Consider the following 57,671-nt stretch of genomic DNA (forward strand, 5'->3'; position numbering starts at 1 on the left):
CCGAAGGACATTTTACTTGCTTCCTGACTGAGTTTTGTCCTTCAAAGTTTTTTGAGCCCTCCATCCTATACGTCGATAAACTAACGCTTGCACTTTTTGTACTGTGAGAAACTGTACACAAGAGGATAGGTTTTTTTCTTTGCGCGTTTTCTCATTTTCCGCTAGGATTAGGTTGGTTATTTTTTCTTTATTGGTTAAAAATAACATGAATAGGTTGGAGTGAGTTTTCAGCTAGGAGGAAGACAATGAAGAAAAGTGGTTATCCGCGAGACAAGCGTTTCAAAATTGCTCACAGGGAAGCCTTGATTGGAATTATTCTTGTTTTGATTAATTTTATTTGGTGGTACGGTTTTGCTTATGGGCTGGGCTCTGCCAAAGTAGAAAGTTACACGTACATATGGGGCTTGCCTGCATGGTTTTTCTACAGTTGTATATTAGGGTTTATTGTGATGGTTATTCTCGTTATTTTTACGGTAAAGGTATTATTCAAGGATGTTCCCTTTGAAGAGGAAGAGGGGGAAATCAAATGAATTGGGCCGTCATTACTCCGCTTTTAATTTTCTTATTCATTATCTTTGCCGTTGGCATGTGGTCAAACAAATTTGTCATTAAATCTCATTCCTTCTTAGAGGAGTACTTTCTAGGGGAACGTCAAATGGGCGGTTTCATACTGGCGATGACGATGGTGGCAACATATGGCAGTGCCAGCAGTTTCATCGGTGGTCCAGGTATCGCCTATACGCAGGGATTAGGCTGGGTTCTCCTAGCCATGGCTCAATTAGCCACTGGATATTTTACATTAATGGTCCTGGGCAAGAAGTTTGCGATTATTTCTCGTCAGTACAAGGCAATCACCTTGATTGACTTTTTAAAAGAGAGGTACAAAAGTAAAGCAGTTGTATTGATGTCAGCTGCTAGTATCATCATCTTTCTATTTTCATCGATGACCGCACAATGGATTGGCGGAGCACGTTTGGTAGAAAGTTTAACAGGCTTACCCTACACGACCGCTCTACTAATCTTTGCCTTTTCGGTTCTCGTCTTTGTTATTGTCGGGGGCTTTCGAGCGGTTGCCATTACAGATACCATCCAAGGTGTGGTTATGTTTGGGGGAACGTTAATCCTTTTAATCGCAACGATTAAAGCAGGGGGAGGAATCCCAAGGATCATCTCCGACCTAGCCGCGGAAAATCCAAATTTAATCAGTCCCTTTGGGGCAGAGCGGAGCTTGACGCCTACCTTTGTCTCCTCCTTTTGGATTCTAGTAGGGATTGGTGTTGTTGGCTTGCCGCAAATTGCTGTTCGAGCGATGTCATATAAAAATTCAAAGGCGATGCATAGTGCGATTGTTATTGGAACCATTGTGGTGGGTTTTATCATGCTTGGAATGCATCTCATTGGCGTGTTTGCCAGACCCGTTCTGCCAGGTGTAAAAATTGGGGATACGGTTATGCCGATGTTATCGATGAAAGTACTGCCGCCATATGCAGCAGGCATTGTTCTTGCTGCTCCCATGGCTGCCATTATGTCAACTGTGGACGCTTTATTGATTCTGGTTAGCTCTGCTTTAGTAAAAGATGTCTATTTAAATTACATCAAGCCGGACGCAGGGAATGATCTTGTGAAAAAGGTTAGTTTTAGCGTAACAGCGATTATTGGCATTATTGTCATATTGTTCTCCTTAAGTCCACCAGATTTGATCGTTTGGTTGAATCTGTTTTCTTTTGGAGGGCTTGAGTCGGTCTTTATTTGGCCAGTGGTTTTAGGACTATATTGGAGTAAGGGCAATAAATACGGAGCCATCACTTCGATGATTTTAGGGATGGGGTCCTATATTTTATTAGATCAATTTTATCCGAATCCATTTGGGTTTCACACAGTGGTCTTCCCGATTCTACTTTCTCTATTTGGCTTTGTAGTAACTAGCCTTTTTACTCAGCCAAAAGAAGGGAAAATGCATGTGAGTATGGAAAAATAAGTAAAGGGTCTTTGGGAGAGCAGTTCCAACTATCATTTATGTTGCAATTTTGTGAATTAATTTTTAGAATAAATGAATAGTATTAATTGAATGAGGTGTACTCATTGGAAACGGTTATTCGATATTTCTCAGCGCTTATTCTTCCAGGGCTGCTCGTCTTGCTTTTTACACGGGTCACTTACAACCGAGTGATTGGGCTCATCTTGACCGTGGCTCTAATTGCGACTTCAGTATATAAAGGTTATACCAACACGTTTATGCTGATCGTGGTGGATGCTTTCTCATTAACTGCCGGTTTTTGGTTGGCTGATAAAATGAGGCAAAGGGCATTGAAGAAGACCTAAGAATTGAAACAATCAAAGTCTGTCAGTAAAATGGCAGGCTTTTTTTAATGAAATCGAATATTCGTTCGCATATTATTGGTTTGTTTTTAGGGGAATGTGGTAAAATGTAGATATGAATTTGAGAGGATACACTTGAAAGCATCCATCCCGGTCCATAACAAGGTACATATGCTGAAAAGTGATTGATTTTACGGGAGGGAAGATTCGTGAAAGATCAATTTGAATTAGTGTCAAAATACTCGCCACAAGGGGATCAGCCAGAGGCGATCAGACAATTAGTTGATGGGATTCATAACAATAAAAAACAACAGACACTGCTTGGTGCGACAGGAACGGGAAAAACATTTACGATTTCAAATGTGATTAAAGAAGTAAACAAACCAACACTTGTCATTGCACATAACAAAACCCTCGCTGGACAGCTCTACAGTGAGTTCAAAGAATTTTTTCCAAACAATGCGGTTGAATATTTTGTCAGTTACTATGACTACTTTCAGCCAGAAGCTTACGTTCCACAGACGGATACATTCATTGAAAAAGATGCCAGTATCAATGATGAAATTGATAAATTACGGCACTCAGCGACATCTTCCCTCTTCGAACGGAAAGATGTGATTGTAATTGCCTCGGTTTCTTGTATTTATGGTTTGGGTTCTCCGGAAGAATATCGAGAAATGGTGTTATCGCTTCGAACAGGAATGGAAATAGAGCGCAATCAGCTGTTACGTCGTTTAGTCGATATCCAATATGACCGGAATGATATCGATTTCAAGCGGGGAACCTTCCGTGTCCGTGGCGATGTTGTCGAGATATTTCCCGCATCTCGTGACGAGCATTGCCTTCGTGTCGAGTTTTTTGGTGATGAAATCGATCGGATTAGAGAGGTCGATGCGCTCACAGGAGAGATTATGGGTGAACGGGAGCATGTCGCCATTTTCCCAGCCTCCCACTTCGTTACAAGGGAAGAAAAGCTGAGAATTGCGATTGAAAATATTGAAAAAGAACTAGAAGTACGCCTTGTAGAACTTCGCGAGGACAATAAATTGCTCGAAGCCCAGCGTCTTGAACAAAGGACACGTTATGACCTGGAAATGATGCGGGAAATGGGCTTTTGCTCAGGGATTGAGAATTATTCACGCCATTTAACTTTAAGAGAAGCGGGATCGACTCCTTATACCCTGCTTGACTATTTTCCAAAGGACTTTTTGATGGTGATTGACGAGTCGCATGTTACTTTGCCACAAGTGAGAGGTATGTTTAATGGAGATAAAGCGCGGAAACAGGTGCTTGTGGATCACGGCTTTCGTCTGCCATCTGCCCTTGATAACCGGCCGTTAATGTTTGATGAGTTTGAAAAGCATATCCACAATATCATTTATGTTTCGGCCACACCTGGACCGTACGAGCTGGAACATACACCGGAAATGGTTTCACAAATTATCCGCCCGACAGGACTCTTAGACCCTACCCTTGAGGTTCGTCCAATTGAAGGGCAGATTGATGACTTGATTGGTGAAATTCACGAACGGGTACGGAGAAATGAACGTGTCCTTGTAACCACTTTGACGAAAAAAATGTCCGAAGATCTAACAGATTACTTGAAGGAAATCGGCATTAAAGTACAATATCTGCATTCGGAGGTAAAGACGCTCGAACGGATTGAAATCATTCGGGAACTGCGTCTCGGTAAATACGATGTTCTCATCGGGATAAACTTACTCAGAGAAGGTTTGGACATCCCAGAGGTATCTCTAATAGCAATCCTTGATGCCGACAAAGAAGGCTTCCTTCGTTCAGAACGTTCGTTAATCCAAACGATTGGCCGTGCCGCCCGGAATGCCCACGGACATGTCATCATGTACGCAGACAAGATCACAAATTCCATGGAATTAGCGATAACTGAAACAAGGCGCCGCCGTGCCATCCAAGAAGAGTACAACCAAAAGAACGGAATCGTCCCAATGACGATTCAAAAAGATATTCGCGACGTCATCCGTGCCACACACGCTGCGGAAGCGCAGGAAGAGTACAAACCAGCTGCATCATTTAGTAAGATGAACAAGAAAGAAAGAGAAAAATTAATTGCGACAATGGAAAAAGAAATGAAGGTCGAAGCCAAAGCGCTTAATTTCGAACGTGCTGCTGAGCTTCGTGATTTAATTTTGGAATTGAAAGCGGAAGGATGACGTAAAAATGGCAATGGAAAAACTGATTGTGAAAGGCGCTAGAGCCCACAATTTGAAAAATATCGATGTCACCATTCCGAGAGATAAGCTTGTTGTCTTAACGGGACTTTCCGGGTCTGGGAAGTCTTCGCTCGCCTTTGATACGATTTATGCCGAGGGGCAAAGACGCTATGTCGAATCCCTTTCTGCCTACGCACGGCAATTTCTTGGCCAGATGGATAAACCGGATGTTGATGCGATTGAGGGTCTCTCCCCGGCAATTTCCATCGATCAAAAAACAACAAGCCGTAACCCCCGTTCAACGGTTGGTACGGTGACAGAAATCTATGATTATTTGCGGTTATTATTTGCAAGGGTCGGGCATCCAACGTGTCCAATCCATGGGATTGAAATCTCTTCACAAACGATTGAGCAGATGGTTGACCGTATTTTAGAATACCCGGAGCGGACCAAAATGCAAATCCTAGCCCCGGTCGTAACAGGCCGGAAGGGAACGCACGTGAAGGTGCTTGAAGATATTAAAAAACAAGGGTTTGTCCGCGTCCGTGTCGATGGGGAAATGCTCGACCTTGGTGATGAGATAGAGCTAGAGAAAAATAAAAAGCATTCGATTGAAGTCATTATTGACCGGATTGTCGTCAAGGAAGGGGTTTCAGCGCGGATTGCTGATTCTCTCGAGACAGCCCTGAAACTAGGCGAAGGAAAAGTCATCGTCGATGTGATTGGTCAGGAAGAACTGTTGTTTAGTGAAAATCATGCCTGTCCACACTGTGGCTTTTCGATTGGAGAACTAGAACCACGGATGTTTTCTTTCAACAGTCCGTTTGGTGCCTGCCCTGAATGTGACGGGCTCGGTTCTAAGCTCGAAGTCGATGTGGAACTTGTCATCCCCAATCGTGACCTGACACTGAAGGAGCATGCGATTGCCCCGTGGGAACCAACCAGCTCACAGTACTATCCACAGCTTCTTGAGGCAGTTTGTGATCATTTCGGAGTGGATATGAATATCCCAGTCAAGGATATCCCGGAACACCTCTTGGAAAAAGTCCTTTATGGCGGCGGTCGTGAAAAAATCTATTTCCGCTATGAAAATGATTTTGGCCAAGTCCGTGAGGGGAATATTGAATTTGAGGGCGTCATCCGAAATGTGGAGCGTCGTTATAAAGAAACTAGCTCCGATTATATTCGGGAGCAAATGGAAAAATATATGGGCCAAAAGCCATGTCCAACCTGTAAGGGCTATCGTTTGAAAAAAGAAACCTTGGCCGTCCTTATTAATGGCCACCATATTGCCCAGATCACCGACCTGTCAATTGAAGAGGCGAATCAATTTTTTGCAGGATTAAGACTTTCTGATAAAGAAATGCAAATTGCCAAACTGATTTTCAATGAAATCAGTGAGCGGCTTGGCTTCTTAATTAATGTCGGTCTCGATTATTTAACTTTGAGTCGGACAGCAGGTACGCTATCAGGCGGGGAGGCTCAGCGAATTCGCTTAGCCACACAAATCGGTTCGCGTTTAACCGGTGTCTTGTATATCTTGGATGAACCGTCGATTGGGCTTCATCAACGGGATAATGACCGCTTAATTGGAACGCTGCAAAATATGCGAGATATCGGCAACACCTTGATTGTGGTTGAGCACGATGAGGACACGATGATTGCGGCCGATTACCTTATTGATATCGGACCTGGTGCCGGGGTTCATGGCGGGGAAATCGTTTCTGCTGGAACACCAGCCGAAGTTATGGCAGATCCTAATTCATTGACGGGCCAATACTTATCCGGGAAGAAGTTTATCCCGCTGCCCTTAGAACGCCGCAAGCCGGATGGCCGCTTTATTGAAATCAAGGGCGCATCGGAAAACAATTTAAAAAATGTCAATGTGAAGCTGCCGCTTGGGATGTTTATTGCAATTACAGGTGTGTCAGGTTCTGGGAAGAGTACCCTTATTAACGAGATCTTACATAAATCATTGGCCCAAAAGCTTCATCATGCAAAAACAAAGCCTGGTGAACATAAGTGTATTAAAGGCATTGATTATTTAGAGAAAGTAATCGATATTGATCAGTCGCCAATTGGCCGAACACCTCGCTCGAATCCAGCAACGTATACGGGTGTTTTTGATGATGTTCGTGATGTGTTTGCGAACACAAACGAGGCGAAGGTCCGCGGTTATAAAAAAGGCCGCTTCAGCTTTAATGTAAAGGGCGGCCGTTGTGAGGCCTGCCGCGGTGATGGTATCATCAAAATTGAAATGCACTTCTTGCCAGATGTGTATGTACCATGCGAAATCTGCCATGGCAAACGTTATAACCGTGAAACCCTTGAAGTAAAGTACAAAGGGAAGAACATTTCTGACATACTCGATATGACCGTGGAAGCGGCCGTTGAATTTTTTGAAAACATTCCAAAAATCAGCCGTAAACTGCAAACTATCTTGGATGTAGGTCTTGGCTACATTAAACTTGGTCAGCCGGCAACAACTCTATCCGGAGGGGAAGCACAGCGTGTCAAATTGGCATCAGAACTGCACCGCCGGTCATCGGGCAAATCCTTCTATATTCTCGATGAACCGACAACGGGTCTTCATGTCGATGATATTTCCCGTTTGCTCGTTGTGTTGCAGCGCTTAGTTGAAAATGGCGACACGGTTCTTGTGATTGAGCATAACCTCGATGTCATTAAGGCAGCCGATTACCTTGTCGATCTAGGGCCAGAAGGCGGAGATAAAGGCGGAACAATCGTTGCCACCGGAACACCAGAAAAAGTCGCAGAAGTCCCTGAATCATATACTGGTAAATACTTAAAGCCAATCCTTGAGCGTGACAGCCGTCGGATGAAACAGCAAATTGAAGATAAGAGTGCCATAAAAGCATAAGTGGGGAAAAGAGCCGAATTAGGCTCTTTTTTTGTGGAATAGGCCGACACTCTGTTTCAAAATAGTTCTGCTTGTTCTTAATGAAAAAAGTACGAAACTAATCAGCTTCCTTTTTCGTAAATAATAGATAAAGGATAATAATAATCATTTCTGAATAAGCATAAAGTGACACAAATTTTTGATACTGAGGTGGGTAATAATGAAAGAGGAAAAAGTGCGGATTTTAAAAATGGTTGAAGAAGGAAAATTGACCGTCGAAGAAGCTGTCACCTTACTGGATGAATTAGAAAAAGCACAACAAACGATGGAGCAGAAGCAAGAGGAAATAGTGAATGAGCTTTCCACAGTTGTAAATTTCGAGGAGGCCAAGAAGGAAGATCCTTTCCAGGCGAAGTTCCAATCGACTAAGGTGAAGATTTTTGATTTTGTCGATTCTGCCCTAAAAAAAATCAAAGATTTTGATTTTGATTTGAATTTTGGTCAATCCGTTGAAATCTCCCATATTTTTCACCAGGGTGATGCTGACCTGAAAGAAGTCGATATTGACGTGGCGAATGGTTCTGTTAAAATTGCAGCCTGGGACCAACCGGATGTGAGAATTGAATGTCAAGCGAAGGTATTTAGGGTTGAAAACTCAGACCAAGCAAGGCAGAACTTTTTAAGAGATACTATTTTTTCAGTTGAGAATCAAAAATTACGTTTTATGACGCAACAAAAATGGATGAAGGTAGACTCAACCATTTTTGTACCAAAAGCTCAGTATGACCGTATGCGCATCAGAATCTTTAATGGTGCGGTCAATGGAGAAGATATGCATGTCGCTGACCTAAGGGTGAAAACCGCTAATGGAAAAATAAACCTTGGTCGAGTTCATGGTAATAAAGCAGAGGTTGAAACGGCCATCGGAAAAATTAAAATTATCAGCAGTTTGTTCGATGATCTCGAAGCGGAGACCATAAACGGGGCAATCAAACTCGATGGTGATTTTAAAAGGGTGGGAACGCAGTCCTTTCACGGGAATATCAGCTGCAATATCAGCGGAAGTCGCACCGAGTTGATTCAAGTAAAAGCGACAACTGGTGGAATTGACCTTTACATCCCAGATAATCTGCCGGTAAATGGGGAATTGAAGACGAATATTGGCGGATTTAATGTGGAACTCATCGGTGTTCAAGTACTGGAAGAGAATAGTGAAATGATTCAAAAGTCGCTTCGCTTTAAATCCATTAATCATCCTGATAAAATGATGAAAATCTATGCAGACACAAAAACGGGTTCCATCACAATTCACAAATCACAAGAATAATTACTAGGAGATGCCGTAAAATGAGATGGCTGATTGGGTGTTTGATTAATGCGGTGTTGTTTATGGCACTAGCGGGTTATTTTCACGAAAGCTTTCAATTAACAGGATTTATGGCCGCACTTCAGGCAAGCATTTTATTGTCCATCTTAAATATTTTGGTACGACCGATCCTAATTCTGTTTACATTGCCAGTAACAATTGTAACGTTGGGGTTGTTCCTATTAGTCATCAATGCCATTACGTTGGAGTTGACAGATTACTTGATGGGCGATGCCTTTGAAATTTCTGGTTTTGGGATGGCCATCTTCTTTGCCATCCTGATGTCGCTTGTAAACTTGATTATTCAAAAAACACTGCTCCAGCCAGCAAGGAAATCCAAGGATTAATCTTTGAATATCAGGGTGCTCGCTTTAAAAAGTGGGCACCCTGTTTATATGGTAGAAATGCCCAAGTGGAAGCATTCTAATTTTTTAGACATGAAAGTATGGTAATTTAATAAAAAATGCTAAAATAAGTGGAAATGGAATTTTTAGAATAAACTTAATCCGTTTGAGGAGGATGTTTCCTTGCCAAAAGTACGTACCAAAGATATAGTCGAGAAGTTTAAACTTGAATTAATTAGCGGTGAAGAGGGAATTAACCGCCCTATCACCATGAGTGACATCTCACGTCCAGGAATTGAAATGGCCGGATATTTTGAATTTTATCCAGCAGAACGAATTCAGCTATTAGGTAAAACCGAACTTTCCTTTTTTGGAATGTTGTCTGACGCTGAACGTGCTACAAGAATGGAACGTTTATGCACCGATATTACTCCTGCGATTATTGTCACCCGAGATATCGAGGTACCAATAGAGCTGATTGAAGCGTCCGAACGTGAATCTGTTCCAGTTTTACGAGTGGGCATGAAGACAACACGATTCTCCAGCCGCCTGACGAATTACTTAGAAAGTAAGCTGGCACCAACTACAGCTGTCCATGGCGTATTGGTTGATGTGTACGGAATCGGGGTATTAATTACCGGAAAAAGTGGCGTAGGAAAAAGTGAAACGGCCTTAGAATTGGTCAAGCGCGGCCACAGGCTGGTTGCGGATGATTGCGTTGAAATTCGTCAGGAAGACCAAGATACATTAGTCGGATCTTCCCCCGATTTAATCGAGCATTTACTAGAAATCCGCGGCTTAGGGATAATCAATGTGATGACTCTATTTGGAGCTGGTGCCGTTCGCAGTAATAAACGGATTACCCTCGTTATGAATCTAGAAATTTGGGACTCAAAAAAGCAATATGACCGCCTTGGTTTAGATGAAGAAAAAATGAGAATCATTGACACGGATGTACCAAAGCTGACAATCCCTGTTCGTCCAGGGCGAAACCTTGCTGTTATTATCGAAGTGGCAGCGATGAATTTCCGTCTAAAAAGAATGGGTGTGAATGCAGCGCAGCAATTTACTGAGCGTCTGTCCGATGTGATTGAAGACGGGGATCATGACGAGATTTAAGGGGAAGAGGAGATAGAGAGATGAACGAAACTATTCAACCGCTAAATCCGATTGCCTTTTCACTTGGACCGATTTCAGTGCATTGGTATGGGATTATTATTGGCTCAGGTTTGGCCCTTGCTTTGTACCTTGCCATCAGGGAAGGAAATCGCAGAGGATTAGAGAAAGACACATTTGCAGACTTAATGTTATGGGCCATCCCCATTGCAATTATTTCTGCACGTATCTATTATGTCATTTTTGAATGGAAGTATTATGTCAATCATCCGGCGGATATCCCGCAAATTTGGAATGGCGGGATCGCTATCCATGGTGCCCTGATTGGCTCCGTACTGACCACATATGTGTTTGCCAAAAAACGCGGGATTTCCTTTTGGAAAATCGCCGACATTGCCGCACCAAGTATTATTCTTGGACAAGCGATTGGCCGTTGGGGAAATTTCATGAACCAGGAAGCGCATGGCGGGGAAGTAACCAGAGCATTCCTTGAAAACTTGCATTTACCGGAATTTATTATTAATCAAATGTATATTAATGGAACGTATTATCACCCAACATTCCTTTATGAATCGCTATGGGACTTTGCGGGCTTTTTCCTATTACTATTGCTGCGCCGGGTGAATTTCCGCCGCGGAGAAATGTTCCTTACGTATGTGATTTGGTATTCAGTTGGCCGCTTCTTCATTGAGGGCTTACGAACCGATAGCTTAATGCTTGGCAGCCTCCGGATGGCACAAACGATTTCGATTGCATTAGTGGTTGGAGCGCTGGCCATTCTTATCTATCGCCGCACTAAACAATTGACAGAAAAGCGATATTTAGATCAAGAAAATAGTTAACTGCATGAAAGAAAGGAATCGACCAATGACTAACAAAATTACGACCGTTCTTTTTGATTTAGATGGGACATTAATTGATACGAATGAATTAATTATTACATCGTACCTTCATACATTGGAAAAATATTATCCAAACAAGTACACGCGTGAGGATGTTTTGCCATTTATGGGGCCGACGCTCCACGAAGCGTTTGGTACCATCGATCCAGATCGGGTGGAAGAGATGATTTTAGAATATCGTGCCTTTAACATTAGTAACCATGATAACTTGGTGCGGGAATTTACCGGGGTCTTGGATACTGTGCGAACCTTAAAAGAAAAGGGCTACAAGCTGGGGATCGTCACGACCAAACGTCATGATGTGACGATGAAGGGACTTCACCTTATGAACCTTGATGCCTTTTTCGAAGTTATTGTTGCCTACGATCATGTCAGCAAGACAAAACCAGATCCTGAGCCTATTTTTAAGGCACTGGAACAGCTGGATTCTACACCTGAAGAGACGATGATGGTCGGGGATAATTACCATGATATTTTAGCAGGAAAAAATGCTGGAACGGTAACGGCTGGCTGTGCCTGGTCGATTAAAGGCAGAGAGTATATTGCAAAATATGAACCCGATTATATTCTAGAGAACATGGCTGACCTATTACCTATCCTCGGAGAGTGAGTAAGATGAGGAATACGACCCGCTACCCTGTTGAAGGAGCGAATTCTTTATGGCACGTCTATAAGACCGTGCCTTTTTGGAAAGTTGTCAAGAATTTTATCGTGATTCAATTAGCCCGCTACACGCCATTCTTGGGGATGAAAAATTGGCTGTATCGGGTGTTCCTTGGGCTTGAGGTGGGCGAGCAAACATCCTTTGCATTAATGGTCATGCTCGATGTGATGTTTCCCGAAAAAATCAGTGTCGGTCGCAATACGGTGATTGGATATAACACGACCATCCTTGCTCATGAATATTTAATTAAAGAATACCGGCTCGGTCCTGTGGTGATTGGGAGTGAAGTGATGATTGGTGCGAACTCCACCATCCTTCCAGGGATTACAATCGGGGATGGTGCCATTGTCTCAGCTGGGACCCTTGTCCATAAGGATGTTCCTCCAGGGGCGTTTGTCGGCGGCAATCCAATGCGGGTCATTTATTCAAAAGAAGAATTGGCCGAGCGCTGGGCCGAGGATTCGATTTATGGACGGAAAAATTAAAATAGTGCAATTTTTTTAAGTCTGGTTTTCGCAACCAGGCTTTTTTTGTAGTAAACTTACAATAAAAATTGTCGTTTCGCGGAAAAATTCAGAAACTTGGCGGAATTCCTTACTAGGTTGGAGGATATAGGTCGAGGTTCGGCGGAATCCTACAACAGATTGGCGGAATCCCATCCTAGTTCAGCGGAATCCCTCCTCAAAAGTTTCAGATATTTTCATTGACGAATAGTTTTTCTAAGGGTAAACTAAAACTACTTTAATTCATTATCACATTAGCAGACTAAAGCATTTAGAAAATTTTAAATTAACGTAATCTAAAATAAAGGATGAGCAGGATGAGTCGCTTGTTTATGTTTGAAAAGCCTTTAGGCATGAGAGATACGCTGCCAGAGTTGTATGAAAAAAAACACCGCGTTCGCACCTTAATGGAAGACACCATCAAACTATGGGGCTGCCAATTTATTGAAACACCTACATTGGAATACTATGAAACAGTTGGATCGGCATCGGCCATTCAAGATGCCCAGTTGTTCCGATTGCTCGACAAACAAGGGCATACACTGGTTTTAAGACCTGATATGACAGCGCCTATCGCCCGCGTAGCCGCATCAAAACTATTGCAGGACGATATGCCGCTTCGGTTAGCCTACTCCGCTAACGTGTTTCGTGCGCAGCAGCGTGAAGGAGGCCGTCCCGCTGAATTTGAACAAATCGGCGTGGAATTCCTAAATGACGAAACCGTTTCGTGCGATGGCGAAGTTATTGCCTTGCTTATTTCTTCATTAAAAAAGGCAGGATTATCACAGTTTCAAGTATCGATTGGTCATATTGGTTTTGCTCAGGAATTGTTTTTACAAATCCTTGGGACCGATGAGCGGGCTAATTCGTTAAGAAGATTGTTATATGAAAAAAATTATGTAGGATACCGTGAGCATGTAAATTCGTTATCCCTATCATCAATTGATAAACAAAGACTTCTTCAATTTCTCGACTTAAGGGGAGGAATTGAAGTAATCGGCAAGGCCTTCGATTTAATTGAAAATGAACAAGGCAAGCTGGCACTTTTGCAGTTAAAAGAACTATGGGATTGTCTGAACGACTACGGGGTAGAAGATCAAGTGAAATTTGATTTTACCATTGTCAGCCATATGAGCTACTATTCTGGGATATTATTTGAAGTCTACGCAGGCAATGTCGGCTTTCCCATCGGTAATGGCGGCCGATACAGCTTAATAGAGAAGTTTGGAAAAAATGCAAGTGCCACCGGGTTTGCGGTGCACCTTGACCGGCTTCTAGAGGCCCTTGGCGACATCAATCTCGAAAATGTGGTTACCTGCATCTTTTTCAGTCAGGAACGCCGGAAGGAAGCCTTTCAATTAGCTGAACAGATGCATGAAGAAGGTAAACGAACCGTGCTCCAGGATATTAATGGCGTCAAAAACCTTGATGCCTATACAAAGAAATTTGCCGATACCACCTACTTACTCGGAGGACGTGCCGATGAATAATATACTAACGATTGCTATGCCAAAGGGGCGGATTTTTGAAGAAGCGGTTGAATTGCTTCGGAAAGCTGGTTATCAGCTTCCGCCCGAATTTGATGATTCACGTAAATTAATCATTGAGGTTGAAAATGAGGGTCTGCGCTTTATCCTAGCGAAACCGACCGATGTTCCAACCTATGTAGAGCATGGGGTCGCCGATATTGGTATTGCCGGCAAGGATGTTATGCTGGAGGAAGAACGCGATGTTTATGAACTCCTCGATTTACGGATTAGTGCTTGCTATTTAGCAGTGGCCGGTCTTCCCGGGACAAAAATGAATGATGTGGCGCCAAGGGTAGCAACGAAATACCCGAATGTGGCTGAAGCCTATTTTCGTGAGCAGGGAGAACAGGTGGAAATTATCAAATTAAACGGTTCCATCGAACTGGCTCCAATCATTGGTTTATCAGACCGGATTGTTGATATTGTTTCTACTGGCCGGACGATGAGGGAAAATGGTCTCGTTGAGTATGAGAGGATTGTGGATGTCACATCCCGCCTGATCGTGAATCCCGTCAGTTACCGCATCAAGGATACAAAGATTGACGAACTGGTAACACGGCTTAGTAAAGTTGTCTCTTTGGAGGAAAATTAAATGAAAATAGTAAAAGTAAATGACCTCGTTTCGTTAAAGCGATCAATCGAGTCAGGTACCTCCGAGCAGGTAAACGTAGTCAAAGAAATTATTTCAGCGATTCGCACGCGCGGCGATGAAGCATTAAGGGAATATACTGAGAAATTCGATCGTGTGCACTTATCTTCTTTTACTGTCACCGAAAAAGAAATAGAGGCTGCCTACGAGCAAGTAGATGAGCGTTTTCTATCGATTGTCCGGGAAGCAGCGGAAAATATTCGCTCGTTCCATGAAAAGCAGCTGCATCCTTCATGGATGACGACAGAGGAAAATGGAACCGTTCTAGGTCAAAAAATCACACCCCTCGATTCCGTCGGGGTATATGTGCCAGGCGGAACAGCAGCTTATCCTTCCTCCGTCCTCATGAACGTTCTTCCGGCAAAAGTGGCTGGTGTGAAACGGATTGTAATGGTGTCGCCGCCAGACGACCAAGGACAATTACCGGCAACCGTACTTGTTGCGGCCAAGGAAGCAGGCGTCGAGGAAATCTATAAAGTGGGCGGGGCCCAAGCGATTGCGGCACTTGCCTATGGAACCGAATCGATTTCCTCGGTTGATAAAATTACCGGTCCCGGAAATATCTATGTTGCCTTGGCAAAACGGGAGGTTTTCGGAGATGTTGACATTGATATGATTGCTGGCCCAAGCGAGATTGCCATTTTAGCAGATGAAACGGCAAGAGCGGACGAGGTGGCAGCAGACCTGTTGTCACAGGCAGAGCATGATCCGCGGGCCTGCAGTGTCTTGGTCACCCCTTCGAGTGTACTGGCCGAAGCAGTCAGCATGGAAGTGGAAAAGCAACTTGAGCTGCTGCCACGAAAAGACATCGCCTCTCGCTCGATTGCGGATTATGGTGCCATCTACATAACGGATACAATCGAAGAGGCCATCGAAACTGTTAATCAATTAGCACCTGAACATCTAGAAATCATTACGGAAAATGCGATTGAACTGCTTGGGAAAATCCGACACGCAGGCGCCATTTTTATCGGCCGCTATAGCTCGGAGCCGGTTGGTGACTACTTTGCTGGTCCTAATCATGTTCTTCCTACCAACGGGACAGCACGCTTTTCTAGTCCATTGAATGTGGACGATTTCCAGAAGAAATCAAGCGTGATTATCTACAGCCAAAAGGCGATGGTAGAGAATGGAGCTAAAATTGCTGAGTTTGCTCGGAAGGAAGGGCTTGAGGCCCACGCACGTGCTGTTGAATTTCGATTGAAAAACGACGGGAATTTATAAGATTATCGTACTGACAATATATAGGGGGTCCCTTTCATGGAAAGAATCGCAAGTATTGAACGGAACACGAATGAAACACAAATTCAATTAACATTAGATGTGGATGGTGAAGGTCAGTCTAATTTAGAAACGGGCGTACCGTTCATGACCCATATGCTTGATTTATTCACAAAACATGGACAATTCAACCTGACAGTGAATGCCAATGGGGACACAGAAATCGACGACCACCATACAACAGAAGACATTGGTATTTGTCTTGGACAGGCGTTACGTGAAGCATTAGGTGACAAACGCGGTATTAAGCGTTACGGGAATGCCTTTGTACCGATGGATGAAGCGTTGGCGCAGGTTGTCGTTGACCTCAGTAATCGTCCGCATCTAGAAATGCGTGCCGAGTTCCCAGGACAAAAAGTAGGCACATTTGACACCGAGCTGGTTCATGAATTTTTATGGAAACTTGCACTCGAGGCCCGGATGAATCTTCATGTCATCGTCCATTACGGAAAAAATACACACCATATGATCGAAGCCGTCTTTAAAGCGCTAGGCCGTGCCCTTGACGAAGCCACAACCATCGACCCGCGCATCAAAGGCGTCCCATCGACCAAAGGAATGCTCTAGATGAAATTAGTGTAGTGAAATGGTGTCAGGCACCATGTGAAAAACATAACTAAGGTGTCAGGCACCATGAAAGGCACCGTGAAAGGATGTTATAGATGATTGGCATTGTTGACTATGGAATGGGAAATCTGTTTAGTGTTAGCAAGGCATTGGAGCGGCTCGGTGCTGAGTATTTTATTTCGGCTGATAAGGGTGAGTTGTTGGCTGCGGATGCCTTACTTCTTCCAGGTGTGGGCTCCTTTCGGGATGCGATGGAGCGTTTGCCGGTTGAGACGATTAAGGAATTTGCCGCTTCAGGTAAACCGCTCCTTGGCATATGCCTAGGGATGCAATTGCTGTTTGAACGAAGTGAAGAAAATGGACCGACGGAAGGGTTAGGATTGTTGCCAGGCAGTGTTCGCCGTTTTCCAGGGAAAACCCCGGAAGGACAAACCTACAAAGTTCCACACATGGGCTGGAATCGGCTTGAATTTGTGCAAGAATCTCCTTTATTAAAAAACTTAGAAGAGGATTACGTTTATTTCGTTCATTCCTATTATGTGGATGCGGAAAACTCCGACGTGTTACTGGCAAAAGCCAATTATAACGAGCAAGTATCTGCAATTGTGGGCAGAGATAATATATATGGGATGCAATTTCATCCGGAAAAAAGCAGCAAGCTGGGCATGGCTCTGCTCGCTAATTTTCTACAAATGGTGGAGGAAAGGAAGGCAGTCCGATGAGTTTAACGATTTATCCAGCAATTGATATGCGTGGCGGCAAGTGCGTCCGACTTCTCCAAGGGGACTACGACCAAGAAACCATTTATGGTGACTCGCCATTTGATATGGCCAAAAGTTTTGCCGCTGATCGTTCCGAGTGGATTCACATGGTGGACCTTGACGGAGCAAAAGATGGCAAACGGGTCAATGACCGGTTTGTGATTGAAGCCGCGCAAAAGTTAAATGTAAATATTCAAATTGGCGGCGGCATCCGTTCGGAAGAGGATATTCTCCACTATCTTGAGAATGGTGTAAACCGCGTCATCATAGGAAGTATTGCAGTTTCTAACCCCGATTTTGCCATCGATATGATCAAAAAATACGGTGGGAAGATTGCGGTCGGGATTGATGCTAAAAATGGCTATGTCGCGACACACGGTTGGCTGGATACTTCAGAACTAAGGGCAGTTGACCTCGGCAAGCGCTTTGCAGAAGCGGGGGCGGAGACGTTTATTTTTACTGATATCGCTACGGATGGAACACTAGCCGGTCCTAATATTGCTGCTGTTTGTGAAATGGCTGAAGTGACGGGGAAAAATGTGATTGCCTCTGGCGGGGTGAGCAGTCTAGCAGACTTACAAGCCATTGCATCCCAAGGGATTCAAGGTGCAATCGTCGGCAAAGCCCTTTATGAAAACCGCTTCACGTTAAAAGAGGCCCTGAAAGTGGGTGGGTCCCGATGACTCTAACAAAAAGAATCATCCCATGCCTGGATGTAAAAGATGGTCGAGTGGTCAAAGGGATCCAATTTGTGCAACTGCGCGATGCCGGCGATCCTGTTGAACTAGCACGCTTTTACGATGAGCAGGGAGCGGATGAGCTTGTTTTTCTAGATATCTCTGCATCTGTTGAAGGCCGAAAAACAATGGTTGAAGTTGTAAAGGCCGTCGCCTCTGAGTTGGCAATTCCGTTTACGGTAGGCGGTGGCATTAATGCATTGGAAGATATGAAAAGAATCCTGCGCGCTGGCGCGGATAAAGTGTCGCTGAACACGGCGGCGGTCCTTAACCCGGAACTGATTAAGGAAGGTGCCAGCTACTTTGGATCGCAATGCATCGTTGTCGCAATCGATGCGAAATATGATGAAGAAGTTGGAACGTGGCGCGTATTCACGCACGGTGGCAGAACGCCGACAGACAAATTAGTTGTTGAGTGGGCTATAGAAGCTGCCCGTTTGGGTGCGGGTGAAATTTTGCTAACGAGTATGGATAGTGATGGTGAGAAGAATGGGTTCGACCTGGAGCTCACGAAGGCAGTAAGCGAAGCGGTAACCATTCCTGTCATTGCTTCGGGCGGGGCCGGGAATTCGGAACATTTCGAGGAAGCGTTCTTAGCCGGTAAAGCAGATGCGGCTCTAGCTGCGTCCATCTTTCACTATAAAGAGACATCCGTTCATGAAGTAAAAAGCTATTTACGGGAAAAAGGAGTGACGGTTCGATGAATGTACGATTTGATGAAAAAGGATTAGTTCCTGCGATTATCCAAGATGCTGGAACAAAAGAAGTATTAACACTCGCTTATATGAATGAGGAATCGCTCGCCAAAACCATTGAAACGGGCGAAACATGGTTTTATAGCCGTTCTCGCAAGGAATTATGGCATAAAGGTGCAACAAGCGGTAATACACAGACCGTTGTCAGCATGAATTACGACTGCGACCAAGATGCGTTATTAGTCCTTGTATATCCGAAGGGTCCTGCTTGCCATACCGGAGCTGTTAGTTGTTTTTCAGAAAGGGGCTATACGGGGACATCAAGTCTGGCAGACTATCAGATCTTACAATCGCTTGAAAAAGTCATCGTTGACCGCGAACGAGAGCGTCCAGAAGGGGCTTACACCACCTATCTGTTTGAAAAAGGCGTCGATAAGATTTTGAAAAAAGTTGGGGAAGAAGCGGCCGAAGTAATTATTGCAGCGAAAAACCGTGACGCTGAGGAACTACGATGGGAAGCAGCCGATTTACTTTATCACTTGCAGGTATTACTCGTCGAACAAGGCCTTCCATTCAAGGAAGTTTTAAAAACGTTAGAAGAAAGACACAAGGACCGGTCGTAATTCGACTGGTTTTTTTAATTTAGTTCTACATTAAAAAAATGAAAATTATACAAAATTGAGGGCTAATTTTACAAAACAGGCTGCATTTATACAAAACTGAGAACTTATTTTACAAAACGAACCAATAATTTTACAAAAGTAAGATTAATTCAACAAAAATTGTAAAAATCCTTCCATTTTATCATATCTCCCTAAACCAAACCGAAATTCCCCTCCAATACTAGCCCTTCTCGAACAACTCCCTAGTGTGGTATACTACCTTAGTTATGTTAAAAATGTGGAGGACTTCATGGGTAAAGACGCGAAAGCAAGAAAGCATATGGGAAAATTACTTACATTTGTTCCTACGGGGGAATATTATTTCACGAAGGGTTTAAAGGCATTCCATCGTCGTGATTTTATCAAAGCAAAAAAATATCTTGGGAGAGCGATGCAGCTTGAACCGGGTGAACCGATGATTATATGCCAGTTGGCGATTGTGTCAACAGAACTTGGCGAGTTTGAACATTCCAACCGGCTCTTGCACCTCATCCTTGAAGAACTAGATCAAGAAATGGTGGAATGCCATTACTTTTTGGCCAATAATTATGCCCATATGGGATTTTTTAAAGATGCGTATCACCACGCCAAACTGTATTTACAGCTAGACCCAGATGGTGACTTTAGCGAGGATACTGAGGATTTACTAGATGTACTTACATTGGAATCAGAAGATCTTGAGGATGATCTGTATCAGCAGGATGACCTTATTGTTAAACAAGAACAGGCTCGTGACCTGCTTGAGTCAGGATACTTTCCAAAAGCGATAGAACTGCTAAAAGATGTCGTCAAGGATTATCCGGAGTATTGGTCTGCGTACAACAACTTAGCGCTCGCCTATTTTTATTTAGGGAAGACAAAAAAGGCGGAATCCATTTTAGCCGATGTATTAGAGCGAAATCCAGGTAATCTTCATGCCCTATGTAACAGGCTTGTTTTTGCCTATTATCAGGGGCAGGAGAGAGATGTTGCCGGGATGATTGACATCTTAAAGAAAATTCAACCACTTCTAAGTGAACAGCAATTCAAACTTGGGGCCTCATTTGCTTTAGTAGGAGAATATGACCTAGCCTATTTATGGCTGAAAAAACTATATAAGCACGGCTTTGATGGTGATAGTCCATTTTACTATTGGCTTTCCCATTCTGCCTATTTCACAGGCAATGAAACGTTTGCAAAAAATATCTGGAAAAAAGTGATGGAACTTAATCCTGATAAGGAAGGCTCGGAACCATGGAACAAGGAAAATGCACCTTCTAACGGTTTTGAAAACCTTTCCGGTTCTATTTTTCAAAAACTGGACAGCGACTATGTGGAGGAGCGCTTATTTGCCCTTTTCCTCACGACTGTATCGAGTAAAAAGGAAGAAATCATCACCTCCAAGCGGCTGTTTCAAAATCAGAAATTTACGTCCTTGGAAAAGGAATATATCTCGTTGATTCGTTCGGGAAAACCTTCGATGACGGCCGATGCACAGGAAGTGGCCGAACTCTTTTATGAGACCTTTCAACCAATTGGCACCATTGAGTCCGGTTTATACTTGATGTGGTTTTCTGTGTTTGTCGAGGTTTCCAAAGACAGCCTCCAATTGAAAAATAAACGTGCCTGGGCGGGTGCCGTCGAGTATATTTGGCACAAACTGCGCAGTGAAAAGGTTTCTCAGCAAGAGGTAGCCGATCGTTATGGAATTTCATCCGCAACCATTGGTAAATATGTAAAAATAGTGAATAACTATTTGAATTAAGCATATTGGTGGACGATAAAACATTTGTTATATACGATTAAGTAAGGGAACAATAATCTTACTTAATCGTATTTTTTTTATTAAGGAGTGTTTTAATCATGTCAGATGAAAAAATTTATGACGTTATTATTGCCGGTGCTGGCCCTGCGGGGATGACAGCGGCTGTTTATACATCACGAGCAAACCTATCGACATTAATGATTGAGCGCGGGATGCCGGGCGGACAAATGGCCAATACGGAGGACGTTGAAAACTATCCAGGTTTTGAAAGTATTTTAGGACCGGATTTATCAACGAAGATGTTCGAGCATGCGAAAAAATTTGGCGCTGAATACGCGTATGGCGATATCAAAGAAATCCAAGACCATGGCGACTATAAAATCGTTGTCGCAGGCTCCAAGCAGTATAAAGCTTATGCTGTCATCATTACAACGGGTGCAGAATACAAGAAAATTGGCGTTCCAGGGGAAAAAGAACTGGGCGGCCGCGGTGTATCCTACTGTGCGGTTTGTGATGGAGCCTTCTTTAAAGGAAAAGAATTATTTGTCATTGGCGGAGGAGACTCGGCTGTTGAAGAGGGTGTGTACTTAACCCGCTTTGCTTCTAAGGTAACCATCGTCCATCGCCGTAATGAATTGCGTGCTCAAAAAATTCTTCAAGATCGTGCTTTTGCCAATGAGAAAGTGGATTTTATTTGGAATCACACGATCAAGTCCATTAATGACAAAGACGGCAAAGTAGGCAGTGTCACACTCGTTTCAACCGAAAATGGAGAAGAGCAAGTATTACCGGCTGACGGTGTCTTCATTTACATCGGAATGGTGCCGCTATCGAAACCATTTACGAACCTTGGAATTACCAATGAAAATGGGTATATTGAAACGAATGACCGGATGGAGACAAAGGTACCGGGAATTTATGCTGCAGGAGATATTCGTGAAAAAACACTGCGCCAGATTGTAACAGCGACTGGAGATGGCAGTATTGCGGCCCAAAGTGCCCAGCATTATATTGAGGAAATTAAAGAGGGTATGAAACAAAAAAGTTAGGCTGTGTTAAAGGTTAATGTTGAGTTTAGCACTCTGTTGATTGGAGTGGAAGGCGCGAAGACTCCTGCGGGAGTACGGGGCAGGGGAGACCCCACAGGCGCTAAAAGCGCCGAGGAGGCTCCCCGCAACGCCCGCGGAAAGCGAAGCACCTGGAACGTAAATCAACAGACAAGTCTAACACAGCCGAAAGCTTAAAAAAGAAATATAGCGGTGGGGATTTACAAAAACGTAAAACGGTTTTAATTCTTCTGTAACAATAGTGCAATAAAATTACGGTATGATAGAAACAGTAATTGACCCCCTTTAAAAATATATTTCTTTCATGCACAGGCCCGTAGCCTGTGCTATTTTTTTGGGTTTTTGCTGCATATCCCCATTGTTTTACGAGATTATGCTAGCCACTGTTAAAATTAACATAAATATCAAATTTGTATTCATTGTGACTGTATCCTAAAAATAGTATAATAATAAGAATGAATTCAAAGTTATAGTAGGAAATTTAGCCATGCCTCAGGGAGAGTTTGTATAGAAAAAGACCAAGCCTCTAGTGAGAACTGTTAAAATGCAGATGCTGTGTAAAAGAGGGTGAATGCTGTGCAACGAGTCACCAATTGTGTATTGATTAGAGACGGAAAGATATTGCTTCTGCAAAAGCCACGCCGCGGCTGGTGGGTGGCTCCTGGCGGGAAAATGGAGCCGGGCGAATCTGTTCGGGATTCCTGCATCAGGGAATACCGTGAGGAAACAGGAATCTATCTGAAAAATCCACAATTAAAAGGGATTTTTACAATGATTATGAAAGAAAATGACCAATTGCTTTCGGAATGGATGATGTTTACATTTGTGGCTACTGATTCGGATGGAGTCGATTTAGACGAATCCGAGGAAGGTAAGTTGGAGTGGCAAATGATTGACCAATTGAAGAATTTGCCAATGGCCGCTGGCGATTATCATATTCTAGATTATATGATTCATGGAAAAGGAATCATTTACGGTACTTTTACTTATACAAAAGACTTTCAACTAATCAGTTACCGATTAGATCCAAGCTAATTTATAGGGGGAATAAATCATGAGTACCGGTGCGGTAAATGACATACAAATGGTCATTATTACAGGAATGTCTGGTGCAGGAAAAACTGTAGCTATTCAAAGTTTTGAAGATTTAGGGTTCTTCTGTGTTGATAATCTGCCTCCAACCCTGCTTCCAAAATTCCTTGAACTTATGAAGGAATCCGGGAATAAGATGAATAAAGTTGCTCTCGTGATGGACCTGCGGGGCAGAGAATTCTTTGATCATCTCTTTAAGGCATTAGATGAGTTGGCAGAAACATCTTGGGTAGCCCCGAGAATCTTATTTTTAGATGCAGATGATTCTACATTAGTGCGCAGATATAAGGAAACAAGGCGGTCACATCCACTCGCACAGACAGGTCTGCCGTTAGAAGGAATAACGCTTGAGCGCGAGCTTCTTGAAGAACTAAAAGGCAGGGCTCAGGTGATTTACAATACTTCCCAGATGAAACCGAGGGAACTTCGTGAGAAAATATTAACGGAATTTACCGCGAATAAACAATCAATCTTCACGGTCAATGTCATGTCATTCGGCTTTAAGTATGGAATTCCCATTGATGCGGATTTAGTGTTTGATGTGCGCTTCTTGCCTAATCCCCATTATATCGAGCATATGAGACCTAAAACAGGGTTAGATGAAGATGTCTCCGGATATGTATTAAAATGGAATGAAACGCATAAGTTCTTAGAAAAAGTAACCGACCTGCTTTCCTTCATGCTTCCGCATTATAAGCGAGAGGGGAAAGCGCAGCTAGTCATTGCGATTGGCTGTACAGGTGGACAGCATCGTTCGGTAACGCTGGCGGAGTATCTTGGTAAATTTTTCGAAAAGGACTACAAGACATGTATTTCTCATCGTGACATTGAGAGGAGAAAGGAAAAAACTACATGAGCATTTACGGACAGCCACGAATTGTCGTCATTGGCGGGGGAACAGGATTACCAGTTTTATTGCGTGGATTAAAACAGTATCCTGTCGATATTACCGCCATAGTGACAGTCGCGGATGACGGCGGCAGCTCAGGACGTTTGCGTGAGGACTTGCATATTCCTCCTCCTGGTGACATCCGCAATGTGTTAGCATCATTATCGGATGTGGAACCGCTCGTTGAGGAAATGTTTCAGCATCGATTTAAAACATCGAATGAACTTTCCGGACATTCGCTTGGTAATTTAATCTTGGCGGCGATGACCTCGATTACGGGTAATTTTGTTCACGCCATTCAGGAAATGAGCAAGATTTTAAATGTTCACGGCAAAGTTTTGCCTGCAGCCAATCAAAGTGTTGTTCTCCATGCGGAAATGGAAGACGGGACGATTGTCTCAGGGGAATCGAAAATTCCCTACTCTGGGAAAAGAATTAAAAAAGTATTTATGACGCCGGAAAATATTCGTCCTTTACCAGAGACTATTCAGGCGATTCGTCAAGCCGATTTAATTATCATCGGGCCAGGGAGTTTATATACAAGCATTCTGCCTAATTTGTTAGTTCCAAAAATCGGGGATGAGTTGTGCCGTTCCCACGCCAAAAAGGTCTATATCTGTAATTTGATGACCCAGGCTGGGGAAACACATGGTTTTTCAGCAAGCGATCATGTAAAGGCCTTATATGATCATATGAGCTGTGCATTTATCAATACCATCCTTGTGAACAATGAAGAAATTCCACAGGACATCCAGCTTCGTTATAATGAAGAGTTGGCCGATCCTGTTGTCTACGATTTGCCGCGACTGTTTGAATTAGGGCTCGAAGTGGTTCATGCGGATATTGCTTACCAAGAAAATGGTGCATTGCGTCATGACCCGAAAAAAGTGGCAAAAATATTATATAATTTGCTTTTAGTTGAAACCAAAAAGCGTTATGAAACGTAATAATAGTACTTATTAAAAAAATTCATGAATCCAATGTGTTTTTTGTAAGGGAGGGGAAAGGGATGTCTTTCGCTTCGGAAACGAAAAAAGAATTAACTAACTTAGAAGTGAAAACGTGCTGCATTCAAGCAGAGCTTTCGGCTCTTATTCGAATGAATGGTTCCCTTTCATTCTCAAATCGTAAGTTAGTTGTTGATATTCAAACCGAAAATGCTGCGATTGCCAGAAGAATTTATACGTTAATAAAAAAGAGTTATGATGTCCAAGTAGAATTGCTTGTTCGGAAAAAGATGCGTTTGAAAAAAAACAATGTCTATATCGTCCGTTTATCCCAACAAGCAAAGGAAATTCTCGAGGATACAAAAATTATCGGTGAGGGTTTTACGATCATTCACGATATTTCACCAGAACTGGTAAAGAAGAAATGTTGTAAGCGTTCTTATCTTCGCGGTGCATTTCTAGCAGGTGGATCCGTCAATAATCCAGAAACATCTTCCTATCATTTGGAAATTGCTTCGCTCTATAAAGAACATAATGATTCTTTATGCGAATTGATGAATACATTTGGGCTAAATAGCAAAACACTTGAACGCAAGAAAGGTTATATTACCTACTTAAAAGAAGCAGAGAAAATTACCGAGTTTTTAAATATTGTTGGTGCACATAATGCTCTTCTTCGCTTCGAAGATGTTCGAATCGTTCGTGATATGCGCAATTCAGTCAATCGACTTGTAAACTGCGAAACCGCCAATCTTAATAAAACGATTGGGGCTTCGATTCGGCAGGTCGAGAATATCCGCTACATCAATCAAACGGTTGGTCTGCAAATTTTACCTGAGAAATTAAGAGAAATTGCAGAACTCCGCTTAAATTATACCGATGTGACCCTTAAGGAATTGGGAGAAATGGTTTCTGGTGGTGCAATCAGTAAATCTGGAATAAATCATCGCTTGAGAAAAATTGATGCAATCGCTGAAAGGCTTCGTACAGGGGATATGATGGTCTAAGAATAGAAAATTCTTTAATAGGTAATCATGTGAAAGCCATAACATGTTCTCGTAGTAAATTTTGTGAACAAGCTCTAAGAAATATAGAAGATAAAACATGAGGAGGAATTGTATAATGTTAGTGAAACAAGTAGAAGTGAAATTAAAAACAGGTCTTCAAGCACGTCCCGCAGCCCTTTTTGTCCAAGAAGCAAATCGGTTCTCAGCGGATATTTTTCTTGAGAAAGATGGAAAGAAAGTTAATGCGAAAAGCATTATGGGCTTAATGAGCCTTGCGGTTGGCTCTGGTGTCATGATTGACATCGTGGCAGATGGAGACGATGAAGCATCCGCGATTGAAGCATTGGCTGATTTTATTCAAAAAGAACAGTAATATATTTGCGGCCGGCTCCATTTGGAACCGGTCGTTTTATTATTTCTAGAAGAATAAAAAAAGCAACCGGTCGATGCCGATTGCTTTCGCGTTACTTATTTATTTTTCTTCTCATCATCAATTAAATTACGAGTGATAATGTGGTCGATTAAACCATATTCTTTTGCACGATCCGCAGTCATGAAGTTGTCGCGATCTGTATCTTTGGCGATTACTTCAAGAGGCTGGCCAGTCCGTTCTGATAAAATTCCATTTAATTTTTCACGAAGGAATAGGATACGCTTTGCAGCAATTTCGATTTCAGTTGCTTGTCCTTGAGCACCGCCTAGTGGTTGGTGAATCATAACCTCCGCATTTGGAAGGGCATAACGCTTGCCTGGTTCACCAGCTGCAAGTAAGAATGCACCCATGGATGCAGCCATACCAATACAGATTGTTTGAACTTTAGGTTTGATGAATTGCATCGTATCATAAATTGCCATTCCAGCTGTGATGCTGCCGCCTGGGCTGTTGATATATAAAGAAATATCTTTTTCAGGATTATCCGCTTCAAGGAATAATAATTGTGCTACAATGCTGTTAGCTACATGGTCATCAATGGCACTTCCGAGCATAATAATCCGGTCTTTTAACAGACGGGAGTAAATGTCATACGCACGCTCGCCCCGGTTTGTTTGTTCAATAACTGTAGGGATCAAATTCATTTTTCTTCCTCCTTTGATTGTAAAGGTAATAGTAATATGTAATGTTATCATACACTGATGGTCAATAAAGGTCAAACAATTTGACTATAAAAATGTTCGACAACTTTCCCTAATCCATCATAACCAATTCTGACTATTTTAAACCAAATCTTTGCTTGCAATGTTAGAGAAACTGGCATATAATATGTAAGTCGCTACAATTTAGCGCTCGTGGTGCAACGGATAGCACGCAAGCCTCCGAAGCTTGAAATGCAGGTTCGATTCCTGCCGAGCGCATCATCAAAGTCTTCTGTTTTATTACAGGAGGCTTTTTTAATGGAAAAAATCATTCGGATTTTTTCCATTAAATGTCTAATTGTACAAAACCCTTTGAAAAATGAACAAAAATCCTTCAGAATTGAACAAAACCTTGATAGAAATATACAAAACCACTTGGAATTTGAACAAAACCACCTATAATTTGCACAAAACAAAAAATCCATCTGTATCATACCCGCCCAAACGGTCACCTAATCTCCTAGTTTATCATTTTCCATTCCCGAATTTCCGTCCATCGTGTAAAATAGAATGCAGGGGGGATAAGAATGAACTTAAAGGCTGGTTTGTGGCAACAGCAGACATTAAAATTGGCAATGACACAGGAGTTATCTCAGGCCATTGCATTGTTGCAGTACTCTGCCCAAGAGTTAACTGCTTTTTTAGACGATAAGGCACTTGAAAATCCCCTATTGCAGGTTGAACATAGCAATATAAAGCCGATGAATCCACTTATTGACCGCAATCGCCGGAAAAACCAAAAGGTGGAAAAGGACTGGATTGAGCAAATTGCCGATAAACCCTTTTCGCTTGAAGAGTATCTATTATCACAATTGAAAATAACGAACTTATCAGCAGAACAGTTAACTGTTATTCGCCATCTAATTCAGAATCTCGATGAAAACGGTTACTTTACTGGCGACCTTAACGAAATCGCCCAAAAGTTAAGAGTAATGGAAGAGGTCGTGGAAGAATGCTTGGCCATCATCCAAACACTGGAGCCAGCGGGGATTGGTGCAAGAAACCTGCAAGAGTGCCTTTTGATGCAGATCTATTATCAGAATCCTAATAATGAACTGGCTCAAAAAATTATCTCTGAATATTTCTTACCGTTTGCCGAAAAAAAGTGGAAGCCAATTGCAAAAGAACTAAAAGTAACCCTAAAAGAGATCCAGGATATTTTTGACCAAATTCAATCATTGAATCCAAAGCCGGGAACTATTTTAGGGAAGGAAACAACCACATACATTATTCCGGATGCAATCATCGAGCACTCAAGCGAGGGACTTACGGTAAGGATGTCTGATGAATCACTGCCAAGGATTAGCCTAAATGAGCAGTATTTTCATAAATTCAAAGACCAGGACCAACAGGTAAGCCGCTTCCTGCAGGATAAACTGCAGGATTATAATTGGATTCAAAAAAGTATTGAGCAGCGGAAAGAGACACTAACTAAGGTAATTGCAAAAATTATTGAAAAGCAGGAAACATTTTTTCAAAAAGGATCAAACAACTTAGTACCGATGACGATGAAGGAAATTGCCGGAGAACTGAATATTCATGAATCAACCGTAAGCCGAGCGGTTAGAGAAAAATATGTTCAAACACCTTACGGGACCTTCCCGCTAAAATCATTTTTTACAAGTACGATTCAAACCGTTTCAGACGATGAAAATACCTCATCCACACAAGTAAAAAAGAAGATCTCAACGTTAATAGAAAACGAGAATAAACAGAAACCTCTTTCGGACCAAGATATCGTGGAACAATTAAAAACAGTGGAAGGAATGGTGGTTTCACGAAGAACCGTCGCTAAGTACCGGGATCAATTGGGAATTCCCTCCTCTGCGAAAAGAAAAAGGTTTGATTGAAAGGAAGCCAAATGATGGAGCAAACAATAGTCACGTTTTACACAAGGAAAAGCTGCCCGCTTTGTGAGAAAGCAAAGTCCACACTGCAAGAACTTAGCAAAGATTGGGATTTCGATTTAGAAGAAATTGATATTGAATCCAGTGATGAATTAACCGAACAATACGGTTTAATGATTCCCGTCGTTCATATTGACGGAGTAGAAGCAGGTTTTGGTGTTATTAACAAATTTGACATAAGTAACCGTTTGCATGAAAAAAAAGCCAATCTTAACAGTTGAAATAGGTTTTCACTCCTGTTACAATAAAAAATGTAGCAGGGGTTATTTTTTTTGGATGTAGCGGGACATAATATGTCTATGGTGGACATTTTGAGACCAACTACATATAATAAAGGAGCATGAGATTCATGCAGTCATTAATCGATATCCAGAAAAGACTATTACCCGATCTCCTTCAAGTCCTTCAGAAGAGATATTCTATCCTAAGATATATAGGTTTTATGCAACCGGTAGGAAGAAGGAGTTTAGCGGTTAGCTTGGGATATACGGAAAGAGTCCTTCGAGGCGAAGTAGAATTCCTAAGGGAGCAAAATCTAATTTACACAAATAATGTGGGAATGAGTTTAACGCCTGAAGGGAAAAATTTGCTCGAAGACTTAGAAGGCTTTATGCGTGAATTAAAAGGTATTGATGTGATGGAGTTGGAATTAAAGCACCGACTCGGTATTAAAAAAGTCATCATTGTGCCAGGCGATAGTGATGAATCGCCGATGGTAAAAGGTGAACTTGGCAAGGCATGTGCGGTGTGCATGAAAAAGTTACTCGGCGGAAAAAATATCATTGCTGTTACTGGCGGTTCAACGATGGCTGCTGTCGCAGAAAGGCTTTCACCCGAGCATAACCAGAAAGAACTACTATTTGTCCCAGCAAGAGGCGGAGTAGGCGAGGATGTACACAATCAAGCAAATACGATTTGCTCGATCATGTCGAAAAACACCCATACGAAACATCGAGTGTTTTATGTACCTGACCAGGTTAGTACCGAAATTTATGAATCACTCATCAAAGAACCTGACATTCATGAGGTTTTAAAACTAATTAAATCAGCAAGCATGGTTCTTCATGGGATTGGGGATGCTATCACAATGGCTGAGCGGCGCAAAACGAACTCTGAAGTTTTGCGTATGCTAGAAAATCAACAAGCTGTGGGTGAAGCATTTGGCTATTATTTTAACGAACAAGGCGAAATCGTCCACAAGGTGTCAACGATTGGCCTGCAATTAGAAGATCTAGTTCACATTCCAAATGTCATCGCTGTTGCCGGCGGGGGCTCGAAGGCAAAAGCCATCAAAGCATACTTAAAACAAGCACCGGAATCAACCATTTTAATCACTGATGAGGGTGCAGCAAGAACGTTATTAAAAGGGTAAATCCTTTTTAAAATAAAAAACATCCTTACCCAATTAAAGGAGGAAATTTATTATGTCAGTAAAAGTTGGTATTAACGGATTTGGACGTATCGGTCGTAACGTTTTTCGTGCGGCATTAAACAATAGCAATGTAGAAATCGTTGCGATTAATGATTTAACAGATGCAAACATGCTTGCACATCTTTTAAAATATGACACTGTTCACGGAACTCTTGCAGAAGACGTAACTGTTGATGGTGAATACTTAGTAGTTGGCGGACACAAAGTGAAAGTTATTGCTGAGCGTGATCCTGCACAATTAGGCTGGGGCGATCTAGGTGTTGACGTAGTAGTTGAATCTACAGGCCGATTCACAAAGCGTGAAGATGCTGCGAAACATCTTGAGGCAGGCGCTAAAAAAGTAATCATCTCTGCACCAGCAGATAACGAAGATATCACAATCGTTATGGGTGTTAACGAAGACAAATATGATGCTAACAACCACCATGTTATTTCTAATGCTTCATGTACTACTAACTGTCTTGCTCCGTTTGCAAAAGTATTGAATGATACATTTGGTATCAAACGCGGTATGATGACAACTGTTCACTCTTACACTAATGACCAACAAATCCTTGACTTGCCACATAAGGACTACCGTCGTGCGCGTGCAGCTGCTGAAAACATGATCCCTACTTCAACTGGTGCTGCAAAGGCAGTTGCCCTTGTATTACCTGAACTTAAAGGTAAATTAAACGGTATGGCTATGCGTGTTCCGACTCCAAACGTATCTGTTGTTGACTTGGTAGCAGAATTAGAAAGAGATGTAACAGCTGATGAAGTTAATGCAGCATTAAAAACTGCTGCTGAAGGCCCATTAAAAGGCATTTTAGCATACAGCGATCTTCCTTTAGTTTCTACTGACTACAATGGTGCTACTGTATCTTCAACAATCGATGCATTATCAACAATGGTTCTTGAAGGCAACATGGTTAAGGTATTATCTTGGTACGATAACGAAGTTGGTTACTCTAACCGCGTTGTTGACCTTTGTGACTACCTTGCACAAAAAGGACTTTAATATATTCGAACGGACGATGATTGGATTCCAATCATAAGAAGTTAATCATACAAAGGTTTTCCAAAGGGGAGCGGGGAGTATATGCCCCCCTCCCCTTTTTACTGAGTTTATGCTGAATTTTCAATACTTTAGGAGGTCCTTTATGAATAAGAAAACGCTCAAAGATGTTGATGTAAAAGGGAAACGTGTATTTTGCCGAGTTGATTTTAATGTTCCCATGCAGGATGGAAAAATTACCGATGAAACGCGGATTCGTGCTGCACTTCCAACGATTCAGTATTTAGTTGATCAAGGCGCTAAAGTTATTCTAGCGAGTCACTTCGGCCGTCCAAAAGGTCAAGTCGTTGAAGAAATGCGCTTAACTCCAGTCGGTGTTAGACTATCTGAACTGCTTGGTAAAGACGTGAAGAAGGCAGATGAAGCGTATGGTGATTCTGTGAAAGCATTGATTGAAACGATGACCGAAGGCGATGTCCTGCTGCTTGAAAATGTCCGTTTCTATCCAGGTGAGGAAAAGAATGATCCAGAGTTGGCAAAATCTTTTGCTGAATTAGCAGATGTTTATGTAAATGATGCCTTTGGTGCAGCGCACCGTGCCCATGCATCAACCGAAGGGATTGCGCATATTTTACCAGCGGTTTCCGGATTATTAATGGAAAAAGAATTAGATGTACTTGGTAAAGCACTTTCTAATCCAGAACGCCCATTTACAGCGATTATCGGTGGAGCAAAGGTAAAGGACAAGATTGGTGTTATTGAAAATCTATTAGAATTAGTCGATAACTTAATTATTGGCGGCGGACTTGCTTATACTTTCGTGAAAGCACAAGGCCACGAAGTTGGAAAATCATTGCTTGAGGCTGACAAAATTGATTTAGCAAAATCATTTATTGAAAAAGCAAAGGCAAAGGGTGTTAATTTCTATATGCCTGTAGACGCTGTGGTTGCTGATGATTTCTCTGCTAATGCAAATACAAAGGTAGTTGCAATTGAAGAAATTCCTTCTGATTGGGAAGCACTTGATATTGGACCAAAAACAGCTGAAATCTACCGTGACGTTATTCAAAAATCAAAACTAGTAATTTGGAATGGACCAATGGGTGTATTTGAAATTGATAAATTTGCCGGCGGAACAAAAGCAGTAGCAGAAGCACTTGCTGAAGCAGAAGGTACATATTCAGTCATTGGCGGCGGAGACTCTGCAGCAGCCGTTGAAAAATTCAATTTAGCAGATAAAATGAGCCACATCTCCACAGGAGGCGGCGCTTCCCTAGAATTCATGGAAGGCAAAGCACTCCCAGGTGTAGTTGCATTGAACGATAAATAATTTTATTAGATAGTGTGTTAAACAAGATTTTGCCACTCTGTTGGTTGGAGCGGAAGGCACGAAGACTCCTGCGGGAGTACGGGGCAGGGGAGACCCCACAGGCGCTATAAGCGCCGAGGAGGCTCCCCGGCACGCCCGCGGAAAGCGATGTGCCTGGAGCGGAAATCAACAGACAAGTTTAATAGCATGAACTATGAAAGGATGTGCCAGTATGCGTAAACCAATTATTGCAGGAAACTGGAAAATGAACAAAACACTATCTGAAGCAAAAAGCTTTGCAGAAGAAGTAAAAGGACTAGTACCTGCCCCAGAAAAAATGGACTCTGTAATCTGCGCACCAGCATTATTTTTACAAAGTCTAGTGGAAGTAACAGAAGGAACGAATGTGAAAATTGGTGCTCAAAACATGCACTTTGAAGAAAGCGGAGCATTTACAGGTGAAATCAGCCCGAAAGCACTTGCTGACCTTGCCGTTCAATATGTAATCATCGGACACTCAGAACGCCGTGAAATGTTCAATGAAACCGATGAAACAGTTAACAAGAAAGCACTTGCTGCGTTTAAATACAACTTAACTCCAATCGTATGCTGCGGTGAAACATTAGAGCAGCGTGAAAATGGTGAAACCAATCAATTAGTTGGCGATCAAGTGGCGAAAGCCCTTCAAGGCCTATCAGCTGAACAAGTAAAACAAACCGTCATCGCTTATGAGCCAATTTGGGCGATTGGTACAGGTAAATCTTCTACTTCAGCCGATGCGAACGAAGTATGTGCACATATCCGTCAGGTTGTTGCACAACAATTCTCGCAAGACGTTGCTGATGCGGTAAGAATTCAGTATGGCGGCAGTGTGAAACCAGAAAATATTAAAGAATACATGGCACAACCAGATATTGATGGTGCATTAGTAGGCGGAGCAAGCCTTGAAGCACAATCCTTCTTACAATTATTGGAGGCAGGCAGCTATGAGTAAATCTCCCGTTGCTCTGATCATCCTTGATGGTTTTGGATGCAGGGGCGAAACAAAAGGGAATGCGGTTGCTCAGTCAAAAAAACCTAATTTTGACCGTTTTTGGAGCGAGTATCCACATTCTCATTTAACAGCGTCTGGGGAGGCTGTGGGTCTTCCTGAAGGACAAATGGGTAACTCTGAGGTTGGACACTTAAACATTGGTGCAGGACGTATTGTGTACCAGAGTTTAACTCGTGTAAACATTGCGATTCGTGAAGGTGAATTTGAAAAAAATGAAACCTTCACAGGTGCGATGGAGCACGCCAAGAAAAATGGCACAGCTCTTCATTTATTCGGTTTATTGTCAGACGGCGGTGTCCACAGCCATATTCAACATATGTTTGCCTTACTAAAGCTGGCAAAAGAAGAAGGCGTGGAAAAGGTTTATGTACATGCTTTCCTTGACGGCCGTGATGTTGGTCCGAAAACAGCGACGAAATATATCCAACAAACATTGGATAAAATGAAAGAATACGGTGTAGGTGAATTCGCAACGGTTTCAGGGAGATACTACTCTATGGACCGTGATAAGCGTTGGGAGCGTGTCGAAAAATCGTACCGTTCGATGGTCTATGGCGATGGCCCAACCTACACAAATCCTTTAGATGTTGTGGAAGATTCTTATTCTCATGGAATCTTTGACGAATTCGTGATTCCATCTGTTATTACAAAAGAAGATGGGCAGCCTGTTGCCACGATTCAAGACAATGATGCAGTTATTTTTTATAACTTCCGTCCAGACCGTGCCATTCAGATTTCGAATACATTTACGAACGATGATTTCCGTTCCTTTGACCGTGGGCCAAAGCATCCGAAGGATTTGTTCTTCGTGTGCTTAACTCACTTCAGTGAATCGGTCGATGGATATGTTGCTTTCAAACCAACCAATTTAGATAACACCATTGGTGAAGTATTAGCACAAAACAACTTGAAGCAATTAAGAATTGCTGAAACAGAAAAATATCCACATGTTACATTCTTTATGAGCGGCGGCCGTGAAGAAAAGTTCCCTGGCGAAGAGCGGATTTTAATCAACTCGCCGAAAGTGGCAACCTATGATCTTCAGCCTGAAATGAGTGCTTACGAAGTAACGGATGCACTCTTAAAAGAAATTCAAGCAGATAAATTTGATGCGATTTTACTGAATTTCGCGAACCCTGACATGGTCGGGCATTCAGGTATGCTTGAGCCTACCATTAAAGCGATTGAGACAGTCGATGAATGCTTAGGAAAAATAGTTGATTTAATTTTAGAAAAAGGCGGTTCTGCTATTATTACCGCTGACCATGGAAATGCCGATGAAGTAATTACACTAGAAGGCGAACCAATGACAGCACATACAACGAACCCAGTGCCGGTAATTGTGACAAAACAAGGAATTCAACTCCGTGAGGGAGGAATCCTTGGGGATTTAGCGCCAACTATGTTAGACTTATTGGGTGTTGAAAAGCCAGCTGAAATGACTGGTACATCATTATTAAAATAACTTAATTATTAAGGAGAGATTTTTACATGCCATTTATTGCAGACGTATACGCTCGTGAAGTATTAGATTCCCGCGGTAACCCTACAGTTGAAGTTGAAGTATTTACTGAATCAGGTGCCTTTGGCCGCGCTATGGTTCCAAGTGGTGCTTCCACTGGTGAGTATGAAGCAGTGGAACTACGTGACGGAGACAAAGAACGTTACCTTGGAAAAGGTGTTATTAAAGCGGTAGATAACGTAAACGAAATTATTGCTCCACATCTTGTTGGAGAAGAATTTAGCGTTTTAGATCAAGTATCTATTGACCAAGCTTTAATCGAGCTTGATGGCACAGATAACAAAGGAAAATTAGGTGCTAACGCAATCCTAGGTGTATCAATGGCCGTTGCTCATGCAGCAGCGAACTATTTAGATATTCCTTTATATCAATACCTTGGCGGTTTCAACTCTAAGCAACTTCCTGTACCAATGATGAACATCGTTAATGGCGGGGAACATGCGGATAACAACGTTGATATTCAAGAATTCATGATTATGCCTGTTGGCGCTCCAAACTTCAAAGAAGCGCTTCGTATGGGTGCAGAAATTTTCCATACATTAAAATCTGTTCTTAAAGGCAAAGGCCTTAACACTGCAGTTGGTGACGAAGGCGGTTTTGCTCCAAACTTAGGATCAAACGAAGAAGCTCTTCAAACCATTGTTGAAGCAATCGAAAAAGCTGGTTACAAGCCAGGCGAAGAAGTAATGCTTGCTATGGATGCTGCATCTTCTGAGTTCTACAACAAAGAAGATGGTAAATACCATCTTGCTGGCGAAGGTGTTGTGAAGACATCTGCAGAAATGGTTGACTGGTACGAAGAACTTTCTTCTAAATACCCAATCGTGTCAATTGAAGACGGTTTAGATGAAAATGACTGGGAAGGCCACAAGCTTTTAACAGAACGCCTTGGCAAAAAAGTTCAATTAGTTGGTGATGATTTATTCGTTACTAATACTCGCAAACTTGCTGAAGGTATTGAAAAAGGAATTGGTAACTCCATCCTTATCAAAGTGAACCAAATCGGTACGCTTACTGAAACATTTGATGCCATTGAAATGGCAAAACGCGCTGGTTACACAGCAGTTATCTCTCACCGCTCTGGTGAAACAGAAGACAACACTATTGCTGATATCGCTGTAGCAACTAACGCTGGTCAAATCAAAACTGGTGCTCCTTCTCGTACCGACCGTGTCGCAAAATACAACCAATTGCTTCGCATCGAAGATCAATTAGGTGAAACATCTCAATACCTAGGCAAGAAAACATTCTACAACTTAAGCAAATAATTTTGATGATAAAAGAAGGCGCACATTTTTGGATGTGCCCTTTTTTCTTTTATTAGGCGTGAATGTCACAATAAGGACTATTGTCTTAAGCGACAAAATATGATAAGTTTAATATACTGTGAATTGTGCGACTAACAGGAGGTGGCCTTTATGCATACATTTTTAGTAATCTTATTAGTGATCGTAAGTATTGGACTTATTGGTGTTGTTTTACTTCAATCTGGTAAAAGTGCTGGACTATCTGGTGCCATTTCTGGTGGTGCAGAATCTTTATTTGGTAAGCAGAAAGCACGCGGACTTGATTTGATTCTACATCGTATTACAGTTGTCTTAGCAATCTTGTTTATCTTGCTTGCTATTGCAGTGACTTACTTTAAAATTTAATCATTCACACACAAACCTGGTCCAAGTGGTCAGGTTTTTTGTTTGTTGAAAAAATTAAAATAATGAGCCGTGAGCCTATTTCTGGAATGTTCGCCATGGCTTTGCTAAAACTAAACTAAATGAATTGAAAATAAGGGAGTTTTTATGATGAAAGTTGTTTTACCGAAACCATTTACTTTTGAGGGAGGAAAAAGGGCTGTCCTTCTTTTACATGGCTTTACCGGAAGCTCAGCTGATGTCCGGATGCTGGGGCGTTTTTTAGAAAAAAAGGGTTATACCTGTCATGCCCCGCACTACAAAGGCCACGGAGTACCGCCCGAAGAGCTCGTTCATACGGGTCCAGAAGATTGGTGGCAGGATGTCATTAATGGCTATGAATTTTTGAAAAATAAAGGTCACTCAGAAATCGCCGTGGCAGGATTATCCCTTGGTGGCGTATTTTCGTTGAAATTGGGATACACTGTACCTATAAAAGCGATTATACCGATGTGTGCACCGATGCATATAAAAAGCGAAGAGGTCATGTACGAAGGAATTCTTGAATATGCTCGTGAATTTAAAAATCGTGAAGGAAAATCAAACGAGCAAATCGAAATGGAAATGAATGAGTTTAATAAAACACCAATGAAAACATTAAAAGCCTTACAGGCATTGATCGCAGATGTGCGTGAAAATGTGGATATGATTTATGCACCCACATTTGTTGTGCAGGCACGTCATGACAAAATGATTAACACCGAAAGTGCGAACATTATTTATAACGAAATCGAATCAGTCGTGAAGGAATTAAAATGGTACGAAGAATCCGGTCATGTCATCACACTCGACAAGGAGCGGGAGCAATTACATGAGGATGTGTATACCTTTTTAGAAAAGCTAGACTGGCGCGATTAACAAAGTACCTACAAAGGAGGATTAGTTTGGAAGATAATATTCAAAAGCATATAGACAAGGTCTTACAATACATGAAGGATGAGGCCTACAAGCCATTAACTGTTCAAGAACTGGAAACTGCCTTTGGTATCCAGGACTCAAGTGACTTTAAGGAATTTGTAAAAGCACTCGTCCAAATGGAAGAAAAGGGTCTAGTAGTCAGAACGCGCAGTAACCGCTACGGACTTCCGGAGAAAATGAACTTAATACGCGGAAAGCTGATCGGTCATGCAAAGGGGTTTGCCTTTGTCGCACCAGATGAGCCGGGAATGGATGATATTTTCATTCCACCAAATGAAACAAACACCGCGATGCATGGAGATATCGTTTTAGCACGTGTATCTTCGGAAAGTAGTGGGCAGCGCCGGGAAGGAAGTATTATCCGCATCATTGAACGCGGAGTCCAGCAAATCGTCGGAACGTATGTGGAAAGCAAAAGCTTTGGTTTTGTGATTCCAGATGATAAGAAGTTTGCTAGTGATATTTTTATCCCAAAAGCAGCTTCTAAAGGAGCAGTTGAAGGTCATAAAGTTGTTGTAAAACTGACCACCTATCCAGAAGGGCGGAAAAGCGCAGAGGGTGAAGTCATTACCATCCTTGGCCACAAAAACGACCCGGGCGTGGACATCCTTTCAGTCATACATAAACACGGCCTGCCCATGTCTTTTCCTGATGAGGTGTTAAAACAGGCAAATGAGGTGCCTGACACCATTGATGAAAGTGAATTGGCCAATCGACGCGACCTAAGGAATGAAACGATTGTGACGATTGACGGGGCTGACGCCAAAGACTTGGATGATGCAGTCACTGTAACTAGGCTTGAAAACGGTAACTATAAGCTCGGGGTCCATATCGCTGATGTAAGCTATTATGTCAAAGAGGGAACTCCAATTGATCTTGAGGCGGAGGAACGAGCAACGAGTGTCTATTTAGTTGACCGGGTGATCCCGATGATTCCGCATCGTTTATCAAATGGAATCTGCTCGTTAAATCCCAAAGTGGACCGTCTCGTTTTATCCTGCGAAATGGAAATTACCTCCGAGGGTGCCGTTGTTTCACATGAAATTTTTCAATCTGTGATTAAAACAACGGAGCGGATGACCTATCATGATGTGAACCTCATTTTGGCTGAAAATGATGAAGAAACACGTGCCCGGTATGAGCCGCTTGTGCCGATGTTTGAAATGATGGAAGAGTTGGCTGCCATCCTACGAAACAAGCGGATGAAGCGTGGTGCGATTGACTTTGATTTTAAGGAATCGAAGGTGCTAGTAGATGAGGAAAGCAAGCCAATCGATGTCGTTCTTCGAGAGCGGTCTGTAGCCGAAAGATTAATTGAAGAGTTTATGCTTGCAGCGAATGAAACGGTAGCAGAGCATTTTCACTGGATGGAAGTTCCGTTTATTTACCGAATCCACGAGGATCCTAAGGAAGATAAATTACGGAGATTTTTCGAGTTCATTACGAATTTCGGATATATTGTAAAAGGTACCGCAAATGATGTGCATCCAAGAGCCCTTCAAGAAATTATTGAAGAAGTTCAAGGGAAGCCGGAGGAAATGGTGATTTCAACTGTCATGCTGCGGTCGATGCAACAGGCAAAGTATGATCCGGAAAGCCTTGGGCATTTCGGATTGTCAACCGAGTTCTACACTCATTTCACTTCACCGATTCGCCGGTATCCGGATACGATCGTGCATCGGTTAATTCGTACCTATTTAATCGAAGGAAAGCTGGATTCGACAACACAGGAAAAATGGAATGTACGCTTGCCAGAGATTGCCGATCATTCTTCAAAAATGGAGCGCCGCGCAGTAGATGCTGAGCGGGAAACCGATGAATTGAAGAAAGCGGAGTACATGGAGGACAAAATTGGCGTTGAATATGACGGGATTATTAGCTCTGTAACGAATTTTGGAATGTTTGTGGAGCTGCCAAATACGATTGAAGGCCTCGTTCATGTCAGCTATATGACCGATGATTACTATCGTTTTGATGAGCGTCATTTTGCGATGATTGGTGAGCGGACAGGGAATGTCTTCCGAATTGGCGACGAGATTACCGTCCGGGTAGTTAAGGTGAATAAAGACGAACGCTCCATCGATTTTGAAATTGTCGGCATGAAAGGAACGCGCCGGGAACGTGTCGAGACGGCAAAGGTTTTCCAGACAGGCAGCGATACCAAAAAGCCGCGCCGCAATAAACAGCAAGGCGACCGTACTCAAGACCGCAATCAAAAGTCTGAAACGGGTGGCGGTCAGGGTAACAAAGCGAAAAAGAAAAGAAAATTTTACGATAATGTCCCTAAAAATAAAAGCACTAAACGAAAAAACCGATAAATTATTACGTTTTGACTTGTTGTTGATACGAAAAAGAAAAACACACTAAATTGAACTGCACCCCGTCAAGTAGACAGTGGAAATAATAAAAATTCACTAAGCGGCTTTAGCTCTATATTCCATAGGGCTGAGGCCGTTTAGTCGTTTTTGATATCTTTCATAATTATAAAATTTAATGTAATCATCTATCGCAATAGAAAGTTCCTCGAATGTCTCATACTTATGTAAATAATACTTTTCACATTTAAGTGTTCCCCAAAAAGATTCCATTGGTCCGTTATCAATACATCTACCCACCCGGGACATACTCTGCATCATCTCAGCGGCATCTAACTTTCGCTTAAATCCATGAGAGGTGTATTGGTACCCTCGATCACTATGAATGAGTGGCTTGTCTCCATCTAAATGGGTTATTGCTTGGTCTAGCGTCTTAAAGACAAGGTTATTATTATTTGAATGTCCTAAAACATAGCTTACAATCGACCCATCATATAGATCACGAATCGCACTTAAATAAGCCTTTTTAGATTGGCCATACTTAAGTTCAGTGACATCCGTAACCCATTTTTCATTCGGTTTTTCCGCTATGAACTCACGATTGAGCACATTTTCTGCAACGTGTTGCGGAGTTGAGGGCTTATACCGTTTCTTCTTTTTCCGAATGACGCTTTCTAGGCCAGATATCTTCATTAGTCTATAAATTCGCTTATGATTGAGGTCCTCTTCGAATTTCCGGTTCATATTTAAAGTCATTTGACGGTATCCATAGATTCCATCAACTTTCTCATGAAGAGCCTTCATTTCCTTTATAATTTCTTCATTTCGAAGTTCACGAACAGAAGGTGTGCGATTCAGCCACTTATAATAAGCAGATCGTGCAATCCCTGCAATCTCACAAAGTAAGATGATGGTAAGACCTTCTTCCTGATGTAGCTCTTGGATTGCGATATACTTATCTTCAAATCGAATTTGACTTATCTTCGCCTCCTTTCGATCTCCTCTAACTTTTTTAAGAATGCGTTCTCTGCACGTAAACGTTCATTTTCTTTTTCAAGCTTTTGCATCTCGAGTTTAACTTTCTCTTCTGGAGAAAGCTCTGCTTCTACTTTATTTTTTCCTCGCTTATCCTTAAGCGCTTCGTCTCCGCCATCTTCATACTTTTTAACCCACTGATATACTTGTTGGTACGAGACTTTAAAATCCACCGCTGCCTTCTGATAATCTTTATCGTTCTCCAGGCAATAGTGCACAATTTGTTTCTTTTCATCTAATGTGGTTGTTCTTCCTTTAGTCATAGCACTTGACCTTCCTTTAGGCGTATCATCTAATTCGCTATGACTATTATACTTTTTAATCCACTTGCGAAGGATAGAATTATCCGAGATTTCATACTTTCTTGTAATCTCCCGAAGGGAGTATTCCCCGGAGAGATAATCCTTTATGGCAGCCAGCTTTAATTCCTTGGAATATCCCTTCCAAGTGGAGGACTCTTTTAGACCTTCCGTTCCATAATTCTCGAATTTGTATTTCCATTCATAAATGGTGGTGTGGTTTACCTTGAAAATGGATTCAAGTTCGCTTATTGAATGCGTACCATCCTCCCACGCTTTTAATATCTTAAATTTATCTTCCGCTGAATAAGCTCTTTTAGACATTAAAAATGCTCCCCTTCAAGCAAACAGATTTTTATTTTTTAATCTGTCTACCTAAAGGGGAGCATATCAAATCTCGTGTGTTTTTCTTTTTATTTGAATCCACTATTAGATAAACCATTTTTTAAAATAACCTGTTCTTGGGGGCCTTAAAAAAAGCCTCTTCTCGAACAGGTTTCTATGTTTTTTTAATTTTTTGCTGTTATTTTACTGAGGATTCTTTTTCGAATTAAATCTATGAACAATAAGGATAATGGGAATAAAAACCCGATTGTTATCATAAGTGGAGTCCAAACATCGAGACTTGCTGACCGTGAATATGTAATATTTGGGTATATGACTAAAGAAAGGACAACTAAAATCATACCTAAAGGTAATGTCAACGGCCTGTAATCTTTTAAATTTAATATTTGTGCAAATCCAACTGCAGATCCAAAAAAATAAATGATCATTTTGAAATAAAGTGAAATGAACCAAATTATTGCCAGCATTGCTTCTAAACGTTGTACAAATCCCCCTACATTAATTTTTCTAGCTAATGAATAACTTGGATACAATTGCCTTACTGAATTATCGACCCCAAGAACTAGAATACTTAAAATGGTAAAGGATAATAGCAAAATCCCTCCAATTAAATTCCCAAAAATAAAACCTTTAAAAGCCCGTTTAGGCTGATTAATATAGGCAGGAAAAACCATTAGCAGACAGATTAGCGACAGAGAAGAAAATTGTAAATACAAGAGGGCAGTCAATATTATTGGTTTTATCCCCGTCTCCATGACAGGCTGCATATTTTGAACTTCAATTTTAGGAGAAAGAAAAAGGATAAAAATAATAAAAAACATCATAAACCATGGAAATAGTATTTCTCCAGTTCGTGCTATTGTTTCTATTCCGAGCCGTACCCCTTGAATGATAATTAAGATAAAGAGAATATGAATCACTTCAATAGGTGTTTCGGGAATGAATTGTGTGGTCAAAAAATCTCCTAAAAAAAATAGCAGAGTTGCTGCAGCAAGGAACAAGCAACAACAAAAAATGAAAGAAATGATTTTGCCTAACCATTTTCCTAACAGTTTTTCATTTATTTCGACCAGCGTCATATTGGGAAAACGAATTCCAAGGGTGTTATACAACCACATAATCAATAATCCAATCATAATTCCAAGAATTACAGAAATCCACGCATCTTGTTTTGCGTATGAAATTAGACCCGCAGGTGCATTTAAGATAGTACTACCGACTGTTAATAATATTACTAATATTGTAAATTGAGCTACTGATATTTTACCGTCCTTCAGCATAGTTATTTTCCTTTTCATTTATTTAATCTATTTACCAGAGAAATTTATTCTGTTTAAAATATGCCAACTGTCAATCTATATTTTCTTCGAGTTATGGAGATATTATTCTTTGATAGAAAAAATAGGAAGCTGTTGAGAAAATCGTCCAATAGAATGTTCTATTCCAGTATAGCTATGTATTTAATTAAATGGAAAGGGGCGTATTCCATGACACAGAGATTTCCAATTTTTATTTTATTGATTGCAATTCTATTACTTACAGCAGGTTGCTGGAATCGTCGTGAATTAAATGAACTTGCCATAACTCTGGCCATGGGAATCGATCGTACTATAGATGGTAAATATCTTGTAACGGCTCAAGTGGTAATTCCAGGGGAAATAACCGAAAAAGCAAGAGGGAGTTCATCAGTAATCATCTTTCAGGCAAAGGGGGCTACCGTCCTTGAGGCAATACGAAAAATGACCAAAGAGGCTCCTAGGAAAATTTATCCTTCACATCTCCGAATCCTGGTGATTGGAGAGGCATTGGCAAAAGAGGGAATCGGGAAACCATTAGATGTACTGTCAAGAGATTGGGAAGTGAGGTCAGATTTCTATATTGCTGTAGCTAAGGGAAGGAAGGCAGAAGACATACTAAAGGTGCAAACCTCTTTAGAAAAAATACCTGCCAATCAATTGTTCAACACACTTGAAGTATCAGCAAAAGCATGGGCAGCAACTAGATATGTGACGTTAGATGAACTGATTGCAAATATGGTAAGTGAAGGGAAAGAACCTGTGTTAACCGGTATCCATGTAAAGTTAGAAGGCGATAAAGAAACTTCCTTCAGCAAACAAAATATAGAAGCGAGCAATCCACCCGCTAGGTTGTATTTTCAAGAATTAGCGGTTTTTGATGGAGATAAATTAATTGGCTGGTTAAATGAACTACAAAGTAAAACTTATACGATTGTGACAAATAATGAATTTGGTTCTGTTGGGAATGTTTCATGTCCAAAGCACGGAAAATTCGTTTATCAAATAACGAATTCAGAAACAAAGGTAAAGGGAAAGATACGCCATGGAAATCCTGAAATTGATGTTGCTATTAAGGTGGAGGGTAAGGTAGCAGATGTAGAATGCGATATCAATTTGAAAAGTTCAAAATCAATAGTTAAGTTGGAGAAAATCTATGAAAAAGAAACGAAAAAAATGATTCAACAGGCAATCAAACAAGTGCAGGAAAATAATAAAGTTGACATTTTTGGTTTTGGCGAGGCGATTCATCGGGCGGACCCTAAAGCATGGGAAAAACTAAAAAAAGATTGGGATAAAAAATTTCAGGACTTGAAGGTCAATATTACGATAGATGGAAAAATCAGTGGTATCGGAACAGTTAGTAATTCATTTCTCGAAAAAATAAATTAAATCATTAGAAAGTTTTTCTAAGGATTCACTAATTTTTTTATGCGCCTTGATTTTATCAAATGTACCAGTATCTAAATCATGTCGATACTGAGGGGGGATCAATTGATGAGTTTTTTTAAGAAACGGAGACGCCAAAACAAAATTAACCAGTTCAAATTAGAGATAGATGATCCGGATGTTAACGAAGGCAGCAATTTCTTAAAACTTAGCCTTGATGAAAACAAATTTTATGTACTGCGAATGCTGGGAAATAGCCGGGACATCGTTTTTAGAGAAATACAAATCGGTAAATCAGTTAAAGCAGGCATTTTCTATGCGGATGGACTAGTAGAGACGAATTCCATTCAAAACTTTATCCTAGAACCGTTAATGTTAAATGTTCATTACGATGAAGATCGAACCATTTCTTCTGCCAAAAATATATTAAAAATTTTAAAAGATCAATTTCTTACTGTCGGCTCCATACAGGATGTTACGGAATTCAGCCCTCTTTTCGATTCATTATTATCAGGCGATGTCATTCTCTTGTTGGATGGACATTCTCAAGGGTTCATCATCAGTATGCGTGGCTGGAAAGACCGGGGTGTAAGTGAATCTACCTCTGAAACGGTCGTTCGGGGACCTAAGGAAGGTTTCACTGAGTCCATACGTACTAATACGGCATTAATTCGCCGAAAAATAAAATCCCCGCATCTATGGATGGAAACAAAAAACATAGGTGAAATGACCAAAACTGATGTAGCAATCATGTATATCAATGGAATTGCCAATGATAAAGTTGTCCAAGAAGTTCACGAGCGGCTAGATCGGATTGACATTGATGGAATATTGGAAAGTGGTTATATTGAGGAATTGATTCAAGATACAACCTACAGTCCGTTTCCAACTATCTATTACTCAGAGAGGCCTGATGTGATATCAGCTGAGCTTCTAGAAGGAAAAGTTGCCATATTAGTCGATGGTTCACCAAATGTTTTAATTGTACCGGCACTGTTCGTTTCATTTTTACATGTTGCAGAAGACTATTATCAGCGTGCAGATATTAGTACTCTCATTCGTATGCTTCGTTTTTTTAGCATTATCATTGCACTTTTGGCACCCTCACTTTACATTGCCATTACTACCTATCATCAGGAAATGATACCCACTGAACTGTTAATCAATCTTGCTGCCCAACGGGAAGGTGTTCCCTTTCCAGCCTTTATTGAAGCTTTAATGATGGAGGTAGCATTTGAAATTTTACGGGAAGCGGGATTACGAATGCCTAGGGCTATAGGCTCAGCAATATCAATCGTTGGAACCTTAGTAATTGGTACCGCAGCAGTTGAGGCTGGAATCGTTTCGCCTGCTATGGTAATCGTTGTAGCGATCACCGCAATTTCCAGCTTTGTCCTTCCTTCAGTAGCCATGTCCATGTCGCTCAGAATGCTTCGTTTTCCAATGATGGGGCTTGCTGCTTCATTTGGTTTATTCGGTATAATAGTCGGTTTAATTTCACTTATCCTTCATATGTGCAGTTTGCGTTCTTTTGGGGTTCCATATATGAGTCCTTTTGGACCTTTAATCCCTCAAGATTTAAAGGATACGATTGTCCGGGTACCATGGTGGGGGATGTTTTCCCGCCCGCGGCTTATCAGTCAAAACAACATTAGCCGCGAAAAAAATTCTGCCCCGAAACCCCCGCAGAATAAAATATAACATTTGGCTTCTCGGTAATATACACTGTTTTTAAAAGATATATAATGGAGAAAGGAGTAGACGGACATAGTTGCTGTTGCAGGAATCTTAGTCATTTCCGCTGTAATTATTGTGATAGATGTACCTCCTTTGTTGAGAAAAAAATTAGTAAAAGAGCTATGGATATTTTCCATTCTCCTGCTATTTGGAACCATGTTAAGTATTGCACAAGCCCTGGATATTAGTATTCCTAATCCACTAGATTGGTTAACAGTCCTTTATAAACCATTTTCCGACATGATGAAGAATTTATTAAAGTGACCGATTTGCGCGTGATTTTTTTTAGGTATTACACTTTTCTTTTGGTTTTAATCTTTGAGAAATTTTCACATAGTATAATTGTTATGGAAAATGATTTCTGCTACAATTAATTCCATAAGAAGAGGTGAATCTTATGCCAAAAGGTGAAGGGAAAGTTGTTGCGCAAAACAAAAAGGCTTACCATGACTATTTTATCGAGGAAACCTACGAAGCAGGAATTGTACTGCAGGGGACCGAAATTAAGTCAATTCGTGGGGGGAAAGTGAATCTTAAGGATGCATATGCACGGATTCAAAATGGCGAAGCCATACTTTTCGGGATGCATGTCAGTCCGTATGAACAAGGCAACATTTTTAATCATGACCCATTACGAACACGAAAGCTATTACTCCATAAGCGCGAAATTAATAAACTAATAGGTGAAACAAAAGAAGCTGGTTACGCACTTGTTCCATTAAAGCTTTATTTGAAAAATGGTTTTTGCAAAGTGTTAATTGGGCTTGCCAAAGGTAAGAAGAATTACGATAAGCGTGAATCCTTAAAGCAAAAAGAGGCGAAGCGTGAAATCGAACGAGCCTTCCGTGATCGTCAAAAGATGTAATTTGTTGTTTAGTGTGAACTGGAAATTATTTTACAGATACTTACAATTGAAAAATACATCAAGTATGTTATAATAAGTTTGTCGCTAAGTTAGCGATGAGATACTTTGCTCAAGGACATTTGTCTGAGCATCCTAACGTCTACAGCTTTAATCTTTCATGAAGATTGCAGCTCCTTTTATTATGGGGACGCTACGGATTCGACAGGGGTAGTTTGAGCTTAGGTCGCGAGTCGAGGGGATCGGCCTCGTTAAAACGTCAAAGCCATAACTGGCAAAACTAACAACAACCTCGCTTTCGCAGCTTAATACTGCATAGCGGTTCCTCCCTCCATTGCCCATGTGGTAGGGTAAGGGACTCACTCTAAGTGGGCTACGCCGGATTCCACCGTCTGAGGATGAAGGAAGAGAACAACCAGACTAGCTGACCGGACGCCGGTCGATAGGCAAAAGGCTCAGCGAAACACCAATATATCGACTACACTCGTAGAAGCTTAAGTGGCGATATCTTTGGACGTGGGTTCGATTCCCACCGTCTCCACTACATAGTGGAAAGAAAAGATCAGCAGAGATGCTGGTCTTTTTTTATATCTGGAAAAAGCTATCCTTTCATTCAAAATGATTGAAAGGATAGCTTTTTGTTTTAATTGGACTTCATACTAATGATTGATGTTGTTCATATTCATATTGTTCATCTGAGGCATTCCTTGGGCAGGGGCGAAGGCATTTAGCAGTTGGTTCATATCCTGCTGGGCCAGCTGTGGAACCTGATAGTAGTGATGTTTGTTTTGATAAATCGAAATCTCATAAGCCATTTCAATGCAATTCGGGACCGAGTCTGCTAGTACACGACGTACTACTGGGTTGGTTACTTCTAATGCGGCCATTGTCTTCATCGATGCCCCTGATTTTACACAGCCAAGCATCATGCTGGAAACGCACGCATCCGTAAGATCAGAAACGGATTGCGCCGGCCTTTTCGGCTGGGATGGTTTTAACCCATAAACAAAATCATTTCCTTGGTTCATTTTATAGCTTTGTGTTGGTTTAGAAGGATTCTGTCCTGATTTGAAACATTCTACCGTAATGTTATATTCATCCTGCATAAATTGATATTGGCGATCCAGAATATCGAGTAATTCTGGGTCTTTTACATGTTGGCGTAGTAACAAGTATTGGTCCAATGCCCCAATGGTTCCTGAAAGTACTTCATGCACATCAAATACTTCATGACCGCCGTGATTTAATTGTTGAGGTACATTTCCTGTGTGCATATTTTGGTGCATGGGCTCCTGTTGGTTTTGCATCATTATGGATCTCCTCCTAAAGGTATTGGCATAACCATATTTATTATGTTTCAAGGAAGAAGAGTTATGCTCGTAAATACTGTAAATGAGTGGTGAGAGGATTGTTCCAATTAATAAACTTATTATTAATAATCATGTATTAAAAGCTCTTTTTCGCGTCAATAATGACAGTAGTTAAGGAACTAGGGGTGCTTAAGATGAAAGAGGAATTAAAGATTTTTTATCAAGTTTTTACAACAACCAAAGATGCCATTGAAAAATTTATGAATATGCTCGACCCGGTTATTCAGAATGCCACCGATGACCATGAACGGCTTTATTATCATCATATTTTTGAAGAAGAGGAGCAGAGGCTTTCTCGTTTAGTCGAGCTCATTCCTCTTATTAGTAAGTTTGAAAACGAAAAGGATGAGAAGGATTTTGCACCGACCAATAATGAGTTTAATCGGCTTCTTCAAGAGCTGAATCTTGAAAAGTTCGGTTTACATAATTTTGTAGAGCATCTGGATTTGGCGCTATTTCGCTTTACTGACGAGGAACGAAGCACCTTGCTGAATCAATTGCGGGAGGTATCCTATAAGGATTATCAGCAAGTCAAAGCGATGTTAATCGACATCAATAAGAGGTTTGATAATGACTACATCGACCCGCATGCCCATCATGATCACGACCATGATCACTTATTCCGGTCAGTTAACACATCTACAGCTGCCCCAATTGTAACATCAGCTAAATATAAAAAGGGGTTTACGGTGGGGAGCTTAATTTAGGTATTTTTTACATAAAGATTTATTCGAATTTGGTGTTTGGCGAAATAAATGGTGAATTTGGCGAAATCCCTTTTAAGTTTGGCGAAATAATTCCCAGACTTCGCGAAATCCAAGCTGAAATCGGCGGAATAACAACCAAATTTGGCGGAATCATCAGACTCCACCTACCAAACCCTATTCGAAAAAATAACTACTTAATCAAGAGAGGAAAGACTAATGAATAAATTGCACTTATATCCAGATTCACCGTTAAATGAACTAGAATTCAGCCAATTAGATCAAACCGTCATTGAGTCAGCACGCAGACAGTTAGTCGGCCGGCGCTTTATCGAACTATATGGTCCGCTTGGACGAGGCATGCAGAGTATCCCAAATGATATCTTTTTTGAAAATATGGAAGCAAAAATGGATTTTCAGGGCTCCTTTGAGACGATTGTTGAATCCAGCAAACGTGTAAATCACACGATTCCCTTACTTTATAAGGATTTCGTACTCTATTGGCGTGATATCGAACAGACCAAGACGCTCGATATTCCGATTGATTTTTCAGCGGCTGCTAATGCTGCCAGAGACGTAGCTAACCTGGAGGATCAGATGATATTTCATGGTGCAAGAGAGTTTGATATCCCGGGATTAATGAACGTCCAAGGCCGGCTGACGCACTTGATTGGGGAATGGTATGAATCCGGAGCAGCTTTTCAGGATATAGTCGACGCTAGAAATAAACTTCTCGAAATGAATCATCATGGTCCTTTTGCGCTTGTCCTATCACCAGAACTCTATTCCCTAATCCATCGAGTCCATAAAGACACCAATGTGTTAGAAATTGAACATATCCGAGAGCTAGTGACTGATGGTGTGTTCCAATCACCCGTTTTAAAAGGGAAAACAGGTGTTATACTTAACACTGGACGAAACAACTTAGACCTTGCGGTTTCCGAGGATTTTGATACAGCCTACTTGGGCGTGGAAGGGATGAATCACCCGTTCCGTGTATATGAAACAGCGGTATTAAGGATTAAGCGACCTGGGGCTATTTGCACACTAGAAGCAATAGGGGATTAACTGGTGAACAATCGAACTTTTACGGTGGGCACTCTTATTCAAGGAAAAATGGCGCCAGTACCGAATTCTCCCGATATAGTCGAAAGAACATTATTTGAAAAAGAAGGACCAAAAGAGCAATACACTGCAATTAAGGAAGTTTCTACTCCTGAAAAAATAATTGTCGTGCAGGATGGGAATAAATTCGAAGTTTCACCTGCTAAAGGGAAACTACTCGATGTAGCACTTAACCAAGGCAAGGCCATCAAATATAAATGCCAAAAAGGTACCTGTGGTCAATGTACGGTAAAGGTCCTTCAAGGTCCAGGTTTATCTAAACCGAATGAACAAGAACATAAAAAGCTTGGCAATGAAGTAATCAACGGATATCGATTAGCCTGCCAAGCGGTCATCCAATAAACAAAAAAACGAGGTCCACTTTTGAAGTGGGACCTCGTTTTTATTAGGCATATAATTGCACTAATTTATCTTCAACTGGGAATGGAAGCGAGATATTATGGTTTTTTAATTCTTTCACACTAATATCACGCACAAGTTTCAATGCTTCTTTTTTGAAAGAGGTAGTGACAAAACCGTTATTCACTTCACATAGTTTCTGTAAATACTTCAAAGTATCATGCAGCAAATACTGTTTAATATAAGTATTATTTAGCTGGCAAATTAATTTATGCTGTAAACCTTTGATCACAGCAATCTGATCAACATGAGTAATCACATTGGCACCATCTTGGTCAATGAAACCTACAGATACATAATGACCTTTTGAGAGATCAACATTCGTAAACACGGGGTTTAGATAGGTTTCACCCGATGATAACCGAATCGAATCAGCTTCAGCCGCACCGCCGATTTTCCGTTGATTAGAAATAACCGTGTGAATATCCTTCAACCCATATAGCATGTTAAACATGTTGAATCCCCCTCCAATTTAATCTCTATAAGTTTATATTAAAGATAATGAGAATCATTGTCAATGGGTGTCAGGCACCAAATTGTGGAGGTTGTTTGAACAAAACAACTGAACTCTGAGTTTACAAATATAAGAATATTATCTTGCAATTGAAATTGTAATATTTTCATAGTTTGGTAACACTTTGGTCAAAACATCGTCTATAATGGAGGTAGTAAATAAAAAACATCGAAGAGGGATTGATCAATGGGGAATCTGAAAAGCAATTGGTCGAAGGGAACGATAATTGCCGTCGTTGTTGTTACTTTTTTATTTGCGGGGATATTCGTTAGTAATTATTTTCAAGCAAAAGCAGCAAGCAATGAATCTAATAATCTTCAAAAAAATAAAGATACTAATCTGCCTGTGAAAAAATATGTAAGCCCAAAAACAATTGTCCGAAATACGAACGACTTAAAGTTGGAAAAAGAAAGAATGCAAAAACAGCAAGAGGAAGCTTTGCACCAGAGAAACGAACAAGAACGTGAGATTAGTAAGGTGCCTAATAAACGTACTCCTGTTACGGAGGCACAATCCACCACAAAAGATAAAACTTCTTCTCAACCACCGTCAAAGAAATCTAATGCAGCTCCAAATAAATCAAACATTACACAACTAAGAAACAGTGGAAAGAAAATAGTTTATTTAACATTTGATGATGGTCCTGCACCCTTTTCCGACCAAATCATCAAACAACTGGAGAAGTATCAATTTAAAGCTACATTCTTTATGATTGATGGGAATATTAAGAGATATCCTGAAGCGGTCAAATTAATGGTCAAATCAGGCGAAACGGTTGGATTACATAGTGTATCTCACAATCAAAAGAAATTTTATAAATCTAAAAATACAGTGCTGGGTGAACTAAACCAAAACCGTAACACCTTAATGGAGGTATCAGGTGTCAATTCTTTTATCATGAGAACCCCTTATGGCAGTGCCCCAAACATGACAAACGAGTATAAAAAGGCTGTGAAGGAAAAAGGGTATATTATGTGGGATTGGAATATTGATAGTAAGGATTGGTATTATAAGGATAAGCGCTATGTAAATAGTGTTATTGAACAAATTAAACAGATGAAACACCATAATGGACCGCTTGTCATCCTTTTACATGAGCGAAAGGAAACACTTGCCCATTTGCCTAAGCTTCTAGACTATTTAAAGGAACATGGGTATGAAGGAAAACCAATTGAAAAAACAACTGCGCCAATCCAATTTTAAAACAGACAATATATCTGTAAATTTGGTATAATCAATATATTGTTATAAAAATTTTCATGTAATTATAGTGAATATAATGGGGATCGATAATAGCCTATGATCAATAAATTATTGCAGAGTACAGGTTTCAAGAGAATATCTATTTTTGTCTTAATTGCCATCTTAATTTATGCCATGAAGTCAATGATTAACTTAATCTTGCTTACGTTCATTTTTACCTTTTTAATGGATCGGTTAGTGCATTTTATAGAAGGAAAAATACCGATTAACCGAAAGTTGATAGTGGTCATTTCGTATGCAAGTATTGTTGGTTTGCTTTCTTATGGCTTGGTCATGTACCTGCCAATGATTGCAGGTGAAATCACAGCATTAATCAAGCAGTTGACTGCTTTTTATACAGCAAAACACGATAACTTGGTGCTGAATTATATTGTCAGTCGCATGGAAGAAATTAAAATCTCAAGTTACTTAGAGCAAGGCGTTACCTTTGTATTTAAGTACTTTACGGATATTAGTAAAATTGGTTTGCAAATTTTATTAGCTCTGTTAATGAGTTTGTTCTTCTTATTAGAAAAACCGCGCTTAATTACATTTACAAAGAAATTTAGAACTAGTAAAATTGCCTCTATCTACTCTGAAGTAGAATTTTTTGCTCGAAAGTTTGTGGGAACATTTGGTAAAGTCATTGAAGCCCAACTGATCATTGCTGTTGTGAACTGTATTTTAACCACCATCTCCTTATGGATATTGGACTTCCCGCAGCTTGGCGGACTATCCATTATGATTTTTGTTTTGGGACTGATCCCAGTTGCAGGTGTCATTATTTCATTGATTCCACTTACAATCATTGCCTATAGTATTGGCGGTATGGCCACTGTTCTTTACGTTGGCATTGCGATTATGATTATTCATGGCATCGAAGCCTATATTTTAAATCCAAATTTAATGAGTTCAAAAACAAATCTCCCAGTTTTCTACACATTCCTTGTATTGATCTTCTCCGAGCACTTTTTTGGTGTGTGGGGCTTGATCGTTGGGATTCCCGTCTTTGTGTTCCTATTGGATGTTTTAGAAGTAACTGAGAGTAAGAAGGTTAAATAAAAAAGCCCATGTTTAGGGCTTTTTTTGATTATACTAGAAGTATTAAGGGTAAGGGGGAAAACACATGAGCGAATGTAAACTTAACCATAGCCATGAAGATGTAAAAAGTAAGTACGAATCACAAGCGTCCTTTCTTCCGGAAGAGATGAAGCCATTATTTAATCAGTTCTTTGAAAAAGAACATTCACAGGACCTCTTAAATGAGGTATTTCATTTGCTTAAGAAATACGATTTAGTTACAAAAGAAGAACAAGAAAACAGAAACAACCGGTTGTTTTTGGTGCTGAAGAATCTGTAATCATTGAGGGCCCTATCGAATAATAGGGCCCTGATTATTTAACAAATACACGTTTTTCTTTTGATACCAATTTTATTACGGTCTTCGATTTTTTTTATATAGTCAGTGGCGATCGGGACTTTACAAGCGGTTTGACCGACATTTACATGAACCTTTCCGATTTTTTCAGCCACCGTGACTGCCTCGTCATACAAAGCTGTCACATAGGCCCCTGTACTAATGACAAATCCATTCATTACATAACGGACCCGGTTCTTTTCTTCATGAATTGTTCGTTCCACTTGTTGGAGTAGGCTGCGAATTTCCTCTATGTCTAGTTTTTCATCTGAGGTAATTGATAAATAATTGGCATATGTATTCCACCCGCAGACGGTAATCATTTCTTCATCGGATTTCATCCATTCTCTTGCTAGTTCTAGGGCATATGGACTTTCAGCGGCAACTCCCGCTACCGTATATTCAGCAAGCATATACCAATTTGCTTTCTTAACCCAATTTTGGAGTGTTTCTTTTTCCATCAACTTTGGATTCACAGAAAGTCCTGCTAAATACATGGCATCAAAGTTACCCGTGTTGTATAAGTCCAAAGCTAACTGATGATCTTTTTTTACAAACTTAACAAGCTTTTTTAAATCACCGATCTTCACCCCAAAGAGGGTGCCCTCCTGTGCGCCGTGATTGATAAATGTTTTTTTTGTCTGTTCGGTCCCCAGTTCAGCAAGCTTCCACATGATTTCATCTAATGTCATTACTCATCCTCCAATGGGTTGGTTATTATATTATTTTATCATCAGTTTGGAACAATTTCCCTTCCTTGTTGTAAAAAGTTAGTTATAATGAAATAGGTTATTTTTGAAAATATTAATAAAATCAAAGTTTATTTAGGAAAAGAGGATATAATGAGCGAACTTCTACAATTATTAAAACGCGGAAATAAATCTGCCTTATTGGCAGCTATCATTAATACGATTATTTCCATTATTAAAGGGATTGCCTTTATGTTTACAGGCAATGTTGCGATGTTTGCAGAAACGATGCACAGCCTTGGTGATGCTGCAAATCAGTTTTTTGTGTTTATTGGCTCTGCCTTAAGTAAGAAGGCTCCGACCGAAAAATATCCCAATGGATTTGGCCGCTTAGTCAACCTTGTTCTTTTGGGTGCCGTATTAATCGTCGGAATTATGGCGTTTGAAACGATAAAAGAAGGGTACCACCATGTCGTCCATCCGACAGAGTCTGGCGGTTTCGTCATTAACCTGGTCGTTTTAGCTGTTGCCACCCTTCTTGAAACCTTTGTTTTATTTAAAGCAATGAAAGAGATTTTACATGAAATTGAGGTTGAAGCAAGTGGACTTCAAGTGTTTACAAAAAGCTTTGCCAATTTAGGAAAAGCTAAACCTGCAACAAAACTTGTTTTTATGGAAGACCTAGTTGCAACCTTGGGTGGTTTATTAGCGATAATAGCGGTCGTTATTTCTCATTATACAGCATTCCACCAAATTGAAGGACTTGCCTCCATGCTTATTGGAGCAATGATGTTTTTTGTAGTCGGAAAGGTCTTTTTGGATAATGCAGCAGGGGTCCTTGGTCAAGCAGATGAAGAAATGGAAAATAAAATTGGCACGCTTGTGATGGAGGATCCTGATGTTAAGGATATCCAAGGAATCACCGTCATTAAAGAGGGTGAGGACCTGCATGTGGAAATAGAAATCGAAGTAGATCCAAAATTAACAGTAGCTGCGGCTGATGATATTAAAGATCGGTTAGAGGAAAAAATCATGGCGGAAAAAGGTGTCGTCGATGTGACAATCGAGTTTGATGAGGAAGATGAAGTCATGACTTGGAAGGAACGCAGTGGAGCCGCAAATTAGAGAATGCCTTGTAGTTAAATCATAATTGAACCTTCTCGTGCCTTAACAGAACGAATAAAGCAGTTTTTAGGTGGAATTCTATTCTGAAGGGCTAATTTAGGGGGGCACAAAGGGTGGAACACAAAATACGGTTATCTAGTGCGGAAATCGGAGGATTATGGGCTACATATATTCAGGAGAATATGTCTGTTTGCTTGCTTATCTATTTTCTTCATCACAATCAAGATGAAGAGATTAAAAAAATTCTCCAACAGGCATATGAAATATCTGAAGGTCATATTCAGAAAATCACGACCATTTTGAATGTTGAAGGCATTCCAATTCCTGATGGATTTTCCGAAAAGGATCTTAATTTATCTGCCCCGCCATTATTTTATGATATGTTTGGCCTCAGTTTCGTTTATTCGATGAGCCGCATGAGTATGATTAACACCGGGTTTATTACGGCAAATATAGCTAGAAAAGATGTGATGGAATTCTTTGTTACGATGGTCCAGCAAACTTCTTTGTTATATCAGGAATCGACAACTCTTATGCTTTCTAAGGGAATCTATGACCGTCCGCCGATGATACCCTATCCGAGTGATGTGGAATACATTGAAAAACTGTCTTATTTAAGTGGAATCGGGAAAAAAAGACCGTTAAACGTGGCTGAAATTACAGAAATTTTTTTTAATACGGAACGGAATTATTTTTCAATCCTCCTATGTATGGGGTTACTTCAAGTGGTATCAGACAAGGAAATTCATAATTATATTGAGGAAGGTAAGAAAATATCTGAAAAGCAAATAAAAACCTTCAATGATATTCTTATGAGAGAGGAACTACTGGGGAACGTGTCAACAAGTTTGGAAGTGACGGATTCTACGGTTTCTCCATTTTCAGATAGGCTTGTGGTCACACTTTTCCATTCATTGAACGCTATAGACATTACCCTTATTGGGCATGCATTGTCATTGTCAATGAGAACAGATTTGGCTTCCTATTATCAAAAGTACATTATAGAAATTATGGTTTATTCGGCTAAAGGTTTTGATCTTATGGTTGATCGAGGCTGGGCCCAGCAGCCACCGCATGCGCCAAGTCGAAGGAATCTCCAAAAATTATAAGGTTCGCGAATACCGCGAACCTTTTTGGATTGTCTAGCTCCAGCACCCAGCAGCTAGTGGACTTCGCTCTTTTCCCTACGATAAGTCAACATCGAATCGCTTCGCTCTTCGTGTTTCCTTTATCTCAGTCAAAGCGCTCCAGCCCATACGCTGCTAAACGGGCGCTTTCGCTTTTCTTATTCCCATGGTTTATGTACTGTCAGTACGTTTGCGAGCTCTTTACTGCTTAATCTGTGTTCTTTCCGCTTGGCTGCTCTTTCTTTTCCTGTTTCAAACAGCTTTTTTTCTTCTTCCGTTTCGGGGATGATAATTGGCACCTTTGTTGGCTTGCCGTTGTCATCTAATGCGACAAAGGTTAAAAAGGCGGTGGCGGCAATTTTTCTATCGCCTGACATGAGATTCTCCGCAATCACTTTAACGAAAATCTCCATCGATGAGGTTCCTGTCGAAGAAACATACGTTTCAATGCAAACAGAATCCTTCGGTGTTATCGGACTAAGAAAATCGACCGAATCAATTGAAGCCGTCACACACTCCGCTCGTGAATGTCTGACCGCAGAAATGGAGGCGATCATATCGATATCACTGATTAACTTCCCACCAAACAAGGTATTATGGTTATTTACATCATTAGGAAAAATCCTGCTCGTTCTTACCACTCGAGACTCATTACATGTTTTTGCTTCCATCCTAATCCCTCCTGAATTGTCTATGTTAATTTACCCATTTTACTATTTTCTCACCGTTTTAGTGAAAACTAAAGATTTGTGGTACATTAGTTAATATATCCATCGTTTGTCAGGAGGTAAAGTAATGAGTTTACAAGCACAGATTATGAAGGATTTAAAC

General features: G+C 41.0%; 58 protein-coding genes, 1 tRNA gene and 1 other RNA gene (1 of these 60 cut by a window edge). 53 read left to right on the plus strand and 7 right to left on the minus strand.

Features of this window, described 5'->3' with window-relative positions:
• Nucleotides 1–245: 245 nt before the first annotated feature.
• The 26 genes from BR30_RS0127125 to BR30_RS0127260 all read left to right on the plus strand — a co-directional run bounded on the left by BR30_RS0127125 (nucleotide 246) and on the right by BR30_RS0127260 (nucleotide 26,263).
• Entirely contained in the window at nucleotides 246–530 is a 285-nt protein-coding gene (locus BR30_RS0127125) for a YhdT family protein (protein ID WP_026567767.1), read from the plus strand.
• Nucleotides 527–1,978: a sodium/pantothenate symporter gene (gene panF, locus BR30_RS0127130; RefSeq protein WP_026567768.1), complete on the plus strand. Its 1,452-nt coding sequence runs from the start codon at nucleotides 527–529 to the stop codon at nucleotides 1,976–1,978. The genes BR30_RS0127125 and panF overlap by 4 nt, the downstream gene beginning before the upstream one ends.
• 86 nt (nucleotides 1,979–2,064) lie before the next feature.
• A complete protein-coding gene (locus tag BR30_RS0127135) occupies nucleotides 2,065–2,322 on the plus strand; it encodes a CsbA family protein (protein ID WP_231507832.1) in 258 nt (85 codons plus the stop codon).
• A gap of 206 nt (nucleotides 2,323–2,528) precedes the next feature.
• Complete coding sequence (uvrB, locus tag BR30_RS0127140) at nucleotides 2,529–4,508, plus strand: excinuclease ABC subunit UvrB (RefSeq protein ID WP_026567770.1); 1,980 nt, start codon at nucleotides 2,529–2,531, stop codon at nucleotides 4,506–4,508.
• A gap of 7 nt (nucleotides 4,509–4,515) precedes the next feature.
• Nucleotides 4,516–7,389 (plus strand): excinuclease ABC subunit UvrA, encoded by a 2,874-nt coding sequence (gene uvrA, locus BR30_RS0127145; RefSeq protein WP_026567771.1) that lies wholly within the window; start codon nucleotides 4,516–4,518, stop codon nucleotides 7,387–7,389.
• 199 nt (nucleotides 7,390–7,588) lie between these two features.
• Nucleotides 7,589–8,695, plus strand: coding sequence for a DUF4097 family beta strand repeat-containing protein (locus tag BR30_RS0127150; RefSeq protein WP_026567772.1), 1,107 nt, complete (start codon nucleotides 7,589–7,591; stop codon nucleotides 8,693–8,695).
• 20 nt (nucleotides 8,696–8,715) lie between these two features.
• A complete protein-coding gene (locus BR30_RS0127155; protein WP_026567773.1) occupies nucleotides 8,716–9,081 on the plus strand; it encodes a phage holin family protein in 366 nt (121 codons plus the stop codon).
• A gap of 180 nt (nucleotides 9,082–9,261) precedes the next feature.
• On the plus strand, nucleotides 9,262–10,197 hold the full coding sequence (gene hprK / locus BR30_RS0127160; RefSeq protein ID WP_026567774.1) for an HPr(Ser) kinase/phosphatase: 936 nt from the start codon (nucleotides 9,262–9,264) through the stop codon (nucleotides 10,195–10,197).
• 20 nt (nucleotides 10,198–10,217) lie between these two features.
• Nucleotides 10,218–11,036, plus strand: coding sequence for a prolipoprotein diacylglyceryl transferase (gene lgt / locus BR30_RS0127165; RefSeq protein ID WP_026567775.1), 819 nt, complete (start codon nucleotides 10,218–10,220; stop codon nucleotides 11,034–11,036).
• Between the two features lie 25 nt (nucleotides 11,037–11,061).
• On the plus strand, nucleotides 11,062–11,706 hold the full coding sequence (ppaX, locus tag BR30_RS0127170) for a pyrophosphatase PpaX (RefSeq protein ID WP_026567776.1): 645 nt from the start codon (nucleotides 11,062–11,064) through the stop codon (nucleotides 11,704–11,706).
• A gap of 5 nt (nucleotides 11,707–11,711) precedes the next feature.
• Nucleotides 11,712–12,245, plus strand: a complete 534-nt coding sequence (locus BR30_RS0127175) for an acyltransferase (RefSeq protein WP_026567777.1) — start codon at nucleotides 11,712–11,714, stop codon at nucleotides 12,243–12,245.
• Between the two features lie 335 nt (nucleotides 12,246–12,580).
• Complete coding sequence (locus tag BR30_RS0127185) at nucleotides 12,581–13,753, plus strand: ATP phosphoribosyltransferase regulatory subunit (protein WP_026567778.1); 1,173 nt, start codon at nucleotides 12,581–12,583, stop codon at nucleotides 13,751–13,753.
• A complete protein-coding gene (gene hisG, locus BR30_RS0127190; protein ID WP_026567779.1) occupies nucleotides 13,746–14,384 on the plus strand; it encodes an ATP phosphoribosyltransferase in 639 nt (212 codons plus the stop codon). Before BR30_RS0127185 ends, hisG begins: the two co-directional genes overlap by 8 nt.
• The gene (gene hisD, locus BR30_RS0127195; RefSeq protein ID WP_026567780.1) at nucleotides 14,385–15,665 is read left to right on the plus strand and encodes a histidinol dehydrogenase; all 1,281 of its coding nucleotides are present in this window, start codon (nucleotides 14,385–14,387) and stop codon (nucleotides 15,663–15,665) included.
• 36 nt (nucleotides 15,666–15,701) lie between these two features.
• Nucleotides 15,702–16,289, plus strand: a complete 588-nt coding sequence (hisB, locus tag BR30_RS0127200) for an imidazoleglycerol-phosphate dehydratase HisB (protein ID WP_026567781.1) — start codon at nucleotides 15,702–15,704, stop codon at nucleotides 16,287–16,289.
• A 95-nt stretch (nucleotides 16,290–16,384) separates the two neighbouring features.
• On the plus strand, nucleotides 16,385–17,011 hold the full coding sequence (gene hisH, locus BR30_RS0127205) for an imidazole glycerol phosphate synthase subunit HisH (RefSeq protein ID WP_026567782.1): 627 nt from the start codon (nucleotides 16,385–16,387) through the stop codon (nucleotides 17,009–17,011).
• Complete coding sequence (hisA, locus tag BR30_RS0127210; protein WP_026567783.1) at nucleotides 17,008–17,733, plus strand: 1-(5-phosphoribosyl)-5-[(5-phosphoribosylamino)methylideneamino]imidazole-4-carboxamide isomerase; 726 nt, start codon at nucleotides 17,008–17,010, stop codon at nucleotides 17,731–17,733. Before hisH ends, hisA begins: the two co-directional genes overlap by 4 nt.
• On the plus strand, nucleotides 17,730–18,491 hold the full coding sequence (gene hisF, locus BR30_RS0127215; RefSeq protein ID WP_026567784.1) for an imidazole glycerol phosphate synthase subunit HisF: 762 nt from the start codon (nucleotides 17,730–17,732) through the stop codon (nucleotides 18,489–18,491). The genes hisA and hisF overlap by 4 nt, the downstream gene beginning before the upstream one ends.
• The gene (gene hisIE / locus BR30_RS0127220) at nucleotides 18,488–19,105 is read left to right on the plus strand and encodes a bifunctional phosphoribosyl-AMP cyclohydrolase/phosphoribosyl-ATP diphosphatase HisIE (RefSeq protein ID WP_026567785.1); all 618 of its coding nucleotides are present in this window, start codon (nucleotides 18,488–18,490) and stop codon (nucleotides 19,103–19,105) included. Before hisF ends, hisIE begins: the two co-directional genes overlap by 4 nt.
• A gap of 289 nt (nucleotides 19,106–19,394) precedes the next feature.
• Complete coding sequence (locus BR30_RS0127225; protein WP_026567786.1) at nucleotides 19,395–20,888, plus strand: tetratricopeptide repeat protein; 1,494 nt, start codon at nucleotides 19,395–19,397, stop codon at nucleotides 20,886–20,888.
• Nucleotides 20,889–20,986: 98 nt separating this feature from the next.
• Nucleotides 20,987–21,937 (plus strand): thioredoxin-disulfide reductase, encoded by a 951-nt coding sequence (trxB, locus tag BR30_RS0127230; RefSeq protein ID WP_026567787.1) that lies wholly within the window; start codon nucleotides 20,987–20,989, stop codon nucleotides 21,935–21,937.
• A 594-nt stretch (nucleotides 21,938–22,531) separates the two neighbouring features.
• Complete coding sequence (locus BR30_RS0127240) at nucleotides 22,532–22,990, plus strand: 8-oxo-dGTP diphosphatase (protein ID WP_026567789.1); 459 nt, start codon at nucleotides 22,532–22,534, stop codon at nucleotides 22,988–22,990.
• Nucleotides 22,991–23,009: 19 nt separating this feature from the next.
• Nucleotides 23,010–23,903, plus strand: a complete 894-nt coding sequence (gene rapZ / locus BR30_RS0127245) for an RNase adapter RapZ (RefSeq protein WP_026567790.1) — start codon at nucleotides 23,010–23,012, stop codon at nucleotides 23,901–23,903.
• Nucleotides 23,900–24,883 carry a gluconeogenesis factor YvcK family protein gene (locus BR30_RS0127250; RefSeq protein WP_026567791.1) on the plus strand — a complete coding sequence of 328 codons (984 nt, stop codon included), beginning with the start codon at nucleotides 23,900–23,902 and terminating at the stop codon, nucleotides 24,881–24,883. The genes rapZ and BR30_RS0127250 overlap by 4 nt, the downstream gene beginning before the upstream one ends.
• A 62-nt stretch (nucleotides 24,884–24,945) precedes the next feature.
• On the plus strand, nucleotides 24,946–25,890 hold the full coding sequence (whiA, locus tag BR30_RS0127255) for a DNA-binding protein WhiA (protein WP_026567792.1): 945 nt from the start codon (nucleotides 24,946–24,948) through the stop codon (nucleotides 25,888–25,890).
• 115 nt (nucleotides 25,891–26,005) lie between these two features.
• Complete coding sequence (locus tag BR30_RS0127260) at nucleotides 26,006–26,263, plus strand: HPr family phosphocarrier protein (protein ID WP_026567793.1); 258 nt, start codon at nucleotides 26,006–26,008, stop codon at nucleotides 26,261–26,263.
• Between the two features lie 95 nt (nucleotides 26,264–26,358).
• Here BR30_RS0127260 and clpP read toward each other — a convergent pair whose 3' ends face one another.
• Nucleotides 26,359–26,967, minus strand: a complete 609-nt coding sequence (clpP, locus tag BR30_RS0127265; RefSeq protein ID WP_026567794.1) for an ATP-dependent Clp endopeptidase proteolytic subunit ClpP — start codon at nucleotides 26,965–26,967, stop codon at nucleotides 26,359–26,361.
• Between the two features lie 204 nt (nucleotides 26,968–27,171).
• Here clpP and BR30_RS0127270 point away from each other — a divergent pair.
• From BR30_RS0127270 to rnr, 13 genes are all read left to right on the plus strand, one after another.
• Nucleotides 27,172–27,243 (plus strand) — tRNA-Arg (locus BR30_RS0127270).
• 39 nt (nucleotides 27,244–27,282) lie between these two features.
• On the plus strand, nucleotides 27,283–27,426 hold the full coding sequence (locus BR30_RS36995; protein ID WP_155928875.1) for a hypothetical protein: 144 nt from the start codon (nucleotides 27,283–27,285) through the stop codon (nucleotides 27,424–27,426).
• A gap of 125 nt (nucleotides 27,427–27,551) precedes the next feature.
• A complete protein-coding gene (gene rpoN, locus BR30_RS0127280; protein ID WP_026567795.1) occupies nucleotides 27,552–28,874 on the plus strand; it encodes an RNA polymerase factor sigma-54 in 1,323 nt (440 codons plus the stop codon).
• A gap of 14 nt (nucleotides 28,875–28,888) precedes the next feature.
• Nucleotides 28,889–29,152 carry a glutaredoxin family protein gene (locus BR30_RS0127285; protein ID WP_026567796.1) on the plus strand — a complete coding sequence of 88 codons (264 nt, stop codon included), beginning with the start codon at nucleotides 28,889–28,891 and terminating at the stop codon, nucleotides 29,150–29,152.
• A 128-nt stretch (nucleotides 29,153–29,280) separates the two neighbouring features.
• Entirely contained in the window at nucleotides 29,281–30,303 is a 1,023-nt protein-coding gene (locus BR30_RS0127290) for a sugar-binding transcriptional regulator (protein WP_026567797.1), read from the plus strand.
• Nucleotides 30,304–30,355: 52 nt separating this feature from the next.
• Nucleotides 30,356–31,363 carry a type I glyceraldehyde-3-phosphate dehydrogenase gene (gene gap, locus BR30_RS0127295; RefSeq protein WP_026567798.1) on the plus strand — a complete coding sequence of 336 codons (1,008 nt, stop codon included), beginning with the start codon at nucleotides 30,356–30,358 and terminating at the stop codon, nucleotides 31,361–31,363.
• Between the two features lie 142 nt (nucleotides 31,364–31,505).
• Entirely contained in the window at nucleotides 31,506–32,690 is a 1,185-nt protein-coding gene (locus tag BR30_RS0127300) for a phosphoglycerate kinase (protein WP_026567799.1), read from the plus strand.
• Nucleotides 32,691–32,901: 211 nt separating this feature from the next.
• The gene (gene tpiA / locus BR30_RS0127305; protein WP_026567800.1) at nucleotides 32,902–33,663 is read left to right on the plus strand and encodes a triose-phosphate isomerase; all 762 of its coding nucleotides are present in this window, start codon (nucleotides 32,902–32,904) and stop codon (nucleotides 33,661–33,663) included.
• The gene (gene gpmI / locus BR30_RS0127310) at nucleotides 33,656–35,188 is read left to right on the plus strand and encodes a 2,3-bisphosphoglycerate-independent phosphoglycerate mutase (RefSeq protein ID WP_026567801.1); all 1,533 of its coding nucleotides are present in this window, start codon (nucleotides 33,656–33,658) and stop codon (nucleotides 35,186–35,188) included. The genes tpiA and gpmI overlap by 8 nt, the downstream gene beginning before the upstream one ends.
• Before the next feature lie 26 nt (nucleotides 35,189–35,214).
• Entirely contained in the window at nucleotides 35,215–36,513 is a 1,299-nt protein-coding gene (gene eno / locus BR30_RS0127315) for a phosphopyruvate hydratase (RefSeq protein ID WP_026567802.1), read from the plus strand.
• Nucleotides 36,514–36,663: 150 nt separating this feature from the next.
• A complete protein-coding gene (gene secG, locus BR30_RS0127320; RefSeq protein ID WP_026567803.1) occupies nucleotides 36,664–36,897 on the plus strand; it encodes a preprotein translocase subunit SecG in 234 nt (77 codons plus the stop codon).
• A gap of 147 nt (nucleotides 36,898–37,044) precedes the next feature.
• Nucleotides 37,045–37,791: an alpha/beta hydrolase gene (locus BR30_RS0127325; protein ID WP_026567804.1), complete on the plus strand. Its 747-nt coding sequence runs from the start codon at nucleotides 37,045–37,047 to the stop codon at nucleotides 37,789–37,791.
• 71 nt (nucleotides 37,792–37,862) lie between these two features.
• On the plus strand, nucleotides 37,863–40,169 hold the full coding sequence (rnr, locus tag BR30_RS0127330) for a ribonuclease R (protein WP_442853008.1): 2,307 nt from the start codon (nucleotides 37,863–37,865) through the stop codon (nucleotides 40,167–40,169).
• A gap of 96 nt (nucleotides 40,170–40,265) precedes the next feature.
• Here the strand turns inward: rnr and BR30_RS36260 are convergent.
• Both BR30_RS36260 and BR30_RS0127345 read right to left on the minus strand, forming a co-directional pair.
• Nucleotides 40,266–41,824 (minus strand): IS3 family transposase gene (locus BR30_RS36260; protein WP_155928877.1). Its coding sequence is split into 2 segments (ribosomal slippage): nucleotides 40,266–41,191 and nucleotides 41,191–41,824, totalling 1,560 coding nucleotides; the frame shifts between segments, so codons are not numbered across the junction.
• Between the two features lie 185 nt (nucleotides 41,825–42,009).
• Nucleotides 42,010–43,143: a GerAB/ArcD/ProY family transporter gene (locus BR30_RS0127345; RefSeq protein ID WP_155928879.1), complete on the minus strand. Its 1,134-nt coding sequence runs from the start codon at nucleotides 43,141–43,143 to the stop codon at nucleotides 42,010–42,012.
• Between the two features lie 189 nt (nucleotides 43,144–43,332).
• On the opposite strand from BR30_RS0127345, the gene BR30_RS0127350 reads away from it, so the two are divergent.
• From BR30_RS0127350 to ssrA, 5 genes are all read left to right on the plus strand, one after another.
• A complete protein-coding gene (locus tag BR30_RS0127350; protein ID WP_026567809.1) occupies nucleotides 43,333–44,532 on the plus strand; it encodes a Ger(x)C family spore germination protein in 1,200 nt (399 codons plus the stop codon).
• 105 nt (nucleotides 44,533–44,637) lie between these two features.
• Nucleotides 44,638–46,230, plus strand: a complete 1,593-nt coding sequence (locus tag BR30_RS0127355; RefSeq protein ID WP_026567810.1) for a spore germination protein — start codon at nucleotides 44,638–44,640, stop codon at nucleotides 46,228–46,230.
• Nucleotides 46,231–46,362: 132 nt separating this feature from the next.
• On the plus strand, nucleotides 46,363–46,530 hold the full coding sequence (locus BR30_RS0127360) for a hypothetical protein (protein ID WP_331280817.1): 168 nt from the start codon (nucleotides 46,363–46,365) through the stop codon (nucleotides 46,528–46,530).
• Between the two features lie 133 nt (nucleotides 46,531–46,663).
• Nucleotides 46,664–47,131, plus strand: coding sequence for an SsrA-binding protein SmpB (gene smpB / locus BR30_RS0127365; protein ID WP_026567812.1), 468 nt, complete (start codon nucleotides 46,664–46,666; stop codon nucleotides 47,129–47,131).
• Between the two features lie 183 nt (nucleotides 47,132–47,314).
• Nucleotides 47,315–47,672: a transfer-messenger RNA gene (ssrA, locus tag BR30_RS36265) on the plus strand.
• A 115-nt stretch (nucleotides 47,673–47,787) separates the two neighbouring features.
• Here ssrA and BR30_RS0127370 read toward each other — a convergent pair.
• Nucleotides 47,788–48,435 (minus strand): spore coat protein, encoded by a 648-nt coding sequence (locus BR30_RS0127370; protein WP_026567813.1) that lies wholly within the window; start codon nucleotides 48,433–48,435, stop codon nucleotides 47,788–47,790.
• A gap of 197 nt (nucleotides 48,436–48,632) precedes the next feature.
• Between BR30_RS0127370 and BR30_RS0127375 the strand changes: the two genes are divergently transcribed.
• From BR30_RS0127375 to BR30_RS35480, 3 genes are all read left to right on the plus strand, one after another.
• Nucleotides 48,633–49,205, plus strand: a complete 573-nt coding sequence (locus BR30_RS0127375) for an IMEF encapsulin system ferritin-like cargo protein (RefSeq protein WP_026567814.1) — start codon at nucleotides 48,633–48,635, stop codon at nucleotides 49,203–49,205.
• Nucleotides 49,206–49,421: 216 nt separating this feature from the next.
• The gene (locus BR30_RS0127385; protein WP_026567816.1) at nucleotides 49,422–50,270 is read left to right on the plus strand and encodes a family 1 encapsulin nanocompartment shell protein; all 849 of its coding nucleotides are present in this window, start codon (nucleotides 49,422–49,424) and stop codon (nucleotides 50,268–50,270) included.
• A 3-nt stretch (nucleotides 50,271–50,273) separates the two neighbouring features.
• Nucleotides 50,274–50,669: a 2Fe-2S iron-sulfur cluster-binding protein gene (locus tag BR30_RS35480; protein ID WP_051633812.1), complete on the plus strand. Its 396-nt coding sequence runs from the start codon at nucleotides 50,274–50,276 to the stop codon at nucleotides 50,667–50,669.
• A 43-nt stretch (nucleotides 50,670–50,712) separates the two neighbouring features.
• Here BR30_RS35480 and BR30_RS0127395 read toward each other — a convergent pair whose 3' ends face one another.
• Nucleotides 50,713–51,180: a hypothetical protein gene (locus BR30_RS0127395; protein ID WP_026567818.1), complete on the minus strand. Its 468-nt coding sequence runs from the start codon at nucleotides 51,178–51,180 to the stop codon at nucleotides 50,713–50,715.
• A gap of 246 nt (nucleotides 51,181–51,426) precedes the next feature.
• Between BR30_RS0127395 and BR30_RS35485 the strand changes: the two genes are divergently transcribed.
• From BR30_RS35485 to BR30_RS0127410, 3 genes are all read left to right on the plus strand, one after another.
• Entirely contained in the window at nucleotides 51,427–52,443 is a 1,017-nt protein-coding gene (locus tag BR30_RS35485; protein WP_051633813.1) for a polysaccharide deacetylase family protein, read from the plus strand.
• A gap of 96 nt (nucleotides 52,444–52,539) precedes the next feature.
• Entirely contained in the window at nucleotides 52,540–53,544 is a 1,005-nt protein-coding gene (locus BR30_RS0127405; protein ID WP_026567819.1) for an AI-2E family transporter, read from the plus strand.
• Nucleotides 53,545–53,608: 64 nt separating this feature from the next.
• A complete protein-coding gene (locus BR30_RS0127410) occupies nucleotides 53,609–53,842 on the plus strand; it encodes a hypothetical protein (RefSeq protein ID WP_026567820.1) in 234 nt (77 codons plus the stop codon).
• Between the two features lie 38 nt (nucleotides 53,843–53,880).
• Here BR30_RS0127410 and BR30_RS0127415 read toward each other — a convergent pair whose 3' ends face one another.
• Nucleotides 53,881–54,591 carry a DNA alkylation repair protein gene (locus tag BR30_RS0127415; protein WP_026567821.1) on the minus strand — a complete coding sequence of 237 codons (711 nt, stop codon included), beginning with the start codon at nucleotides 54,589–54,591 and terminating at the stop codon, nucleotides 53,881–53,883.
• A 150-nt stretch (nucleotides 54,592–54,741) separates the two neighbouring features.
• Between BR30_RS0127415 and BR30_RS0127420 the strand changes: the two genes are divergently transcribed.
• Nucleotides 54,742–55,713, plus strand: coding sequence for a cation diffusion facilitator family transporter (locus BR30_RS0127420; RefSeq protein ID WP_026567822.1), 972 nt, complete (start codon nucleotides 54,742–54,744; stop codon nucleotides 55,711–55,713).
• A 113-nt stretch (nucleotides 55,714–55,826) separates the two neighbouring features.
• Entirely contained in the window at nucleotides 55,827–56,822 is a 996-nt protein-coding gene (locus tag BR30_RS0127425) for a DUF3231 family protein (RefSeq protein WP_026567823.1), read from the plus strand.
• A 176-nt stretch (nucleotides 56,823–56,998) separates the two neighbouring features.
• Here BR30_RS0127425 and BR30_RS0127430 read toward each other — a convergent pair whose 3' ends face one another.
• Complete coding sequence (locus tag BR30_RS0127430; RefSeq protein WP_026567824.1) at nucleotides 56,999–57,511, minus strand: acyl-CoA thioesterase; 513 nt, start codon at nucleotides 57,509–57,511, stop codon at nucleotides 56,999–57,001.
• 124 nt (nucleotides 57,512–57,635) lie between these two features.
• On the opposite strand from BR30_RS0127430, the gene nadE reads away from it, so the two are divergent.
• A protein-coding gene (gene nadE / locus BR30_RS0127435; protein WP_026567825.1) for an ammonia-dependent NAD(+) synthetase crosses the window boundary here: on the plus strand, nucleotides 57,636–57,671 show its 5' end (the start). It continues 786 nt past the right edge of the window; only the first 36 of its 822 coding nucleotides appear in the window; it begins with the start codon at nucleotides 57,636–57,638; its stop codon lies off the right edge, out of view.

It is taken from the genome of Bacillus sp. UNC41MFS5, assembly GCF_000686805.1.

Coding starts and splice junctions, on each gene's coding strand:
- BR30_RS35485 (WP_051633813.1), top strand. CDS start 51,427: ATGGGGAATCTGAAAAGCAATTGGTCGAAGGGAACGATAATTGCCGTC.
- hisB (WP_026567781.1), top strand. CDS start 15,702: ATGGAAAGAATCGCAAGTATTGAACGGAACACGAATGAAACACAAATT.
- BR30_RS0127405 (WP_026567819.1), top strand. CDS start 52,540: ATGATCAATAAATTATTGCAGAGTACAGGTTTCAAGAGAATATCTATT.
- BR30_RS0127420 (WP_026567822.1), top strand. CDS start 54,742: ATGAGCGAACTTCTACAATTATTAAAACGCGGAAATAAATCTGCCTTA.
- gpmI (WP_026567801.1), top strand. CDS start 33,656: ATGAGTAAATCTCCCGTTGCTCTGATCATCCTTGATGGTTTTGGATGC.
- clpP (WP_026567794.1), bottom strand. CDS start 26,967: ATGAATTTGATCCCTACAGTTATTGAACAAACAAACCGGGGCGAGCGT.
- BR30_RS0127185 (WP_026567778.1), top strand. CDS start 12,581: ATGAGTCGCTTGTTTATGTTTGAAAAGCCTTTAGGCATGAGAGATACG.
- BR30_RS0127430 (WP_026567824.1), bottom strand. CDS start 57,511: ATGGAAGCAAAAACATGTAATGAGTCTCGAGTGGTAAGAACGAGCAGG.
- BR30_RS0127385 (WP_026567816.1), top strand. CDS start 49,422: ATGAATAAATTGCACTTATATCCAGATTCACCGTTAAATGAACTAGAA.
- BR30_RS36995 (WP_155928875.1), top strand. CDS start 27,283: ATGGAAAAAATCATTCGGATTTTTTCCATTAAATGTCTAATTGTACAA.
- BR30_RS0127250 (WP_026567791.1), top strand. CDS start 23,900: ATGAGCATTTACGGACAGCCACGAATTGTCGTCATTGGCGGGGGAACA.
- BR30_RS0127410 (WP_026567820.1), top strand. CDS start 53,609: ATGAGCGAATGTAAACTTAACCATAGCCATGAAGATGTAAAAAGTAAG.
- smpB (WP_026567812.1), top strand. CDS start 46,664: ATGCCAAAAGGTGAAGGGAAAGTTGTTGCGCAAAACAAAAAGGCTTAC.
- BR30_RS0127395 (WP_026567818.1), bottom strand. CDS start 51,180: ATGTTTAACATGCTATATGGGTTGAAGGATATTCACACGGTTATTTCT.
- uvrA (WP_026567771.1), top strand. CDS start 4,516: ATGGCAATGGAAAAACTGATTGTGAAAGGCGCTAGAGCCCACAATTTG.
- BR30_RS0127345 (WP_155928879.1), bottom strand. CDS start 43,143: ATGAAAAGGAAAATAACTATGCTGAAGGACGGTAAAATATCAGTAGCT.
- BR30_RS0127300 (WP_026567799.1), top strand. CDS start 31,506: ATGAATAAGAAAACGCTCAAAGATGTTGATGTAAAAGGGAAACGTGTA.
- ppaX (WP_026567776.1), top strand. CDS start 11,062: ATGACTAACAAAATTACGACCGTTCTTTTTGATTTAGATGGGACATTA.
- lgt (WP_026567775.1), top strand. CDS start 10,218: ATGAACGAAACTATTCAACCGCTAAATCCGATTGCCTTTTCACTTGGA.
- rnr (WP_442853008.1), top strand. CDS start 37,863: ATGAAGGATGAGGCCTACAAGCCATTAACTGTTCAAGAACTGGAAACT.
- hisD (WP_026567780.1), top strand. CDS start 14,385: ATGAAAATAGTAAAAGTAAATGACCTCGTTTCGTTAAAGCGATCAATC.
- BR30_RS0127125 (WP_026567767.1), top strand. CDS start 246: ATGAAGAAAAGTGGTTATCCGCGAGACAAGCGTTTCAAAATTGCTCAC.
- secG (WP_026567803.1), top strand. CDS start 36,664: ATGCATACATTTTTAGTAATCTTATTAGTGATCGTAAGTATTGGACTT.
- trxB (WP_026567787.1), top strand. CDS start 20,987: ATGTCAGATGAAAAAATTTATGACGTTATTATTGCCGGTGCTGGCCCT.
- gap (WP_026567798.1), top strand. CDS start 30,356: ATGTCAGTAAAAGTTGGTATTAACGGATTTGGACGTATCGGTCGTAAC.
- BR30_RS0127415 (WP_026567821.1), bottom strand. CDS start 54,591: ATGACATTAGATGAAATCATGTGGAAGCTTGCTGAACTGGGGACCGAA.
- BR30_RS0127355 (WP_026567810.1), top strand. CDS start 44,638: ATGAGTTTTTTTAAGAAACGGAGACGCCAAAACAAAATTAACCAGTTC.
- eno (WP_026567802.1), top strand. CDS start 35,215: ATGCCATTTATTGCAGACGTATACGCTCGTGAAGTATTAGATTCCCGC.
- BR30_RS0127350 (WP_026567809.1), top strand. CDS start 43,333: ATGACACAGAGATTTCCAATTTTTATTTTATTGATTGCAATTCTATTA.
- rapZ (WP_026567790.1), top strand. CDS start 23,010: ATGAGTACCGGTGCGGTAAATGACATACAAATGGTCATTATTACAGGA.
- panF (WP_026567768.1), top strand. CDS start 527: ATGAATTGGGCCGTCATTACTCCGCTTTTAATTTTCTTATTCATTATC.
- BR30_RS0127370 (WP_026567813.1), bottom strand. CDS start 48,435: ATGCAAAACCAACAGGAGCCCATGCACCAAAATATGCACACAGGAAAT.
- BR30_RS0127375 (WP_026567814.1), top strand. CDS start 48,633: ATGAAAGAGGAATTAAAGATTTTTTATCAAGTTTTTACAACAACCAAA.
- BR30_RS0127225 (WP_026567786.1), top strand. CDS start 19,395: ATGGGTAAAGACGCGAAAGCAAGAAAGCATATGGGAAAATTACTTACA.
- whiA (WP_026567792.1), top strand. CDS start 24,946: ATGTCTTTCGCTTCGGAAACGAAAAAAGAATTAACTAACTTAGAAGTG.
- hisG (WP_026567779.1), top strand. CDS start 13,746: ATGAATAATATACTAACGATTGCTATGCCAAAGGGGCGGATTTTTGAA.
- tpiA (WP_026567800.1), top strand. CDS start 32,902: ATGCGTAAACCAATTATTGCAGGAAACTGGAAAATGAACAAAACACTA.
- BR30_RS0127175 (WP_026567777.1), top strand. CDS start 11,712: ATGAGGAATACGACCCGCTACCCTGTTGAAGGAGCGAATTCTTTATGG.
- BR30_RS0127155 (WP_026567773.1), top strand. CDS start 8,716: ATGAGATGGCTGATTGGGTGTTTGATTAATGCGGTGTTGTTTATGGCA.
- BR30_RS0127150 (WP_026567772.1), top strand. CDS start 7,589: ATGAAAGAGGAAAAAGTGCGGATTTTAAAAATGGTTGAAGAAGGAAAA.
- hisF (WP_026567784.1), top strand. CDS start 17,730: ATGACTCTAACAAAAAGAATCATCCCATGCCTGGATGTAAAAGATGGT.
- BR30_RS0127325 (WP_026567804.1), top strand. CDS start 37,045: ATGAAAGTTGTTTTACCGAAACCATTTACTTTTGAGGGAGGAAAAAGG.
- hisIE (WP_026567785.1), top strand. CDS start 18,488: ATGAATGTACGATTTGATGAAAAAGGATTAGTTCCTGCGATTATCCAA.
- rpoN (WP_026567795.1), top strand. CDS start 27,552: ATGAACTTAAAGGCTGGTTTGTGGCAACAGCAGACATTAAAATTGGCA.
- BR30_RS0127285 (WP_026567796.1), top strand. CDS start 28,889: ATGGAGCAAACAATAGTCACGTTTTACACAAGGAAAAGCTGCCCGCTT.
- BR30_RS0127260 (WP_026567793.1), top strand. CDS start 26,006: ATGTTAGTGAAACAAGTAGAAGTGAAATTAAAAACAGGTCTTCAAGCA.
- hisH (WP_026567782.1), top strand. CDS start 16,385: ATGATTGGCATTGTTGACTATGGAATGGGAAATCTGTTTAGTGTTAGC.
- BR30_RS0127290 (WP_026567797.1), top strand. CDS start 29,281: ATGCAGTCATTAATCGATATCCAGAAAAGACTATTACCCGATCTCCTT.
- hisA (WP_026567783.1), top strand. CDS start 17,008: ATGAGTTTAACGATTTATCCAGCAATTGATATGCGTGGCGGCAAGTGC.